Genomic DNA, 56653 nt, shown 5'->3' on the forward strand with positions numbered 1-56653 from the left:
AGGCAACCGCACACAGGTTACAGGCCACGCAACGCTCTGCCCCATCCGGATCGCGCGTTAACACGATACGGCCGCGATAGCGAGGTGGCAGATAAACCGGCTCTTCCGGGTACATCTGCGTTTCACGTTTGGCAAAGGCGTGCAGCCCTATCAGCCAGATACTGCGAACTGTCGTGCCAAAACCGACGACAATATCTTTCAAAGTCATTTGTTAACCCCTTACGACGCTGTGTAGAGAATCACTGCGGCAGTCGCCAGCAGGTTCAGCAGCGTCAACGGCAGACACACTTTCCAGCCGAATGACAGCACCTGGTCGTAGCGTGGACGCGGAAGCGCGGCGCGGATCAGGATGAACATCATCATAAAGAACGCCGTTTTCAGGGCGAACCAGATGAACGGCGGCAGGAAGGGTCCATGCCAGCCACCAAAGAACAGCGTAACGATCAGGGCGGAGACCGTGGTAATCGCCACATATTCGCCGACGAAGAACAGGCCGAACTTCATCCCGGCATATTCAATGTGATAACCGTCAGCCAGTTCCTGTTCCGCTTCTGGCTGGTCAAAGGGATGACGGTGACACACCGCCACACCTGCAATACAGAAGGTCACAAAACCGAAGAACTGCGGGATGATGTTCCAGAGATGCGTCTGGCTGTTGACGATGTCGTTCATATTGAACGAGCCCGCCTGCGCCACTACGCCCATCAGCGACAGCCCCAGAAACACTTCATAGCTCAGGGTCTGCGCCGAGGCGCGCATCGCACCCAGCAGCGAGTATTTGTTGTTACTCGACCAGCCGGCAAACAGCACCGCATAGACCGCCAGACCTGCCATCATCAGGAAGAAAAGCAGACCGATGTTCAGGTCGGTCACCATCCAGGTCGGTGAAACCGGCACGATAGCAAAGGCCAGCAGCAGCGAAACAAAGGCGATAACCGGTGCCAGAGTAAAGATAAAGCGGTCGGTAAACGGCGGGACCCAGTCCTCTTTAAAGAACATTTTGATCATGTCCGCCACCAGCTGCAGTGACCCGCCCCAGCCTACACGGTTCGGTCCGTAACGGTTCTGGAACAGGCCGAGCAGACGACGCTCGGCGAAGCTCATGAACGCGCCGCAGGCCACGACCACCAGCAGAATGACGATGGCTTTAACGATGGCCAGCAGAATGTCGATAACGTCCGGTGTTAACCAGCTCATTGCGCCGCCTCCTGCAGAGTGTCGATTTTACCGTTCGCCAGGAACGGCGGAACGCCCGGCATGCCCAGCGGCAGACCAATCTGTCCCGCCTGCAGTGACGCCGAGAAACGCACCGGCAGACGCACGGTCTCACCGGCGCAGCTGAACTCGACGGCTGCGCCATCGTTGACGCCCAGCTTCGCCGCATCGTCCGGGTTGATCACCAGAGCAGGCTGCGCCATACGCTGCTGGAAAACCGGGGAACGCTGCGACATCTCCTCACTACCAAACAGCTGGTAGCACGGCGCCACACGATACTGCCCTTCACTGACAAAGGCCTGAGGGACACGGGTAAACCAGGGTAACTGACCGGCGCTGGCTTCAAACAGGCGCACGCCCGGATCGCCATGACGCAGTTTGCCGCCCACTTCGGCCTGGAATTTGTTCCACGCCTGAGGGGAGTTCCAGCCCGGTGCCCAGGCAAACGGGATCTGAGAACGCGGGGCCGACGGCTGGTTGTTCCCTTCCATCGAGAAGGCAAACATCGTGTCCTGATCCTGCGGCTGACGCGGTTCGTGGACGCTGATGTTGGCGCGCGCGGCGGTACGACCACTCGCACGGATCGGCGAACGTGACAGTTTTTGGCCCCGGATACGGAAGCTGGCGTCAGGCGCCGCCTCTTTGATGCCGGCCAGCTGCGGCAGACGGGTGACTACGGCATCGATAACGTGATCGAGCTGAGTCCAGTCCACGTGACGGCTTTCCAGGGTGCTGTGCAGCGAGTGCAGCCAGCGCCAGCTCTCCAGCATCACGACGCTGTTGTCATAATAAGCGGGATCGTAAACCTGGAAGAAACGCTGCGCGCGGCCTTCATGGTTAACAGAGGTGCCATCGCTTTCGGCGAAGCTTGCGGTCGATAAGACCAGACCCGCCTTCTCCACGGTCGCGGTGCGCTGATGATCCACCACGATCACGTTCGTGGTCTGAGCCAGCGCCGCATCCACCAGCGCTTTGGGCGCATGGCGATAGAGATCGTTTTCCAGCACCACCAGCGCGTCGGCTTCACCGCCTGACAGCTGCTCCAGCGCGTGCTCCAGTGGATTGCCGCCGATCAGGCCAAGTCCGACACTGTTAGCGTGGCCGGCCAGCAACGTAATACCGACATCGGCACCACGTGCCTTCAGGGCTTTGGCAACGTTTGCGGCGGCTTCAATCATGGCGCTGCTGCCGGAATGGGTACCGGAGATGATTAATGGCTTTTTCGCGCCCGCCAGTGCCTGAACCACCACATCCATTCTGGCGCTGAGTGCGCTGTCGAAATCGGTCACCGCAGGCGCAGATTCATCCAGCGCACTGGCGATGGCGAAACCGAGACGCGCCTGATCGTCAACCGGCGCACGATAGCTCCATGCGGCGATATCATCCAGGCGGGTTTCATCAACGTGGGTGACAAACAGCGGATGTTTCGCATGCTGACCGATGTTCAGGATCGCGGCGATCTGCCAGTCTGCCACCTTCTGTGCCGCGGCCATATCACGCGCTTTGCCTTTCACCGCCTGACGGACGGAGAGCGCCACACGTGCGCCGACCTGGGTCAGGTCTTCACCCAGCACCAGCACCGCATCGTAGCTTTCAATCTCACGCAGCGAAGGGGTGTAAATCCCCCCCTCACGCAGCACTTTCAGCATCAGTTCAAGCCGGGCCTGCTCAGCTGCCGGTATACCGGTTGAGAAGTTCTCCGCCCCGACCAGTTCACGCAGGGCAAAGTTACTTTCAACGCTGGCGCGCGGTGAGCCGATACCGATCACTTTCTTCGCCTGGCGCAGCAAATCAGCCCCGGCGTTAACCGCCTGTTCGGCGTTCAGCGTCACCCAGTCGTTGCCACGCAGCAGCATCGGCTGACGCGGACGATCTTTACGGTTCACATAGCCATAGCCAAAGCGGCCACGGTCACAGAGGAAGTAGTGGTTAACGGTGCCGTTGTAACGGTTTTCGATACGGCGCAACTCACCATAACGTTCACCCGGGCTGGTGTTACAGCCCACGCTGCACTGCTGGCAGATGCTCGGCGCGAACTGCATATCCCATTTACGGTTATAGCGTTCGGAGTGTGTTTTGTCGGTGAACACGCCGGTCGGGCAGATTTCGACCAGGTTACCGGAGAATTCGCTTTCCAGCGTGCCATCTTCCGGGCGACCGAAGTAGACGTTGTCATGTGCGCCGTAGACGCCCAGATCTTTGCCATCGGCATAATCTTTGTAGTAACGCACGCAGCGATAGCAGGCGATACAGCGGTTCATCTCGTGCGAGATGAAGGGGCCGAGATCCTGATTACGGTGGGTGCGCTTGGTGAAGCGATAGCGGCGGAAGCTGTGGCCGGTCATCACTGTCATATCCTGCAGGTGACAGTTACCGCCCTCTTCACACACCGGACAGTCGTGTGGGTGGTTGGTCATCAGCCACTCCACCACGCTTTCGCGGAACTCTTTCGCTTCGCCATCGTCGATGGAGATAAATGTGCCGTCAGAGGCCGGCGTCATGCAGGACATGACGAGACGACCACGGGTATCTTCGGCATTCTGGAATTGCTTTACCGCACACTGGCGGCAGGCCCCGACGCTTCCCAGCGCCGGATGCCAGCAAAAGTAAGGAATATCAAGGCCCAGAGAGAGACACGCCTGTAGCAGGTTGTCCGCTCCGTTCACATCATACTCTTTACCGTCTACATGAATTGTAGCCATAGTGACATGCTTCCGTAAGGCTCGTCAGAGACGAGCGTTAATCATATTCTTGCCCCGACGCACGACATTGTCGGGGCGGCGGCACCAGGCCTGTTCCGTGTGCGGCGGCGAATTACCAGCGCGCTTTCAGCAGGTTTGGCTGGATCCCGCCAATGGAGCGGGTATTGCCAAAGACCTGCGGCGCCATGCCGGCTTCAAACTCTTCACGGAAATATTTAATCGCACTCTGCAGCGGCTCGACCGCGCCCGGGGCATGCGCACAGAAGGTTTTACCCGGACCGAGCTGACGGCAGAGTTGCAGCAGGGTTTCGATATCCCCTGGCTGCCCCTGCTTCTGCTCGAGCGCGCGCAGAATTTTTACGCTCCACGGCAGACCGTCACGGCACGGCGTACACCAGCCGCACGACTCACGGGCAAAGAACTCTTCCAGGTTACGAACCAGCGAGACCATATTGATTTCGTGGTCGACGGCCATCGCCAGGGCGGTGCCCAGTCGGCTGCCTGCTTTGCCGATGCTGGCAAATTCCATCGGCAGATCCAGATGCTGGTCTGTCAGGAAGTCGGTGCCTGCGCCACCGGGCTGCCAGGCTTTGAACTTCAGCCCGTCGCGCATGCCGCCCGCGTAATCTTCAAGGATTTCACGCGCGGTAATGCCAAATGGCAGTTCCCAGACGCCAGGATTTTTAACCCGCCCGGAGAAGCCCATCATTTTGGTACCGGCATCTTCACTTTTTGAGATGCTCTTGTACCACTCCACGCCGTTGGCCAGGATCGCCGGGACGTTAGAGAGGGTTTCCACGTTATTCACGCAGGTCGGCTTGCCCCACGCACCGGCACTCGCCGGGAAGGGCGGTTTGGAACGCGGGTTAGCACGGCGGCCTTCCAGGGAGTTAATCAGCGCCGTCTCTTCGCCGCAGATATAACGTCCTGCGCCGGTGTGGACGATCAGCTCAAAGTCGAAGCCCGTGCCAAGAATATTTTTGCCGAGAAAGCCCGCTTCGGTCGCTTCGGCAATCGCGCGGCGCAGATGCACCGCCGCTTCAATATATTCACCACGCAGGAAGATGTAGCCACGGTAAGCCTTGAGAGCGAAGGCGCTGATCAGCATCCCCTCGACCAGCTGGTGCGGCATCTGCTCCATCAGCAGGCGGTCTTTATAGGTGCCCGGCTCCATCTCATCGGCGTTACACAGCAGGTAACGGATGTTCATCGACTCATCTTTCGGCATCAGGCTCCACTTCAGCCCGGTCGAGAAACCTGCACCGCCGCGCCCTTTCAGGCCGGAATCTTTGACTGCCGCGACGATCTCATCCTGCGACATGGTTTTTAGCGCTTTTTCCGCACCGGCATAGCCGTTTTTACTGCGGTATTCGTCCAGCCAGACCGGCTGCCTGTCGTCGCGCATCCGCCAGGTCAGCGGGTGAGTTTCAGCAGTACGAATGATCTGTTTGATTGTCATTGATACTGCTCCAGCAAAGAGGGAATACCTTCCGGCGTCAGATGAACATGGGTATCTTCGTCCACCATCATGGTCGGCCCTTTATCGCAGTTCCCCAGGCAGCAGGTCGGCAGCAGCGTAAAGCGGCCATCGGCCGTGGTCTGACCCGGTTTGATATTCAGCTGCTGCTCCAGTGCGGCCTGGATGCCCTGATAGCCGGTGATGTGACAGACCACGCTGTCGCAGTAACGGATCACATGACGCCCCACCGGCTGACGGAAGATCTGGCTGTAGAATGTCGCCACACCCTCAACATCACTCGCCGGAATCCCGAGGACATCGGCGATCGCGTTGATGGCACCATCCGGTACCCAGCCACGCTGTTTCTGCACGATCTTCAGCGCTTCAATGGAGGCTGCACGCGCATCTTCATAGTGGTGTTTTTCGTGCTCAATGGCGTGATGCTCTTCCGCGCTCAGCACGAAGACCTCATCAGGGTCGATCGTTTTAATGGCAATGTGTTGATCGTGCATAATTAGCGGTCCACGTCTGACATAACAAAATCGATACTGCCCAGGTAAACGATCAGGTCGGATACCAGGCTGCCACGGATTACCGAAGGAATCTGCTGCAGATGCGGGAAGCTCGGCGTACGCACACGGGTGCGGTAGCTCATGGTGCTGCCGTCGCTGGTCAGGTAGTAGCTGTTGATCCCTTTCGTCGCTTCAATCATCTGGAAAGATTCATTGGCTGGCATCACCGGCCCCCACGACACCTGCAGGAAGTGTGTGATCAGCGTTTCGATGTGCTGCAGCGTGCGCTCTTTCGGTGGCGGCGTGGTCAGCGGGTGATCTGCTTTGAACGGTCCCTCTGGCATGTTGTTGAGGCACTGCTCAAGGATGCGCAGCGACTGCCACATCTCTTCCATCTTCAGCTGGACACGGCTGTAAGCATCGCTGACGCCGGAGCCGACCGGGATCTCAAAATCGAAGTTTTCATAGCCAGAATATGGACGCCATTTGCGCACATCAAAGTCGAGACCGGTGGCACGCAGACCGGCACCGGTGGTGCCCCATGCCAGCGCCTCTTCCATGTTGTAAGCGGCCACGCCTTTGGAACGACCAACCAGCACGCTGTTACGCAGTGCGGCTTTGTCATACTCCTTCAGGCGTTTCGGCATCCAGTCCAGGAAGTCACGCAGCAGACGTTCCCAGCCGCGCGGCAGATCGTGGGCAACCCCGCCGATGCGGAACCAGGCCGGGTGCATACGGAAGCCGGTAATGGCTTCAACCACGTCATAAATTTTCTGGCGATCGGTAAAGGCGAAGAACACCGGTGTCATTGCACCGACGTCCTGAATAAAGGTCGAGATATAGAGAAGATGACTGTTAATGCGGAACAGCTCAGAGAGCATCACGCGGATCACGTTTACGCGATCGGGCACCACGATCCCGGCCAGTTTCTCAACGGCCAGCACATACGGCATTTCATTGACGCAGCCGCCCAGGTATTCGATACGGTCAGTGTAGGGAATGTAGCTGTGCCACGACTGACGCTCGCCCATCTTTTCGGCACCACGATGGTGATAGCCGATGTCCGGCACGCAGTCGACAATCTCCTCGCCATCCAGCTGCAGGATGATGCGGAACGCACCGTGCGCTGACGGGTGGTTAGGCCCGAGGTTGAGGAACATAAAATCTTCGTTGGTGGTGCTGCGCTTCATGCCCCAGTCTTCAGGCTTAAAGGTCAGCGCCTCCATCTCTAAATCTTCTTTCTGCTTCGTCAGCGTGAAAGGATCAAACTCCGTGGCGCGCGCCGGATAATCTTTGCGCAGCGGATGGCCTTCCCACGTGGGGGGCATCATGATGCGCGTCAGATGCGGGTGCCCATCAAAGGTGACGCCAAACATCTCCCAGGTTTCACGCTCATACCAGTTGGCATTCGGGAAAAGCCGGGTAAGCGTCGGCAGATGCATATCGTTTTCAGATAAGGCCACCTTGAGCATGATGTCACGATTGCGTTCAATCGACAGCAGGTGGTAGAAAACGGAGAAATCCGCAGCAGGCAGGCCTGCACGGTGGGTACGTAAACGCTCATCCACACCATGCAGGTCATACAGCATGACGTAAGGCTTCGGCAATTTACGCAGGAACTCGGTAATTTCCAGTATCTGTTCACGCTTTACCCAGACAACCGGAATACCGGTACGGGTAGGCTGAACAGTGAAGGCGTCCGGCCCAAAACGGTTACGCAACTCGCCGATCACCGGATCGTCCAGGTGATCACGGGTTTGCCATAGCGGCTGAGCGAGATCTTGCGTGGTCAAATCTGTCATACGTTACTCACCATTCCGGCCTGATCTCAGGCACTCAAATGAAGGCGTCAGGATGGGGCCATGCATTAAATTGTGATGTTCTGCTGCAGGCGCGATTTTCCATCCGTACGGTTTTAGACTTCGTCCGGGCTGCGCAGGTTAGTGACGGCGATGCGCTCGCCGCGCTTTCTTTCCCGCTCGGATTGCATGTTGGCGCGATAAACGCCCTGATCGCCGACAACCCATGAGAGAGGACGGCGCTCTTTACCGATCGACTCCTGCAACAGCAGCAGTGCCTGCATATAGGCTTCAGGACGAGGCGGGCAGCCAGGAATGTACACATCAACCGGCAGGAACTTATCTACACCCTGCACAACGGAATAGATGTCATACATGCCGCCGGAGTTGGCGCAGGCACCCATGGAAATGACCCATTTTGGCTCCAGCATCTGATCGTACAAACGCTGAATGACCGGGGCCATTTTGGTGAAGGGGGTGCCGGCAATGACCATGAAGTCAGCCTGACGTGGCGAGGCACGCATAACCTCCGCGCCGAAACGGGCCACGTCGTGCACGGCCGTGAACGACGTTGTCATCTCTACATAACAGCAGGAGAGACCAAAGTTGTAGGGCCAGAGGGAGTTTTTACGTCCCCAGTTCACCATGTCATGCAGGGCATTTTCGAGTTTGCCCATATAGACGCTGCGATGAACGTGCTGCTCCAGCGGATCGCTGACGATTTCCTGCTTTTGCAGAGGATAACGGTCGTTCTCACCACCGTTCGGGTCTATGCGGGTGAGCGTATAGTCCATCTTATTGCCTCTCTTTTACTGCTTGTGAGGTTTGGTGTGGCTGACCGTAGTGGTTTTCACCACTACGCGACGGCGGGCAGGCGCCCAGTCCAGCGCGCCGATGCGCACCAGATAGACCAGCCCCGCCAGGAGCACCAAAATGAAAATTGCGGCTTCCGCAAAGCCGATCCATCCGCTTTCACGGATTGAGGTCGCCCATGCGTATAAAAAGAGGGCTTCGACGTCGAAAATGACGAAAAACATCGCAACCAGATAAAATTTCGCCGAGAGGCGGATATGGGTATCACCAACGGATTCGATGCCCGATTCGAATGGCGTGTCTTTGTAGCGGGCGCGTGCTTTGCCGCCGAGCAGCCATCCTCCGGTCAGCATGAAAGCACACAGGCCAAAGGCAATAACGATAAATACGATAAACGCCCAGTGCTGAGCGATGATTTCGGTGGTAGTTGACATACTCATTGCTTACTCATCAAAAGTGGCGCTGGCATCCTGCACGCGTTTCCCGCAGCAAACTGACCACATCGATTCAAGGGAAGGGTAAAAACCTTTTAAACGTCGCTGTTATTTGTCAATAAGCAGCAATTTTATGGGGTTTTTTACTCCTTTCTATAACCTTTTGTCAACTTTGACAAAAGTATCCAAACATTATTTCACACCTGCATCATATTATTAACAAATGATGCCCCGCTTTCCAGCTAAATCGCTTCAGTCTGTAGGGTTAATTTTAGTGTAGCGGGTATTCACACGCATGGATCGTGCATTTAACAATCATATTTTGACAGGTCTCACGCTGTTTTCCTTCCCCTTACCAGGGGTATTTTCTTGATCAGGAACACAGTTTTGCCCTTTTTGCCGCAATTTTATCCACCTCAAATGAGACATCATGGAACAAAATAGCGGGTTTATGACTGGCAGGTTTCAGTAGAGAGCGGTGTGAGGCCGAAAAGGACGTGAATCAGCGGGACAGGACGTGTGCGGAGGGGCGTCTGAGGTGCATCAGACAAAAAAAAGCCTCTCGTCCGGTTCGGAAAGCGAGAGGCGATTTATAAGCGTTTATTAAGACAGTCACGCTGGCATGGAGTGCAATACGTAAGCGAAACTACTCTTCGTCATCCAGCAACAATGCACCGTCGGGATTATTGCTCAGATTGTAGGGATCGTTGGTGGACTGCATGGCATTGAAGATCGCCAGTGCCAGTTCGTTATCGCTATCCGGATTGCGGCACAGCAGGTATTGCGTATCCGGCAGCACCGGCAGCCCTTCCGCCGCACCCATCACACGCAGTTCCGGACTCATCATCTCCACCGGACGGGCTGTCACACCCAGACCCGCTTTTACCGCGGCGCGTACGGCAGCCAGGGTTGAAGCGACATAGGAGATCCGCCACGGAATGCCGGCTTCGTTAAGATGGTCGATGGCCATATCACGATAAGGACTTGGCTCATCCAGCAGCACCAGTGGAATGGCTTCACCACGCTGGAAGATATAATCCGCCGCGCAGTACCATAAAGTCGGTGATGTCCGCAGCACCTGATAGGTGAAATTACCCGGGCTGGAGGTCGTCACAACCAGGTCCACTTCACCCTGGTTGAGCATTTCCATCATGAAAGGATTACGTTTAACCCGCACATCGATAGCCAGCTTCGGATACACCGAGGTCACACGGTTCAGCAGGAATGGCAGGATCGTGTCTGAGGTGTCATCAGAGGCGCCGATAGTCAGTACGCCCTGAATGTTGCTGTACATCAGTGAGGTGCAGGCTTCGTCATTAAAACGCAGAATTTTTCTGGCATAGCCCAGAAGCTGAATTCCATGCTCTGTTAACAGTTTGTTACGTCCATGTCTGGCAAACAGCTCTTTACCTACCAATTGTTCCAGACGTTGCATCTGCTGACTGACTGCTGACTGGGTTCTGCAGACCGCTGCAGCGGCGGCTGCAAAGGTATTCAAATCCGCAACGGCAACGAAAGTTCTCAGCAGATCGAGGTCGAGATTCAGTATCGGACGATTTGCATTAGTCATGTTTTTTTCTTCACTTATAAGATTTTACGAACTACTACCCTGGTGTTATTACAAGCTTATCAAAGTGATAAGCAGTAATGGTGCTTAATGACAGTCCTGTGTGAAGACTGGCACAAAAAACCTCTTGTGCGGATTCCGCACGGCTCACTCACCTGATGGGTCATACGCTGTCGTGAAAAAGACCACGTCTGAACCGAAAGCGCGGGGGGCGCGAATGCAGGAAGCTGCGTCATAATCGTGATCCTGCCGAAAAGAACCGGACAGGACGAAATTCACACTTTACGGGCTGGCGGGACAAAGCGGTAAAGTGCATTAAATAATAAATTATACTTAATCATTTTTGACTTCAAAATGGAAATGATTTTGTGAAAAGCGCTGTAAATTTTGCGGCAAAGGCATTTCCAGACCCTTATGCCACATTATTGATCACTTTTTAAGCCTTCATCGCTCTGAAATTTAGTGAGAAACTGTTAACTGCTGCCCACAATAGTTCAATCTGATGCCTCTTTTACCCTCTGCTTTTGGACCTTTTCCGGCGATCACAACACCTTAAACCGGATACTCTTAAGCAGCGTTAAGGCGTAAGTATTAACGAGGCCGCAAAATCGTCCACAAAATGAGCATTCATAAAATATCCTTTAACTATTTCTCCTGGGGTATATTTCCGCGGCGGAAAAATGACCGCTTCAGATTATTTACGGTCCGCTTTGAGAAAACACGCACCGCAGCCCCGCCCCTGCCACGCCATTCATCAGATTAAAAACCTGACCTTACCCTTATTTATGGTTTTATTGACCAGCTAAAGCCGTGGTAAATAATTTTTACGCTATGCGCCGGGCAAAAAGGTGTTGAACCCGCCAAAACCGGACGGCACCCTTCTTTTGTTATCCTGAGGAGAGTACATTGTGCTGGTTTGATTTCTGTGGCAGCCAAAAGGATTCTGCCCATTAAGGCGGTAACAATGACTTTTCAAATTGATAAATCCGGGAAACTCGACAATGTCTGCTACGACATCCGTGGTCCGGTACTGAAAGAGGCAAAACGCCTCGAAGAAGAAGGCAACAAAGTTCTTAAGCTGAACATCGGCAACCCGGCGCCTTTCGGCTTTGAAGCGCCGGACGAGATTCTGGTCGATGTGATTCGTAATCTTCCCAGCGCCCAGGGCTATTGCGACTCCAAGGGCCTCTACTCTGCCCGCAAAGCGATTATGCAGCACTACCAGGCGCGCGACATGCGCGACGTCACGGTAGAAGATATCTACATTGGCAACGGTGTGTCAGAACTGATCGTGCAGGCGATGCAGGCGTTACTGAACAGCGGTGACGAAATGCTGGTCCCGGCTCCCGACTATCCTTTATGGACGGCGGCCGTCTCCCTCTCCAGCGGGAAAGCGGTGCACTATCTTTGTGATGAGTCCGCAGGCTGGTTCCCCGACTTGGATGACATCCGCAGCAAGATTACGCCCCGCACCCGCGGCATCGTCATTATCAACCCGAATAACCCGACCGGCGCGGTCTACAGCAAAGAGCTGCTGCTGGAAGTGGTTGAGATTGCCCGTCAGCATAACCTGATCATTTTTGCCGACGAGATCTACGACAAGATCCTCTATGATGAGGCACAGCATCACAGCATCGCCGCGCTGGCACCGGATCTGCTGACCGTGACCTTTAACGGCCTCTCTAAAACCTATCGCGTGGCCGGTTTCCGTCAGGGCTGGATGGTGCTGAACGGGCCGAAGAAACATGCTAAAGGCTACATCGAAGGGCTGGAGATGCTCGCCTCAATGCGTCTCTGTGCTAACGTGCCGGCGCAGCATGCGATTCAGACGGCACTGGGCGGTTACCAGAGCATCAGCGAATTTATCATGCCTGGCGGACGTCTCTACGAGCAGCGTCAGCGCGCCTGGGAACTGATTAACGATATTCCGGGCGTCAGCTGTGTAAAGCCACAGGGCGCGCTCTATATGTTTCCAAAAATCGATGCTAAAAAATTCAACATCTTCGACGATCAGAAGATGGTGCTGGATTTCCTGCTGCAGGAGAAAGTCCTGCTGGTTCAGGGCAGCGCATTTAACTGGCCCTCGCCCGACCACCTGCGCATCGTCACGCTGCCGCGCGTGGACGATCTGGAAATGGCCATCAATAAATTTGGCCGTTTCCTGCAAGGCTATCGTCAGTAATCCCGCCCGCGTATACTGAAGCTATTTGGGGAGAGCCTGTCTCTCCCCTGCCGGCTAACAGGAACGCGCATGACTCAAAGTCACTTCTTCGCCCATCTTTCCCGTCTCAAGCTGATCAACCGCTGGCCGCTGATGCGCAACGTGCGCACCGAAAACGTGTCTGAACATAGCCTGCAGGTTGCCATGGTGGCGCACGCCCTGGCCGTGATCAAAAACCTTAAGTTCAGCGGAGCGCTGAATGCCGATCGCATCGCCATGCTGGCGCTCTATCACGATGCCAGCGAAGTGCTGACCGGCGACCTGCCCACACCGGTCAAGTATTACAACGCGCAGATCGCGCATGAATATAAAAAAATCGAGAAAATTGCGCAGCAGAAGCTGATTGAGATGTTGCCGGAAGAGTTTCAGGCGATCTATCGCCCGTTAATCGATGATCATCTGCACAGTGAAGAGGAGCAGGCCGTCGTCAAGCAGGCCGATGCGCTCTGCGCCTATGTTAAGTGTCTTGAGGAACTCTCTGCCGGGAACAATGAGTTTTTACTGGCGAAAGCGCGACTGGAGACAACGCTGGCGCAACGGCGTTCGCCTGAGATGGATTATTTCGTTGAGGTCTTTATTCCGAGCTTCAGCCTGTCGCTGGATGAAATCTCGCAGGATACGCCACTCTGAGCCCGGCGGCGTGGCCGCCGGCCCCTCCCTTACGCCTGCTGGCTGAAGGTGAAACTGCCGTCAGCTTCCCGGATCACGTCCAGTGATGCCAGTGAGCTGAGGCGAAGCGCCACCTCATCCAGCCGGGGGGTGTCCGCCGGAGCATTAATGGCGATCACCGCGCAGCCTGCGTTTAGTCCGGATACGATGCCGGCGGGGGCATCCTCTGCCACCACACAGGCTGCGGCGTCTAAGCCCAGTTTCTCCGCCCCGAGCAGATAGGGATCGGGTTCCGGTTTACCTTTTGCCACCTGCTCCGCAGTAATAAACACCGCAGGTTTCGGCAAGCCTGCGGCTTTATGTCGGGCATGCGCAACCGGCACCGAACCGGAGGTGACAATGGCCCAGGGGATCTGCAGCGCGTTCAGCCTTTCCAGCAGCGCTCTGGCACCCGGCAGCGCCTGCACGCCATCGGTGTCCGCCGCTTCCGCCTGCTCCAGCGCCACAAACTCCGCCTGAATCGCCTCTTCCGGCTGGCCTGCCATAAAATGACGCAGAGAAGTAATGGCCTGTTTGCCATGAATGAAATCGAGGATCTCATCGGCGGCAATACCATGACGCGCCCCCCACTGGCTCCAGGCGCGTTCTACGGCGGGCAGCGAATCGACCAGCGTGCCGTCCAAATCAAAAAGAAAACCTCTGTAGGTCACGCGCTTCTCCTCATCATGCATTAATAACCTGTGCAATCTCGTTGGCACTCAAATGGTACTGGCGCGGACAAGTCTGCCATAAAGCCAGCATGCGTTGATACTTTTCCCACATCGGGGTCTGCGCGTTAAAGCCGTGGGTACCGGAATCGAAGTGGGTGTAGCGCCCTTCCGTGTTGACCATGAAGCGCACATATCCCAGCAGACGGGCTTCTGTCGCGGCATCAAAACCGAGAAAAGCGAGACGGCGCTCATCCGTCTGACTTTTCTCTTTCAGGTTTGACCAGGAGACGTGCAGCGCGTGATGCATTTCCATAATGTCGATCACCGTCCGGCAGGTTGCTTCGCTGAGTTCGCCGAACTCTTTATCCAGCTCCCGCATCTGTAGTGCATAACCGCGCTCAACGATGGTCTGGTAACGGCGAAAACGTTCAGCATTTTCCGGCTCCAGCATCGCCATGATTTTGTACTGGTTGGTAAGAATTAAACGCTGTGCATGGGTCATTTCCATCATTCGCTCCCGGTCGGCGACCGCTCAGTTAATCGACAAGGAGGAAATGATTGCATAGCGTTAGCGATACGGAAATCGCCGTATCGCCTTTCTTTGATTTGGTTGCGGGTTAGCGGTAATTAAATTACCGCCCGCCTGAAGAGGGTCAGAGATCGTCGAGGAACGTGCGGTCAAGCTGTTTAAACGCGCGTTTCAGCAGGTCGGCCAGCGCCTGATAGGTCGGTTTGCCTTCTACCGGCGCGATAGCCTGTCCCGCCTCTTCCAGGCGGGCGCGGACTTCATGAAACCAGCTCAGCAGCGTCGGCGGCAGCGGCGTAACAGAACGCTTACCGAGCCACCACAACCCCTGCATCGGCAGGCTACAGGCAAACAGCGCCGTCGCCACGGCCGGGCCAAGCTGGCCACCCATTGCGATCTGCCAGGTCAGGGTAAAAATCGCCAGGGGAGGCATAAAGCGAATGGCGAAGCGCGTCACGGATGAAACACGGTTTTCCGGAAACACGGGGGCCAGGCGCTTATCAGCAGGCCAGGTCTTCATGTAGTGCTGACCGCGCTGAAACATCTGAAACCAATTGGTACTGCCAGATTCATTCGCCATGGCTCACCTCAACTAATCCTGCAAACATTAAAAAAAAGTTATAACCACACAACTTTACGTGACATCCTTCAATTTTTTTTGTCTTTAAAGATGACTCCAGCTATTCTGACGCCGTTTCAACACCTTTCCGGGCGCGGGATGCCGTTGGGAAGAGGCTTGAGCCATGTTTCGACAAGGCGATCTTCAAATTTTTGCGTAAGATTACCGAAATTTTTTGCGGAAATGCAGATTTCTGTCTACCGCATGATGTTTGTCATTAATCTACCAGCTTTCATGGGCTACGCTGTTAGTCTGATTGCGTTTTATTTAGCCACTCTCAAAAAATAGGTACTTCCATGTCGAGTAAGTTAGTTCTGGTTCTGAACTGTGGCAGCTCTTCCCTTAAGTTTGCCATCCTCAACCCTGCCAGCGGCGAAGAGTTCCTGTCGGGCCTGGCAGAATGTTTCCACCTTCCAGAAGCACGTATTAAATGGAAACTGGACGGCGAAAAACAGGAAGCGCCTCTCGGTGCCGGTGCAGCGCATAGCGAAGCGCTGAACTTCATCGTTAAATCCATTCTGGCACAAAAACCAGAGCTTTCGGCACAAATTGCTGCAATCGGTCATCGTATTGTTCATGGCGGCGAAAAGCTGACTCAGTCCGTTATCATCTCTGAAGAGGTGATTCAGGGCATCAAAGACGCCTCCTCCTTTGCCCCGCTGCATAACCCGGCTCATCTGATCGGGATTGATGAAGCGATGAAGAACTTCCCGCACCTGTCAGATAAGAATGTCGCCGTATTCGACACCGCTTTCCATCAGACAATGCCGGAAGAGTCTTATCTCTACGCCCTGCCCTACAAATTGTACAAAGAGCACGGCGTGCGTCGCTACGGCGCGCATGGCACCAGCCACTTCTATGTGACACACGAAGCGGCCAGAATGCTCAATAAACCGCTTGAATCACTGAACATCATCACCTGCCATCTTGGTAACGGCGGTTCTGTCTCTGCCATCCGTAATGGCGAGTGCGTCGATACCTCCATGGGGCTGACGCCACTGGAAGGGCTGGTGATGGGCACCCGCAGTGGCGACATCGACCCGGCGATTGTTTTCTTCCTGCACGACACCCTGGGCATGAGCGTTGACGCCATCAATAAACTGCTGACTAAAGAGTCTGGCCTGTTAGGTCTGACCGAAGTCACCAGCGACTGCCGCTACGTGGAAGATAACTACGCGACGAAAGAAGATGCGAAACGTGCGATGGATGTGTTCTGCCACCGCCTGGCGAAATATATCGGCAGCTACACGGCGCTGATGGACGGTCGTCTTGATGCGGTGGTCTTCACCGGCGGCATCGGTGAGAACGCGGCGATGGTGCGTGAACTTTCACTGAAAAAACTGGCGCTGCTGGGCTTTGAGGTTGATCATGATCGCAACCTTGCAGCGCGCTTCGGTAAGTCTGGCTACATCAATAAAGAAGGCACCCGTCCGGCCCTGGTGATTCCGACCAACGAAGAGCTGGTCATCGCCCAGGACGCCGCGCGTCTGACTGCATAACCCCTTCTCTCCGTCAGCTCAGGCTGACGGAGTTGTTTTTGACACCCTGCCATTACTGAGAGGTTCAAACGTGTCACGTACAATTATGCTCATTCCGACCGGCACCAGCGTCGGCCTGACCAGCGTCAGCCTCGGCGTTATCCGCGCCATGGAGCGCAAAGGCGTCCGCCTCAGCGTCTTTAAGCCGATTGCGCAGCCGCGTGCCGGCGGCGATACCCCGGATCAAACCACCACCATCATTCGCAAGAACTCCTCGATTCCTGCCGCCGAACCGCTGCAGATGTCCCGTGTGGAATCACTGCTGGGATCGAACCAGCAGGATGTGCTGATGGAGGAGATCATCTCCCGCTATCACGCCAACACGCAGGATGCGGAAGTGGTGCTGGTTGAAGGTCTGGTGCCGACCCGTAAGCATCAGTTCGCCAACGCACTGAACTATGAAATCGCCAAAACGCTGAATGCCGAGATTGTCTTTGTGATGGCGCTGGGTAATGACTCACCGGCCCAGCTGAAAGAGCGCATTGAGCTGACCCAGAGCAGCTTCGGCGGTCAGAAGAATAAAAACATCACGGGCGTGATCATCAATAAACTGAACGCGCCGGTTGACGATCAGGGACGTACCCGCCCCGACCTGTCAGAGATCTTCGATGATTCATCGAAAGCCAGCATCGCCAATATCGATCCTAAGCAGCTCTTCTCAGACAGCCCGCTGCCGGTTCTGGGCTGCGTGCCGTGGAGCTTTGATCTGATTGCGACCCGCGCGATCGACATGTGCCGCCACCTGGGTGCGCGCATCATCAACGAAGGTGAAATTCAGACCCGCCGGGTGAAATCGGTAACCTTCTGCGCCCGCAGTATCCCGCACATGCTGGAACATTTCCGCCCTGGCTCTCTGCTGGTCACCTCTGCAGACCGCCCGGATGTGCTGGTTGCCGCCTGCCTGGCCGCCATGAACGGCATCGAGATCGGCGCTATCCTGCTGACCGGAAACTACGAGATTGACGATCGCATCGCCCGTCTTTGCGACCGCGCCTTCCAGACCGGCCTGCCAGTATTTATGGTGAAAACCAATACCTGGCAGACCTCCCTGAGTTTGCAGAGCTTCAACCTTGAAGTCCCGGCTGACGACACCCAACGCATTGAGAAAGTGCAGGAGTATGTTGCCAGCTACATCAACGCTGACTGGATTGAGTCGCTGACCGCCACGTCAGAACGCAGCCGTCGCCTGTCGCCACCGGCCTTCCGCTATCAGCTGACCGAGCTGGCGCGTAAAGCGGGCAAACGCGTCGTTCTGCCAGAGGGCGATGAGCCGCGCACCGTTAAAGCGGCCGCTATCTGTGCTGAACGCGGTATCGCCACCTGCGTGCTGTTAGGCAACCCGGATGAGATCCAGCGTGTTGCGGCGGCTCAGGGGGTTGAGCTGGGCAAAGGGGTTGAGATCGTTGACCCGGAACAGGTTCGTGAAAACTATGTGCCGCGCCTGGTTGAGCTGCGCAAGAATAAAGGTATGACCGAAGTAGTCGCGCAGGAGCAGCTGGAAGATAACGTGGTGCTGGGCACCATGATGCTGGAGAGCGGTGAAGTGGATGGTCTGGTATCCGGTGCGGTTCATACCACCGCCAACACCATTCGTCCGCCACTGCAGCTGATCAAAACCGCGCCGAACAGCTCACTGGTCTCATCGGTGTTCTTTATGCTGCTGCCAGAGCAGGTGCTGGTTTACGGTGACTGCGCGATTAACCCGGACCCTACCGCTGAGCAGCTGGCCGAAATCGCGATTCAGTCCGCCGATTCTGCCAAAGCCTTTGGTATCGACCCGCGTGTGGCGATGATCTCCTACTCCACCGGCACCTCCGGTGCAGGTAGCGACGTGGAAAAAGTGCGTGAAGCCACACGGATTGCGCAGGAAAAACGTCCTGACCTGGTGATCGATGGTCCGCTGCAGTATGACGCTGCCATCATGGAAGATGTGGCAAAATCAAAAGCGCCCAACTCACAGGTTGCGGGTCGCGCCACCGTGTTTATCTTCCCGGATCTCAACACCGGTAACACCACCTACAAAGCGGTTCAGCGTTCCGCCGATCTGATCTCGATCGGGCCGATGCTGCAGGGGATGCGTAAGCCGGTCAATGACCTGTCGCGCGGCGCGCTGGTCGACGACATCGTCTACACCATCGCGCTGACCGCCATTCAGTCGCAGCAGGCTGAAGGCTAAGCGCCAGGTGAGAACAGAAAAGGCATGCCCCGGGGCATGCCTTTTTTTTAATCCGCAAACGTGCGATTCGGCGCTGCCCGTTGAGGCAAGGCGCCGGAACCGTCTCAGTCGCGGCTATCGCCGTTACGACTCATCCACAGCGACAGCGCTTTCAGCGAATCGTCAGTAAACTCATCGCAGCGGGCGGTGATCTCGTCGGGCGTCATCCAGAAAATCTCATCGACCTCGGACTCCTGCATCGCGAAAGGCCCGTGGGACACGCAACTGAACAGGCCACCCCAGACGCGGCAGTGCTGATCTTCAAAGTAGAATTTGCCATGCTCAGCAAAAGGCACGGCGGCAATGCCCAGTTCCTCTTCAGCTTCGCGACGCGCAGACTCCAGCATATCCTCACCGCTCTGCACCACGCCACCCGCCGTTGCGTCGAGTTTGCCCGGCATGAAATCTTTTGTTTCCGTGCGACGCTGAACCAGAATCTTGCCCATACCGTCATGAACCACGATATAGGTGGCGCGGTGACGCAGGCACTGAGCGCGCATCTGCGCACGTGTCGCCTGAGCAACGACTTCATTCTCTTCGCTTACAATATCGACCCACTCGATGCCGTCACCCGCAGTTTGATCCACCATCCGTAACCCTTTCCTGTTTGGCGTGCCCAGATGCACGCAGTTTGCCACTTGTTATTTTAATGTGGCGTAAGGTAATCACTTCCGTCAGCCTGAGCAAGCCCTGACAGTTATCGATTTTTACCACTTTCTGCTAACCACAGCTGGACTGAGGCTCGCTGCCATTGAAATTCAGCATAGTGCTGCAAACGTGTCGGTAAGGGATCGCCATGCAATACCAGCCGGTTGAGCATCACCGCCAGATCGGTATCCGCAATGGACCATTCGCCAAACAGGTTCTGCTGCCCTTCCGGCAGCAGACGCTCGACGGCTGCAATCAGTTTAGTGACCGCCTGCTGTGCTGACGCTGTCAGTGGCGCAAAACGTTCACCGGCAAACAGCACTTCCGTCGGGCGCTCCTGGCGGATCCACATAAAGTCACTGCGCAGCCAGGCCTGAATCTCTCTGGCGCGGGCGCGCTTCTCGCGGTCATGGGGATAGAGCCGTTCAAATTCAGGTGCCGGAAAACGCTCTTCCAGATATTCGCTGATGGCGGAAGACTCGCTCAGCAGAAAGCTGTCAATCTGCAGCGTTGGCACACGGCAGGTCAGTGAGAGCGCCCGATAGGCCTCCGCATATTGCTGATTCTGCGATAAATCGACGCGTTTCAGCTGAAAAGGCACCCCTTTTTCGGTAAGAGCAACATAGGCAGACATGGCATAAGGACTGAAAAATGATGAATCTGACCACAGGACAATGGGCGGATAATTCATCGGTTACCTCGATTGGCTGTCAGGGTTGCATCATGTTTACCGACTTTTTTTTGGGAAGGCAACGCTGAGCTGCTCCGACCTCTCACGCCGGAATAACAAAGCGCGACGCGACGCACTTCAGAGTGGCTCCGCTCTTCTATGCTGAAAGGAGCAGATAACAAAAACACAAAGGGAGCCGCAACATGCACATTCTTATTACCGGTGGCACGGGACTGATTGGGCGTCATCTGATTCAACGGCTGCAACAGCTGGGGCATCAGATCAGTGTCGTGACGCGGGATATCGTCAGCGCACGCGAAAAACTGGGCGAGAGCGTGGCGCTCTGGTCAGGTCTGGCGCAGCAGACAAACCTCAATAACATTGATGCCGTGATTAATCTGGCGGGCGAACCCATTGCCGATAAACGCTGGACAGAGCCCCATAAACAGCAGCTCTGCGAAAGCCGCTGGCAGATCACCGAGCAGATTGCCTCACTGATTAATGCCAGCGCAACGCCACCCGCCGTCCTGATTTCTGGTTCGGCAACCGGCTTCTATGGCAATACCGGCGATCTGGTGCTGACTGAAGAGGATGAGGGCCATGATGAGTTTACCCATCAGCTCTGCGCCCGCTGGGAGCAGCTGGCGCTCAGCGCCGCGAGTGAGCGTACCCGCGTCTGCCTGATACGCACCGGCGTGGTGCTGGCTCGTGAAGGCGGCGCACTCAGTAAAATGAAACTGCCGTTTAAGTTTGGCGCGGGCGGACCGATCGGCAGTGGCAAACAGTATATGCCGTGGATCCATATCGATGACATGGTCAACGCGATTCTCTGGCTGCTGGATCATGAGGATCTGCACGGCCCGTTCAACATGGTGGCTCCTTACGCGGTGCGCAATGAGCAGTTTGCCGCCACGCTGGGGCGGGTGATGCATCGTCCGGCCTTTATGCGCACGCCTGCCAGCGCCATTAAGCTGATGATGGGGGAGTCGTCGGTGCTGGTGCTGGGCGGTCAGCATGTGCTGCCGAAGCGGCTGGAAGCCTCTGGTTTCGGCTTCCGCTGGTACGATTTGCAGGAAGCCTTGCAGGATGTCGCAGGATAACCCTGCAGCGGCCCAGGGCCGCCGCAGGGGTAACTAGCTTCGCTGTCCGGCGACCCGCGACTGCATCGCCTTCTCTTCCCGCGTGTGCCCCGGTTGTGGCACGCGGATAATGAAGGTCAGCACGCCAGCGAACACATACAGCGCGGTGTAGGCCCATACCACTCCGACGATGTCGAAGAATGGCAGCATGACAGAGGCGATAGCCGGTGCCACAAAGTTACTGAGTCCCGCGGAGAGATTGTAAATCGAGACCGCTGCCCCTTTGTGATGTGGCTCCAGCGTCGGAAAGACGGCGGTCATCGGCACAAACGCGGCGACAAAGATCCCCAGCATGACCGCAGGAATTAATGCCACCCAGAAATTATGTCCTGCATACAGCGGCAGGTAATAGAAGGTCAGGCTGGAGATAGCCATTCCCAGGCAACCAAACCAGCGTACCTGACGGATCCAGCCCAGCTTCTCACCGGTGAGGCCCCAGAAAATATTCGTAAAGATGGTAACAAAGAAGAACACCGCCCAGATCTGCAGCCATTCAGAGATGGTAAAGCCGAGACGGTCGACAAACAGCAGTGGCATGATAATGGCGAAACCAAACAGCGACAGCGTGTTGATGATGCGAATCAGGCAGGCATAAAAGACATGCTGATTGGTGAACAGGATAGTCACGGCACGCGACATCTCTGTCATCTTGTCACGCATCGGCAGATTCACGCGGGAACGATCTACCGGCACGTTGCGCAGGCTGAACCAGGCAAGAATCCCGCCACAGGCTACCCAGATGATGGCCAGCCACAGCGTTCCGGTCTCCCCCAGCATCGGAATGGTCAGACTGGGCAGATAGCTGCCCACCACGCCAATGCCGATTGAATACATCGCCCAGAACCAGCCGGTCGCCGCCGCCAGTTTCTCGCGCGGTAAGACCTGCACCAGCATCATCATGAAAGAGTAGATAAACAGCGGATAAGCCAGCCCGCGAATGCCGTAAAACAGCACCATGAGGGGATAGTTACGCAGCCCAAGCCCAAGTGACATAAACAGGGCATGCATGACGATCCACAGCACAAAGCCAATCATCATCGCGCGCTGCGGCGTGATCAGCTCGGCGACCACACCCGAAGCCCAGGCTGCCAGCGCGGCTGCCAGACCATAGAAGGTGAACACGACGGCAGACTGCGCGGGCGAAAAGCCCATGTCGGTAATATGGCGCGACAGAAACGCCATTTCAAAGCCATCACCCGCCATAAAGATGGCGATAGCGAGAAAGCCCCAGAACATCTTTTTCGGTAAGCCAAACCAGTATTCGTTCGATTGCATCACAATCACCTTCTGTTTGGTTAGTCGTCAGGCAGGCAGCAGGTTACGCACCTGTTGCTGCTGGATGTAGAGTTCCCGGAACAGACGCAGCCGCTGTTGCAGCACGGCTGCACGAGCGTCGTCCGGTTGATAGCGCGCCTGGACTGGCGGCTTCAGACACACCTCATGCTCAGCACCGCCATCAGCCAGCCACGCCAGACGTGCCGCCCCCAGCGCGCCAGAGGCGCTGGCCGGGTGAGTAACAACCGGCAGTTGCAGCACATCAGCAATCAATTGCGCCCACAGCGTGCTGCGCGCGCCTCCACCGGTGAGGCTGTATTGCTGAATGGGGTGCCGGGCCTCGCCGAGCGCCTCTGCCCCATCAGCCAGTCCGAATGCCACGCCTTCAATCACCGCATAGCCCAGCAGGGCGCGCGGCGTTTCATGGCGCAGATTGAAGAAAGCGCCAGAAGCGTCAGGATCGTTGTGAGGGGTGCGCTCCCCGGAGAGATAGGGCAGAAAAATCGGGGCACTGCGCAGCTGTTCATCACTGAGCTGAGCCATCTCCTCCATCAGCTGGCTTTCACTCACTGACAGCAGATTGCACAGCCAGCGCAGACAACTGGCGGCGCTGAGCATCACACTCATCTGATGCCAGCGGCCCGGCAGCGCATGGCAAAAGGCGTGCACCCCGGATTGCGGGTCCGCCTGCAAGCGGTCATTGACCACAAAAATCACCCCGGACGTCCCCAGTGAGATAAAAGCATCCCCGGCGTTCACCGCGCCGACCCCGACGGCCGACGCGGCATTGTCCCCGCCGCCGCCTGCCACCGTGACTGAGGTGGATAAGCCCCACTCGCTCGCCAGTGTCGGCTGCAGATGTCCACTTACTGCACTGCCTTCCACCAGTTCAGGCATGGCGGCACGCGTCAGTCCGGTGATGGCCAGCAGTTCGTCCGACCAGTCACGCCGGGAGACGTCGAGCCACAGCGTTCCGGCAGCATCCGAAGGCTCAGTGACAAAGCGTCCGGTCAGACGCCAGCGCAGGTAATCTTTCGGCAGCAACACCTTATCGATACGGCTGAAGATCTCTGGCTCATGTTCCGCGACCCAGCAGAGCTTTGGCGCAGTGAAGCCAGGCATAATCATATTGCCACTGATCGCTATCATCCGGGGATGCTGCTTCGCCAGCCTTTCACACTGTGGTGCGCTGCGCGTGTCGTTCCACAGGATACATGGACGCAGCACCCTGCCTCCGGCATCCAGCAGCACGGCCCCGTGCATCTGACCGGACAATCCTATCGCGCGAATCTCAGCCCAGGCCTGAGGAGACTGATGCCGCAATCCCGCCAGAACCTCACAGCAGGCTTGCCACCAGCGTTCAGGCTCCTGTTCTGCCCAGTGAGGATGCGGACGCTGCACGCTGAGCGTGGCGTGCTGAGACGCCACAATCTCACCCTGCGTGTTCACGATCAGCGCTTTAAGCTCTGAGGTACCGATATCAATACCGAGATACATGATTACACCGCCGCCAGTTCAGGCTGCTTCAGCCACTGCTGCAGATTCGCCACCTGGCGCGTCACCAGCTCATGAAACGCCTTATCGGACGCCAGTTCCGCAAACAGCGCGCGATCGCTCAGGAACGCACGGAGCGGATCGGCGCTGGCGAACTGTTTACGCAGCGTCTCGGCCTGAAGCGCACCATCCTGATAGGGATAGGGTAAGTCGTCACTGGCCCAGCGCTGCATAAACAGGAAGAAGAGTGCCGGGATCACCGCCGTTGCAGTCGGCTGCACGCCGCGCTGGTAACACGCCTGCAGGGTTGGCGTCACCATGCCGGGAATTTTGGACAAGCCATCGGCACCGACGCGCTGATTGGTGTCCTGAATATAGGGATTACTGAAGCGGGCCAGCACCACATCGCGATAATCCGCCAGATCGAGCGGGCTGGGTGACAGTGAGGGAATGACATCCTGGGTCACGTAGTCGTGCGCCAGTTGATAGATGGCCGGATGACGGGTGCTCTCATCGATATAGTTCAGCCCAATCAGCGTGCCCGCCCAGGCAATCGCGGCATGGGTCGCATTAAGGATGCGAATTTTCGCCTCTTCCCACGGCAGCACCGATTCCACCAGCTCAACGCCCACCTTTTCCAGTGCCGGGCGTCCGGCAATGAAATCATCCTCAATGACCCACTGAATAAAAGATTCGGCCATCACTGCGGCACCCTCCTCCCTGCCGGTCGCCGCCTGCACGCGTTCGGCCACCTGCGGGGTGGGCCGCGGGGTGATGCGATCGACCATGGTATTCGGTGAGCGGGTCTGTGTACGCACCCAGTCGGCCAGCGCGGTATCGCCTTTGGCCGTCAGAAACGCCAGGAAGGCGTCACGAAAACGCTCGCCATTGTGGCGCAGATTATCGCAGTTCAGCAGCGTGACCGGTGCCCCGCCCCCGGCAACCCGCTGTGTCAGAATGCGGCTGAGTGCGCCATAGAGGGTGCGGATATCGCCACCCAGATCGGCCTTCACGTCCGCCTGACTGAGATCCAGCGTAAACGCGGGCGTCAGGTAGTAACCTGCTTCTGTCACGGTGAAGCTAATCACACGTGTTTCCGCACGCGCGCCCTGCTCAATCAGCGCGCTGATGTCGCTATCCCAAGGCAAAATTTTGCGCAGCGACGTGATGGTCTCATAGTCGCGCTCACCTTCGGGCGTCACGGTTTCCAGCACATATTCGCCCTGCTGCTGCGCGAGCTGATCAAGCAGCGGCGCGGCGTCCTGGCGGATATTGCCCAGCGCGATGCCCCAGCTTTCGTCGCCCTGCTTACGCAGCTGATGCAGATACCACGCCTGATGTGCCCGATGAAAAGATCCTGCGCCGATATGCATCCACACGGATTGATTGGTCATAATCGCCTCAATTAAACATTTGCCACGGTTAGGGGCATTTGCCCGATAGCCGTTAGCATAGTGTTCATTATGCGGATCCTTCTGCGAGCTCTGTCACAAATAATACTTTTGCTCTTTTATTGAGCTTTTGCCCGGTTAGCGATTTTTACCCGGCTCGCGTTAAGATGTCTCTCTGAATTCGACGGAACAGCGTGATGAGCAGAGAAGAGAAAAAGCAGGAGCTGGCCGCGCGTGCCGCATGGATGTATTACGTTGCGGGCGTGACACAGCAGGAGATTGCGCAGGCACTGGGATTATCGCGCCAGGTGGCGCAGCGTCTGGTATCCAGTGCTCGTGAAATGGGCATGGTGAGCGTAAAAATCGATCATCCCGTCACGCACTGTCTGCAGCTGGCGCGTGAGGTCCAGGAGAAGTTTGGCCTGGAACTCTGTCGCGTCGTGCCCTCGGCCAGTCTGAACGAGGATGCCATTCAGCAAATGCTGGCCGTCGAAGGGGCGGCGGTAATGGCACAGTTCATCAGTGAGGAAGCGCCACAGGTCTTTGGCATTGGTTCCGGTAAAACCTTACGCTCAATCATCGACGCATTGCCTTGGGTGGATCGCCCGCAGCATCATTGCGTTTCGATGATTGGCGCCATCGCGCGGGATGATTCCGGGACACGTTATGATGTCCCGCTGAAGATGGCCGAAAAGATGCAGGGTAAGTATTTCTTTATTCCGGCCCCCCTCTACGCCGACACGCCTGAGGATAAAGCGATGTGGGTGCAGCATAAGGTCTACCAGCGCGTCACCGAACGCGCCTTAAGGGCAGACGTAGCCTTTGTCGGGATTGGTGAAGTGATGCCAGGCTGTCCGCTGAACGCCGAGGGATTTATTACCGATGCACAGGTTGAGGCGCTGAATGCGCGTGGCGTCGCAGGCGAGATGCTCGGCCACTTTTTCAATCAGGAGGGTGAACGCGTGTGGGGGGAAACGGATGAACTCCTGACCAGCGTGCATCTGGAAAGCCAGACACAGCGCAAAATCATTGGCTTTGCCGGTAGCGAACGCAAGTATCCGGCGATCCGGGCCGCCTTACAGGGCGGCTGGGTATCGGGTCTGGTGACCGACGAGGACACGGCGCTGAAGTTACTGCAGACGTGACGCAGCGGGCAGGCAGGCGCAGGGCACGCCGATGCCCTGCTTCCCGCACCTGTCCGCCCCGCTATTCGTTACTTCAGCGATCCCTTGAGGAACTGCTGCAGTCGCGGGCTTTTCGGGTTACCGAACAGCTCCGCAGGCGCTCCCTGCTCTTCGATTTTGCCCTGATGCAGGAAAATGACGTGGCTGGAAACGTGGCGGGCGAACTCCATCTCATGGGTAACGACGACCATGGTTTTGCCCTCCTCAGCCAGCTTCTGCATGATGCGCAGCACTTCGCCTACCAGCTCCGGATCGAGCGCCGAGGTCGGCTCATCAAACAGTAACACTTCCGGCTCCATGGCCAGCGCACGCGCAATCGAGACACGCTGCTGCTGACCACCCGAGAGATGAACTGGATACTTCGCCTGTGCCCGTGCGTCAATGCCGACTTTATCGAGATAGCGGATCGCCCGTTCACGCGCTTCCGCTTTGCTCAGTCCCAGCACCTGAATCGGCGCTTCCATCACGTTTTCCAGCACCGTCATGTGGCTCCAGAGATTGAAGTGCTGGAACACCATGGTCAGGCTGGTGCGTAATGCGCGCAGCTGCTCTTTATCAGCCACTTTCAGCTGACCATCTTTGTCACGGACTAAGTTGATCTGCTGGTTGTTGACGACGATGCTGCCTTCACTTGGTTTTTCGAGAAAGTTGATGCAGCGTAAAAAGGTACTTTTCCCTGAACCGGACGATCCTATGATACTGATCACATCGCCCGCTTTAGCAGTTAACGAGACCCCTTTCAGCACTTCATGTTCACCGTAACGTTTATGCAATTCGGTGACGCTTAATTTATTGTCAGCCATAGTTCTACTCAATGCGATGAAGAGGGTTTCACGTGGGCCAGCCAGCGGCGTTCCGCCAGGCGGAACAGGCTGATCAACACGTAAGAGATAATCAGGTATAACACCGCCGCCAGGCCGAAGGCGGTGAACGGCTGATAGGTCGCGGAGTTAATATCCCGCGCGATTTTCAGCAGATCCGGCACCGTCGCGGTGAAGGCCAGCGCCGTGGAGTGCAGCATCAGAATCACTTCGTTGCTGTAGGCTGGCAGCGCCGTACGCAGCGCCGACGGCAGAATGATGCAGCGATAGAGTTTAAAGGTCGAGAAGCCATACGCCCGCGCCGCCTCAATCTCCCCGTGCGGCACCGAACGAATGGCCCCGGCAAAGATCTCCGTGGTGTAGGCGCAGGTGTTAAGCGTAAAGGCGAGTAACGTACAGTTCAGGCCACTGCGGAAAAAGGCATTCAGCAGCTCCGTGCCTTTCACAATCTCCAGCGTGTACATCCCGGAGTAAAACACCAGCAGCTGCACATAGAGCGGCGTGCCACGGAACACGTAGGTAAAGAGCCAGACCGGAAAACTGATAAAGCGATTAGGGGAAACCCGCGCAATCGCCAGCAGAATAGCCAGGCATCCGCCAATGGCGACCGAGAGGATCAGCAGCCAGAGCGTGATCGCCACGCCGGTAAAGCGATAACCGTCTGTCCAGAGCAGCGATTTCCAGTATTCCTGAATAATATCAATCATAAGTCGCCCTCTTCACGCCTACCGTATAACGCCGGTTCAGCCACCACAGCACGCCATTCGACAGCGTGGTGAACAGCAGGTAAATCACGCCCGCCACGATGGCGAAATAGAACGGCTGCCAGGTGCTTTTTCCGGCCAGCTGCGTCGCCTTGACGACATCTTCCAGTCCGAGCAGCGAGACCAGCGCGGTGGCTTTCAGGATCACCTGCCAGTTGTTACCGATGCCGGGCAGCGCATAGCGCATCATGGCCGGGAACAGAATGCGGCGAAATACCTGCGCGCCGGTAAAACCAAACGCGGTGGCCGCTTCAATCTGCCCCTTCGGCACCGCCATAAAGGCACCCCGGAACGTTTCAGTAAAATAGGCACCATAGATAAAGCCGAGCGTGATGATACCGGCGACCATCGGGTCGATATCAAACTGCGCCATGCCCAGCGCATCGGTGATCTGGTTGAGGACAATCTGCAGACCGTAGAAGATCAGCAGCATTAATACGAGGTCGGGCACGCCACGGATCAGCGTGGTGTAGCCTTCAAAAATCATCGCCAGAGGCCGGCTGCGCGACAGTTTCGCGCCTGCGCCGATCAGTCCCAGCAGCACTGCCAGCACGACGGAAGTGAGCGCCAGTTCCAGCGTCACCAGTGTGCCCCTGAGAATTACATCAGAATAGCCATACAGCATCGAAAGGGTCCTGTCGTGGAGTGAAAACAAAACGCTGCCCGCCAGACATCGACGGGCAGTTTAGCTTTATCACTCTGGCGTCTCTGCCATCCGCCCGGGGCGCAGCGGCGTTATGCCGTCCGTTCCGGCGGGCTTCAGCATCCAGAGGATAAAGCGACAGGATGGTTAGTCGCCGTACACATTGAAATCGAAGTATTTCTTCGCAATCTTGTCGTAGGTGCCATCTTTACGCATATCCGTAAAGGCTTTGTCGATAGCGGCCTTCAGCTCGCTGTCATCTTTACGCAGCCCCATGCCTGTTCCGACACCAAAGATCTTGTCATCTTTCACTGCGGGACCGGCAAACGCGTAGTTCTTGCCCACCGGCTGCTTCAGGAAGCCTTCGCTGGCCTGAACTTCATCCTGGAAAGCGGCATCAATACGGCCCGCATTCAGATCCTGATAGACCAGATCCTGGTTCGCATAAGGCGTAATCGTCACCCCTTTTGGCCGCCAGTTCTCATTGGCATAGGTTTCCTGCGTGGTGCCCTGCAGCAGACCGATGTTTTTGCCTTTCAGCGATTCAATCGTCGGCTCGATTTTTGATCCCTTCGGTGCCACTAAACGTGCGTTGGCGGCGTAGAGTTTTTCTGAGAAGGCGATCTCTTCCTGACGTTTTGCTGTGATGGAGAGTGAGGAGATGATGGCATCAATTTTCTTCGCTTTCAGTGAAGGGATCAGCGCATCGAAATCACTTTCGACATAGGTACATTGGGTATGGATACGTTTGCAGATTTCGTTAGCGAGGTCGATATCGAAGCCCACTAACTTGCCTTGCGCGTTTTTCGACTCAAACGGTGGGTAAGTTGGATCTGTACCGATGCGGATTGACCCTGGAACCGCCGCAAAGACGCTGGCAGCACTGGATAAGCCCAGCATCAGGGAAAGAGCCAGAACACGCTTTTTCATAGATTACCCTCAAGTGAAGTGCTTTTTGTTATGTGGTTCGTGATGTGAATGCGCTAATTAATCTGCATGTTTCATGCCAGATCTGCAAGTTATCCACGCAGTTAGCGTGACGCCAGTGCGGTGAAAACCGCCTGTTTATAGGGGGGAATATAGCAGTGAAGTAAAAGAGAAAAAGCGATGATGTTAACTTTTGGTGCGTCAGATGCACGAAGAGTGATCCGGGGCGCGCTTATGCACTAATTAAGTGCGCCCGCGGAACTTTATGCACCCTGCCAGCGCATAAACAGATCTTCCGGCAGGTCGATATCAAACTGATCGATAACGCGATTAACGGTCTGGTCGATGATCTGCCCGATGGTATCAGGACGGTGATAAAACGCCGGAACAGGCGGCATAATGATAGCCCCCAGTTCGGCCGCCGTGGTCATCATGCGCAGATGACCGACATGCAGCGGGGTCTCGCGCACGCACAACACCAGTTTACGCTGCTCTTTTAACACCACGTCCGCTGCCCGGGTCAGCAGGGAGTCACTGTAGCTGTGAACGATGCCCGACAGGGTTTTCATCGAGCAGGGTAAAATCGCCATGCCCAGCGTTTTAAACGACCCGGAGGAGATATTCGCGGCAATATCGCGCACATCGTGCACCACATCGGCCAGCGCCTGTACGTCGCGAACCGAGTAGTCGCTCTCCAGTCCCAGCGTCTGACGCGCCGCCTGACTCATGACCAGATGCGTTTCCACCTCTTCCACCTGCTGCAACACCTGCAGCATGCGCACGCCGTAGATCACCCCGCTTGCGCCAGAGATGCCAATGATGAGTCGTTTCATAGTCCAACCTTGTCTCCGCTAATGCACCATCATAACGCGGCCGGACGATTTCTGAAAACAAACAGGGCGGGATTGCTCCCGCCCTGTTCTGTGCTGTCCGCCTGCCGGGGATATCAGCCTTCGTTGTGCAGCTCGAGGTTCTCGACTTCGTTCTGGCGCTGAAGCGCTTTCGCGTCATCATTACGCAGCGACTCAAGATACTCCAGATACTGCTGATCGACATCTTTGGTCACGTAGACGCCGTTGAAAACCGAACATTCAAACTGAGTAATATCCGGATTCTCTTCACGCACCGCTTCGATCAGATCGTTGAGATCCTGGAAAATCAGCGCATCCGCTTTGATCAGCTGACGGATCTCTTCCACTTCGCGGCCATGGGCAATCAGCTCCGTGGCGCTCGGCATATCGATGCCGTAGACGTTCGGGAAGCGTATTTCCGGGGCCGCTGACGCCAGGTAAACCCGTTTTGCGCCCGCTTCACGCGCCATCTCAATGATCTGCTCGGAAGTGGTGCCACGCACGATGGAGTCATCCACCAGCAGCACGTTTTTATCACGGAATTCCGCGCGGTTCGCGTTGAGCTTACGACGTACTGCGCTGCGACGTAACTGCTGGCCCGGCATGATAAAGGTGCGGCCGACGTAGCGGTTCTTCACGAAGCCCTGGCGATAGGGTTTATCGAGAATACGCGCAATCTCCAGCGCGATATCGGTTGAGGTTTCCGGGATTGGAATCACCACGTCGATATCAAGATCTTCCCACTCGCGGGCAATTTTTTCGCCCAGCTTGGTGCCCATACGGACACGGGCGCTGTAGACCGAAATCTTGTCGAGGAACGAGTCGGGACGTGCAAAATAGACATACTCGAACAGGCACGGATTGCTTTTCGGGTTTTCAGCACACTGACGGGTCGACAGCTGGCCCTCTTCAGTGACATAAACCGCTTCACCCGGTGCCACGTCACGGATGAACTCAAAGCCCAGCGTATCAAGCGCCACGCTCTCTGAGGCAACCATATATTCGGTACGGCCGTCAGCGATGACGCGCTTGCCGAGGACCAGCGGACGAATGCCGTTAGGATCGCGAAAGGCGACCATGCCGTGTCCGATAATCATCGCCACGACGGCGTAAGCGCCGCGCACCTGCTGATGCAGGGCTGCGACCGCAGAAAAAATGTTGTCAGCTTCCAGCGGATCGTTCTGGAAGCGATCCAGTTCCTGCGCAAAGATGTTCAGCAGGATTTCAGAATCTGACGTGGTGTTAACGTGACGGCGACCCTTTTCGAACAGGTGCTTACGCAGTTCATGGGCGTTGGTCAGATTACCGTTGTGCGCCAGAGTGATGCCATAGGGCGAGTTGACGTAGAAAGGCTGCGCTTCAGAGGCACTGGAGCTTCCCGCCGTAGGATAACGCGCGTGACCAATGCCCATGTTGCCCTGCAGACGCTGCATGTGACGTGCTTCGAAAACGTCGCTGACCAGGCCGTTTGCCTTTCGCAGGCGAAAACATTTCAGCGCATCGATAGTACAAATGCCTGCGGCATCCTGCCCGCGGTGCTGGAGCACCGTTAACGCGTCATAGATCGACTGGTTGACCGGCATGAAACCGGTGATACCGACAATACCGCACATGTTGTCATTTCCTCATTAAGCCGCACTCCCGGTCACATCACCGGGGTAAAAAACTCGACGTGCTTTTCAGGTAATCAAAAAACCACCTGATGATATAACTGAACTCGGGAATGAGTTGAGACTGTTGCCAGTCCGGACTTTTGGAAAAGCCAGTGAATGTATCAAGGAAGAACAGCAAAGCGGCCACAATCAGCACACCACGCAACGCCCCGAAACAGACTCCCAACACCCGGTCGGTTCCCGACAGGCCGGTTTTTTCCACCAGCGTGCCGATAACGTAGTTCACTATGGCCCCGACTATCAGGGTTGCCACAAACAGCACACCGATGGCGATACCGTTACGAACCAGTTCGTCGTCAAAACCTGTAAACCAGACTGCAAGGTAGGCGTAGTAATGACTGGCGACAAAAAACGCGCATCCCCAGGTAACAAGAGATAAGGCTTCCCGGACAAACCCACGAATCAGGCTGACCAGAGCCGAAAAACCAACTACCGCAATAATGACGTAATCAATCCAGATCATGAACTCTTCCAGCGCCAGTGCAATTGCACCCCTGCATCCAGTTCGGGGCGCATTCTAACAGAAAAAGAAAACGTTTGCGTAGCGGTTTTCCTTTTCTGCATCCATAAAAAAGGCGATAAAAAAATTCGCTATCGCCCGGGTGATTCTCAGCCGTTCATGCCGTTGAAAATCGTCACTTTTTCCGTCACGCTGCGCTATAAATGAACGCGCCAGCCGGTAAAAGACGCTGCCTGTTACTGCTATCGGCAGCGCCAATCACCCGATTAACGGGCGCTGTAAGGCTTCACCACACCGCCCAGTCCGGAGATGTTTTTCAGCTCGCCCACTGCGCTCTGCATTTTAGCTTTAGAGGCGTCCGGCCCGACATAAATACGGGTAATCTGCCCCTGCACCGGCGTTGACGGCACGGTAAAGGCGCGATAGCCCGAGAGCCGAAGCTGTGCCACGATCTCGTTCACTTTGCTGGCGTTTTTCAGCGCCCCCAGCTGCACCACGTACGCCTGTCCTGCCGGCGCGGTAGTCTCTGCCGCTTTCGGCGTCGTCTCTTCCTTCGGCTGCTCAACCGCTTTAGGCTGTTCAGCCGGCTTCGGCTTCGGCTGCTCTGCCACTTTCGGCTTCGGCTGTTCCACAGGCTTCGGCTTAGTCTGCTCGGTTACTCTGGCTTTCTGCTGCTCGGTGACCTTCGGCTTCGTGACCGTCTGCGCAGGCGCAGACTGATGAACCGGTGGCGGCGAGACCACAGCCGGATCGCTCTCCTCTTCCGGCTGGGTGCGGCCCTGTTCTGCCGTCACGTTGGTTTTACCGCTGCCGTTACTGCTGCTCACCGCATTGCCCGCCCCTTCCGGCGGCTGCGACGGCAGCGACTGCGTGACCGGCGGCACCATTTCGCTGTCCTGCTGGTCGTCCGGTTTTGGCACCAGCGGAATCGCGGCGAACTCCTCTTTATAATGCTTTTTCTGACCATCCAGCAGCCCTGGCAGGACAATCACGCCAACGGCGACCAGAATAATCGTGCCGACTAAACGGTTCTGAAACTTACTTGCCACGTCCTTTCTCCGTTTCAATCGATTCCATGACCTGCGCCACGGTGTGGAATGACCCACAAACCAGCACAACGTCCTGCGGCGCGGCCTGCTGACGCGCCTGCTGCCAGGCGAGTGCAACCGAGCTGAACGCCTCGCCCTGCGGCAGGCTGCTCAGCAGCTGCTCCGCCGTGGCACCGCGCGGGCCATCGAGTGGCGCGCAGTACCAGGCATCCACCACCGGAGCCAGCGCTGCCAGCGTTCCGGCGATATCTTTATCATGCAGCATACCCACAACCGCGTGCACTTTGCCGCGTGCCGGCAGGGCGGCCAGTCGAGAAGCCAGATAGCCCGCCGCATGCGGGTTGTGCGCCACGTCCAGAATCACACGCGGGGATTCACTGATGGTCTGAAAACGTCCTGGCAGCATCGCCAGCGGCAGGCTGGCGCGAATCTGCGCCTCGCTGACCGCCAGCCCGGACATGCGCAGTGCCACCAGTGCCGTCGCCGCGTTGGGCAGCGGCACCTGCGGCAGGGGCAAATCGTTCAGCTCACCGGCCGCATCCCGCAGCGACCAGCTTTCCGCCTGCGCATGAAAGGACCATTCACGGTCGCGCTGCATCAGCTTAGCGCCCTTTTCCTGCGCCACCACGGCGATACTCTGCGGCATTTCCGGCTCACCGACCACTGCCGGTTTGCCTGCCCGGAACACACCCGCTTTTTCCCGCCCGATGCTTTCGCGATCCGGGCCAAGCCAGTCGGTATGATCCAGAGCAATGCTGGTGACGACGGCGACATCAGCATCAACGATATTGGTGGCGTCCAGTCGTCCGCCGAGGCCCACCTCGAGGATCACCACATCCAGCTTCGCCTGGCGAAACAGATTGAGCGCGGAGAGCGTGCCAAATTCAAAATAGGTCAGTGAAATGTCTGCCCGTCCCGCTTCAATCTCCGCAAAGCTGGCGCAGTGCTGCGCTTCGCTCAGCTCCTCTCCCTGAACCCGGACGCGCTCGGTGTAGCGCACCAGATGGGGTGAGCTGTAGACGCCAACCCGATAGCCTGCGGCCATCAGCAGGGTTTCCAGCGTGCGGCAGGTGGTGCCTTTGCCGTTGGTACCGGCGACGGTAAAAACAAAGGGGGCGGGTTTCAGCAGGTCGAGACGTTGTGCCACCTGGCGAATGCGATCCAGACCCAGTTCGATCGCCTGGGTATGCAGGTGCTCAAGATAATAAAGCCACGTGGCCAAAGGCGACGTGGCTTGAGGAAGGTGAAGATTGTCCATATGTCCCGTTTTGCTTATTGATACCCGGCAGACTGCTGCTGCGGTATACGGTGCATTGGTAAGAGGCGCGGTGGACGCGCCTCTCTATCTCCTGTCAGGCCTCGTTGCTTTCCGATTCAGTCGGCGCAGGGGCGGACTGTTCACCGTCATGCAGCGGTGCCGGCAGGTTCATCATTTTTGCCAGCAGGCTTGCCAGTTTGTAGCGCATTTCCGGACGGCGGATGATCATGTCGATCGCGCCCTTTTCAATCAGAAACTCACTGCGCTGGAAGCCTGGCGGCAGTTTTTCACGCACGGTCTGTTCGATAACGCGTGGGCCGGCAAAGCCGATCAGCGCTTTCGGTTCCGCCACGTTGAGGTCACCCAGCATGGCAAAACTGGCAGAAACACCGCCCATGGTCGGGTCAGTCAGCACGGAAATGTAAGGCAGACCGCGCTCCTGCATTTTCGCCAGCGCCGCACTGGTCTTCGCCATCTGCATCAGCGACATCAGCGCTTCCTGCATACGCGCACCGCCACTGGCGGAGAAGCAGATCAGCGGACAGTTATCTTCTAACGCCTGCTCAACCGCACGGACAAAACGCGCGCCGACCACAGAGCCCATTGAACCGCCCATAAAGGCAAATTCAAAGGCGGCCGTAACAACCGGCATGCCGTGCAGCTGACCTTTCATCACGATCAATGCATCTTTTTCGCCGGTGTCTTTCTGGGCGGCGACCAGACGATCTTTGTACTTCTTGGAGTCGCGGAACTTGAGCAGATCTTTCGGCTCGAGTTCACTGCCAAGCTCAACCAGGGTGCCCTGGTCGAGGAAACTGCCGAGACGCTCACGGGCGTGCATACGCATGTGATGGTCACACTTCGGGCAGACCTCGAGATTACGCTCCAGCTCGGCGCGGTAGAGAACCTGGCCACAGCTGTCACACTTGGTCCAGACCCCTTCCGGGATACTGGCTTTGCGCGCAGGCGTCGTGGTGCTTTTATTAAGAATTCGTTCAATCCAGCTCATTGATGACCTTTCTGTTTAAAACTGACCTGGTCCAGTCGTCTTGATACTGCTGAAAACCGCTTCAGCAGACGGTAAATGTCGCTCATTAAACCACAACCTGTTCAGACTGTGGATAAAAATCTGGTCTTACCCCTGAGCAAAGTCTCAGGGCAGCTTCTGCTGTTTAGCCTGACGGCGATGACGCCAGACTTCGATGACGCCCGGCAGGACGGAGACCAGGATAATGCCCACAATCAACAGCTTCAGGTTTTCCTGCACCACCGGCAGATCGCCAAACAGGTAGCCCGCATAGGAGAAGAGCAGGACCCATAACAGCGCACCGGTGACGTTGAACAGCGCGAAGTGGCGATAGGACATATGGCCCATACCGGCAACAAACGGCGCAAACGTGCGGACAATCGGCACAAAGCGCGCCAGGATGATGGTTTTTCCGCCGTGACGGGCATAAAACGCATGGGTTTTATCCAGATAGCTGCGGCGGAAAATCTTCGAGTCCGGGTTACTGAACAACCGTTCGCCAAACAGCCGGCCAATGGTGTAGTTCACCGCATCGCCCAGAATCGCGGCGGTCACTAACAGCGCCACCATCAGATGCACATTCAGATCGTTCCCCGGCAGGGCTGCCAGCGCGCCTGCGACAAACAGCAGGGAGTCGCCCGGCAGGAAGGGCGTCACCACCAGTCCGGTTTCGCAGAACAAAATCAGGAACAAAATCGCGTAAATCCAGACGCCGTACTGAGCAACCAGCTCGGCAAGGTGCACATCAATGTGCAGAATAAAATCAACCAGAAAATGGAGGAACTCCATAGCGTGCCCTTTAATGTCCTGAAAGTGAATTAATCCGCGAGGAACAGGGGTCCCATCGGCGGCTGTGGTAACGCAAAGTGGGATGGATAATCCACCGCCACCAGATACAACCCTTCTGCCCGGGCTGTAGCAGCCGCTAACGTCCGATCTTTCGCCGCCAGCAGCGTTGCCATCCATGACTCCGGCTTGTTGCCGCAGCCTATCTCCATCAGGCTGCCCACGATATTGCGCACCATGTGATGCACAAAGGCGTTGGCTTTGATATCCACAATCACGTAAGGGCCCTGACGCGTCACGTTGAGGTGAATCACGTTGCGCCACGGCGTACGCGACTGGCACTGCACCGCGCGGAATGAGGTGAAATCATTCTCGCCCAGCAGGCATTGCCCGGCGCGCTGCATCTTTTCCGCATCCAGAGGATGGTAAAAGTGCGTCACGCCCTGCGCCAGCACCGCCGGACGCAGACGCTGATTGTAGATCAGGTAGCGATAGCGGCGGGCGGTGGCGCTGAAGCGGGCATGGAAATCTTCCGGCACCGCTTTCACCCAGCGAACGGCTATGTCCGGCGGCAGATTGGCGTTGACGCCCAGCGTCCAGGCGCCGTCAGGCCGCTGCGCCGTGGTGTCGAAATGGACCACCTGCCCGGTGCCGTGCACGCCGGCATCTGTCCGGCCGGCACAAAAGATGCTGACCGGATGATCGGCGACTTTCGACAGCGCACGCTCAACCTTCTCCTGCACGCTGCGGACTTCATTCTGGCGCTGCCAGCCGTAGTAACGGCTGCCGTCATACTCAATGCCGAGCGCCAGTTTTTGCGTCTGACCTTCGGACATGGTTACAGGTACTCCTGAACCAGTTTCTCTGCGGTTTTCACCGCCATCAGCGCGCCGCCGAAACGGATGTTGTCCGCCACGGACCAGAACTGCAGCAGCTCCGGGATGCCGTAATCGTTGCGCACAGCGCCGATGCTGAGCTCACCGTTGCCTGATGCATCCGTAACCGGCGTCGGCACCTCATCTTCTTCACTGAGACGAATGTCAGACGCCAGCGCCAGTTCGGCACGCGCTTCCTCCGCCGAGAGCGGACGCAGGTTTTCAATGTGCACGATCTGCGCATTTCCGTAGAAGACCGGCGCCTGAACGCTGCTGACCGCAATCGGCAGCCCTTCGTCCTGCAGCACTTTACGCACCTGCTCAACCACCCGGCGCTCACTCTCAACGCTGCCTTCCGCATCCGCCTGTTGCGGCATCAGGTTAAACGCCAGCTGACGACCAAAATGGTGATCGTCGGCCGGGATGCCATTCAGCAGGCGGGCACTTTCACCGGCCAGCGCATCGACCGCCACTTTGCCGTAGCTGGAGACCGAGATCAGATTGGTCACCTGCAGGCGGCTCAGTCCGGCCGCATCGAGCAGCGGTTTAATCGCGGTCAGCAGCTGGCTGACCAGATTATCCGCCACGCTGATGATATTGCGATTACGGTAATCTGCCAGCACGTGCGGGTTCACATCCGGTACCACCAGCGGCACATCCGGCTCCAGCGCAAACAGCTCGCTGCTGTCGATGACCAGACACCCGGCGTTGGCCGCTTCCTCCGCAAAACGGGCTGAGGCGTCACGCCCCGCGACGAAAAAGGCCAGCTGCGCCTGCGACCAGTCGAACGTCTCTGCATTTTCGACCCGCAACGTGCGGCCCTCGAAACGTTTGTTTTCGCCCGCGCTATTTTCGCTGGCCAGCAGATACAATTCACCAACCGGGAACTGGCGTTCCGCCAGCAGTTCCAGTACAGCGTTCCCTACTGCGCCTGTCGCGCCCAGTAGCGCAATATTCCAGCCGTCAGACATGTTGGTTTACTCCAGACAATGACATAAAAACAGAAGGCGGTGATATTCACCGCCCAGGGATTCAGATTTATCCCCCTCCTTAACCTGGCACGCGGCAGCGCCGCCTGCGTTCACTGCGGCATCGCGCGCCGGTTACGCCGGAGAGTGGATTGCGTTAAAGCCCAGCTGATTCAGCATCTCAGCCGTAGTGGCGTCATTACACTTCACCCGCAGCGATGACCACTCACGGCGCTCCAGATATTGCTTACGCAGGCGATCAAATTCGCCGGGCTGCGCCGCCACTTTTCGCAGGGGGGCATCATCGCGGCGCACATCATACACCAGATGCGCCAGGCGTTTCAGCGTTGGCTGATCCAGCGGACCATTCAGGGTGATTTCACTGAATTCCGGCTCCGGCAGCAGGGTGCTGAGCGGCACCTGCTGCGGCTGATCGATAAAGTCACACCAGGCTTCGAACACCTGGGTCGTGCCGCGAGCCTTGCCTTCCAGCGTGTAGCCTGCAATGTGTGGCGTGGCGATGTCGACCCTGTCCAGCAGCGCCAGAGAGAGATCCGGCTCCGGCTCCCAGACATCCAGCACCACGCTGAGGTCGTGCCGCATTTTCAGCACCTCCAGCAGCGCGACGTTGTCGACCACCGGGCCGCGACAGGCGTTAATCAGAATGGTGTTGGGCTTCAGCGCCATCAGCAGCGCGGCATCGGCCAGGTGCCAGCTCTTATAAGGCCCCTCTTTGAACAGCGGCGTGTGGAAAGTCAGGATATCGGCCTGCGCAGTCACCGCCTCCAGCGACAGGAAATCCCCTTCGTCACCGCGATCGGCGCGCGGCGGATCGCACAGCAGGGTTTTGATGCCCCAGGCTTCCAGGCGCTTCTGCAGCCGTCCACCGACATTGCCGACACCCACGATGCCGACCGTACGATCGCGCAGCTGGAAACCATCACGTTCCGCCAGCAGCAGCAGCGCGGAGAAAACGTACTCCACTACCGCAATGGCGTTGCAGCCGGGCGCCGCAGAAAACGCAATGCCGGCCTGCTGCAGCCAGGCCTCGTCGATATGATCGGTGCCCGCCGTGGCGGTGCCGACAAATTTCACCGGCTTGCCCGCCAGCAGCGCCTCATTCACCTGCGTCACTGAGCGCACCATCAGCCCGCTGGCATCGGCCAGTTCATCCACCGGCAGCGGACGGCCCGGCACCGCGACCACGTCGCCGGTCCGGCTGAACAACTCACGGGCATAAGGCATATTTTCATCGACCAGAATTTTCACCACGGCTTTCCTGTCTGTTGCATGAGAGGCAATTATTCTGGCACAAAGCACCGCGTTAGCCTAACCGGGTGCGGTAGCGCTCCGGCGTGGTGCCCGCCTGCTGCTGAAACATCACAATCAGCGCCGAGGCGGAACTGTATCCCAGCTCATGGGCGATACTCTGCACGCTTTCGCCCTGCTCCAGCAGCACGATGGCGCGCAGAAAGCGCAGCCGCTGCCGCCATTCGCCAAACGTCATGTGAAGCTGCTGCTGGCAGCGCCGCGCCAGCGTCCGTTCGGTGGTAAAGACCCGCGCCGCCCAGCCTGCCAGGGTGGTGTTATCCCCCGGGCAGGCTTCAAGGGCATGGAGCACCGGCGCAAGAAATTTATCCTGAGAGGTGGGCAGATAACTCTCCTGCACCTCCGCCAGCAGCAGGCGATCGCGCAGTACCTCACACAGCCGCCACTGCGCTTCGGTTTCGGGCTGTTCAAGCTGTTGTTCGGCAAAGGTATCCAGAATGGCGTGTGCAATCGCGTCGATTCGCATCAGGCAGGCCTGCTGCGGCAGACCAGCGCAAAGCGGGGCCGCCAGATTAAAGGTGCGGAACTGCGCCTGACGATGGTTATAACTGCTGTGCTGCTGCCCCGGCGGGATCCAGACCGGCATGTCAGCCGGGGTCAGCAGGCGTTCACCCTCTACCTGCATCTCCAGCACATAACTCTTTACCAGAATCAGCTGGCCCCAGGCATGGGCATGCGGCAGATATTCCGTGCGGGCATTGGCCTGTTCATAGCGCATAAAGTAGCGCAGCTGCGAGACGTCGGCGGGCGGCTGGTAGGTCACTTTCAGAGTCATTCTGTCCGCTCTGTTAAAATTTTTGTCTGATATTAACTATCTGGATAAAACCGGACAAGCGTACACTGCGTCGCATCATGATTCAGGAGAGTCCGTATGTTTTTTCTCTATCCGCTTGGTGCGGTGATGATCTGGTCGATCAACGCGATCGTCAGCAAACTGTCGGCCAGCGCGATCGATCCGGCAGCCATCTCATTTTATCGCTGGCTGCTGGCGCTGCTGGTGCTGACGCCGTTTGTGCTGCCCGGTGTGTGGTGCGCCCGTCAGGCGATTAAGCCCCATCTCTGGCGGCTGGCGATACTCGGTCTGCTTGGCATGGTGCTCTACCAGAGCCTCGCCTATTATGCGGCGCACAGTGTCAGCGCTCTCTTTATGGGGATCATCGGCGCGCTGATCCCGCTGCTTACCGTCCTGCTGAGCGTGGTGATCCTGCGTATTGCGCCAACATCCGGCATCCTGTTCGGCAGCATCCTCTCCTTTGGCGGTCTGGTGTGGCTGGTCAGTGAGGGCAACGTGATGCAGTTGCTGCATCACGGACTGGGTAAAGGGGAGCTGATGATGCTGGCGGCTTCCACTGCCTATGCCCTTTACGGCGTGCTGACTAAGCGCTGGGCGCTGCCGCTGCCCATCTGGCACAGCCTCTATGTGCAGATTCTGGCTGGTGTCCTGATGCTGCTGCCCGGCTTTCTGCTGGCGCCTGATGTCTCGCTTGATCGACATAACCTGCCGCTGGTGATGTTTGCTGGCCTGTTCGCCTCCCTTATCGCGCCATTTTTGTGGATCCACGGGGTACAGCGCCTCGGCGCGAGCACCACCAGCATCTTTATGAATCTGACGCCGCTGTTTACGGCGCTTATCGCCGTGCTGTTTCTTCATGAGCAGCTGCACAGCTACCACTGGATCGGCGGGGGTCTGACGCTGGGCGGGGTGATCCTAGCGCAGCGACTGCGCACGCCCTTAACCCGATGTAAATCGGTTAACCTGCGTGAGCTTTAAATAATATGGTCACCCGCAGTCCGCCCAGGAGCGGACTGCGATCCAGGTGCATGGTTGCCCCATGCCAGGCACAGATATCCTGCACCAGTGCGAGACCGATACCGGCTCCCGGCTGGATACCGACATTGTCCAGCCGCTGAAAAGGCTGTAACGCCTTCAGCTGCTCCGCCCCCTCAATGCCCGGCCCGCTGTCCTCAATTTCAAGGCCCCCCACAATCACCCGCGCGGTGACAATGCCGCGACAGGGGGTATATTTAATCGCATTGTCCAGCAGGTTGGCGCACAGTTCGCCAATCAGCACGCCATCGCCCCTGACCAGACAGCTCTCTTCCCCTTCGAAACCCAGATCGATCTGCCGGGTACGGGCCGCCATATAGCGGCTGAAACAGGCATCGCGCACGATAGCCGCTAAATCAACCCGCACCATCGGTTTATCCTCGCCATGACGCGCTTTGATACGGGCTAACTGTAAAAGCCGATCGGTCAGAATAATGGTCTCATCCAGTGTATGACGCATCCCGAGCAGACTCTCCTGCCAGGCTTCAGGACGCTCACTGCTGAGCGCGACGCTGACCTGCGTTTTGAGGATGGTCAGCGGTGTGCGCAGCTGATGTGCCGCGTCAGCACTGAAACGATCCTGGCGCGCCAGCAGTCCCCGCAGTCGGGCAAGATAGCGGTTAAAGGCGATGATAAGCGGTTGCAGTTCTGACCACGGCAAGGAGGGAAGCGGCGTTAATTCGCCACCGTCGCGCTGCAACACGATGCGGGACAGCCGCCGTAGCGGGCGCAAAACCCGACGCAGCATCAGGCTGGCCAGCAGCAGTGTCATCAGAACCAGTCCGCTCTGGCTGATCAGCGCAGTTTGCATTAACTGGCGGGCAAACTCCTGACGTGAGTTGATGGTTTCCGCCACCAGCACCAGCGCCATGCCATCCACTCCCGCTTCGCTCACCGGCTGCCATAATGCCGCAACGCGAATCCGATGCTGGTGATAGCGTCCATCATAAAAATGCACCAGTGCGGGATAAGCGTTCGACATTTTGCTGGTGATGGGTATGGGCGGCAGATCGTTATAGCCCGATAACGTTTTTCCCTGCGGTGAAATCACCTGATAAAAGAGCTGATCGTTCATGTTACGTTCGAAGCTGTCGAGCACAACCCACGGCACATCAACCTCCAGATGCTGTTCCCGCACCACCAGCCGCTCTGCCACCGTTCGTGCTGACGCCAGCAGCGAGCGGTCATAAGCCTGATTAGCGGCCGCCAGCCCGCTCTGATAGTGGGTATAGACTGAGAGCGCCCAGAGCAGTAAAAGTGGCAGGCCAAACCATGCCAGCAGCTCACCCCGCAACGAATGAATCAGCCGCATGAGAGCGTTTCCAGGCTGTAACCCAGCCCGCGCAGGGTCACGATCGCCACGTTGCTGCCTGCCAGCTTTTTACGCACCCGATGTACATAGAGCTCGATACTCTCCGGGCTGGCTTCATCTGACAGGGTAAAGGTCTGCTCATACAGTGACTGACGCGAAACCGGCCTGCCCTGCCGCTGCATGAGTGTCGTCAGGATGCTTGCTTCCCGCGGCGTCAGCGCCAGGGGTCTGTCTGCCAGCAGAAAATAGCCTTCGCCATCCAGCACCAGCTGACCCAGTGACTGGTTTTGCGATGTGTGACTCTGACTGCGTCGCAGCAGCGCCCGTAACCGCGCTTCGAGTTCATCCATCTCAAAGGGTTTCGTCAGGTAGTCATCTGCCCCCAGGTTCAGGCCCCGTACCCGATCGTCCAGCGCACTGCGTGCAGTCAGTAGCAATACCGGCACACTTTGTCCGCGTCGCCGCAACCGTGCCAGCACCTCCAGTCCATCCATGCGTGGCAGTGAAATATCGAGCACGACCAGTGCATAGGCTTCACATTGCAAAGCATGGTCGGCCGCCATGCCATCCGCGACCCGGTCGACGGCGAACCCTTTTTGTGTGAGGGCTTTTTCCAGCCAGCGTGCCAGCTCTTCCGTATCTTCAACAAGTAAGAGACGCATATCACATCCTGCTATTAAATCCGCTCACTGAAAGGTAAATGAAAGGTAACTGTTTTAACAATTCGGTAACGCTGATGTTTCAGCGGCAATCACACTCTGGAAGAATGAATGGAGCATAAGATGAAAAAAATCATCCATACCGCCCTTGCCACTACCCTGCTGTCGCTGATGGCAACACCCACCTTTGCCGCCGGGGAGCCCGGTCGCACCGAATGTATCGCGCCAGCTAAACCGGGTGGCGGGTTCGATCTCACCTGCAAGCTATTGCAGGTCTCTCTCCAGGAAACCGGACAAATTAAGACGCCGATGCGCGTCACCTACATGCCCGGCGGTGTCGGCGCGGTGGCCTACAACGCGATTATTGCCCAGCGGCCGGCTGAAGCGGGCACCGTTGTCGCCTTCTCTGGCGGCTCACTGCTGAACCTTTCACAGGGTAAGTTTGGTCGTTATACCGTGGACGACGTTAAGTGGCTGGCGGCGGTGGGTACCGATTACGGCATGGTGGCCGTTCGTGAGGATGCACCGTGGAAAACGTTAGGTGAGCTGATGACGGCGATGAAAGCCGATCCGACCAAAGTGGTGGTCGGTGCCGGTGCGTCAATAGGCAGTCAGGACTGGATGAAAACGGCGTTGCTGGCGCGCGAAGCGGGAATCGATCCACGCAAAATGCGTTATGTCGCCTTTGAAGGCGGCGGTGAGCCGGTAACCGCCCTGCTCGGAAACCATATTCAGGTGGTCTCAGGTGATATGAGTGAGATGGTGCCGCATCTGCAGGGCGGCAAAATGCGGGTGCTGGCCGTGATGTCCGATCAGCGTCTGCCGGGTCAGCTGGCCGGGGTACCCACGGCAAAAGAGCAGGGTTTCAATATCGTCTGGCCGATTATTCGTGGCTATTACCTCGGTCCAAAAGTCAGTGATGCGGATTATCAGTGGTGGGAACAGGCCTTTAAAAAAATGGCTGAGACGCCGGAGTTCAAAAAGCAGCGTGATCTGCGCGGACTGTTCGAATTTAACCTGACAGGCCAGGCACTCGACAGCTACGTGAAGAAGCAGGTGGCGGATTACCGTGAGCAGGCCAAATCCTTTGGTCTGGCCAAATAACGGGAGCAGATGATGAGCGATCGCATTTTTGCCAGCCTGTGGCTGGCGCTCTGCCTTGGCGGCATGGTGATGGCCTGGCAGATTCAGAGTGAATACAGCTACGAACCCGTGGGGCCGCGTCCATTCCCGATGGCAATCCTTGGCCTGATGGCCATCTGCGCCCTGCTGATGCTCTTTCGGAAACCGGACACCATTCAGTGGCCCGCAGCTGGCACGCTGAAACGGCTGGTAGCGCTGGCGCTGATGATGATGCTCTATGGCTGGCTGTTTGAGACGCTGGGCTTTGCCATCTGCACGACGCTGCTGACCTTTGGCATCGGCCTGCTGTTTGGGGCTCGCTGGTGGGCCGCCGCGCTGGCCGGGCTGGTGATGGGCACCTCGCTGTTTTACGCCTTTGACCGTTTGCTGGAAGTCACCCTTCCGGTCGGCAGCTGGCTGAGTTAAGGAGAGCATCATGGATACCTGGTCCTTTTTAATGCAGGGCTTTGCCGTCGCCATGACGCCAGAGAATCTGCTGATCGCCCTGATCGGCTGCTTTATCGGCACCATTGTTGGCCTGCTGCCTGGCCTGGGGCCAATCAATGGCGTAGCCATTCTGATGCCGCTGGCTTTTGCGCTGCACCTGCCGGCCGAGTCGGCGCTGATTCTGCTGGCCACGGTTTATATCGGCTGTGAGTATGGCGGGCGCATCTCCTCCATTCTGCTCAACGTTCCGGGCGATGCCGGCGCAATCATGACCGCGCTGGATGGGTATCCGATGGCGCAGCAGGGCAAAGCGGGCGTCGCGCTCTCTATTTCGGCGGTCAGCTCGTTTGTTGGCTCCACGATTGCTATTGTTGGCATTATTCTCTTCGCCCCGCTGCTGGCCAGCTGGTCACTGGCGTTTGGACCGGCAGAGTACTTTGCCCTGATGGTGTTTGCTATCGCCTGCCTGGGCAGCATGATGAGCCACAATCCGCTGAAATCTTTTCTTTCGGCGCTCATTGGACTGGGCATGGCCACGGTCGGGGTGGATGCCAATACCGGCGTCTATCGCTTCACGTTTGACAGCGTTCATCTCTCTGACGGCATTCAGTTTGTGGTCGTTGTCATTGGTCTGTTCTCGGTCAGTGAAATTTTGCTGATGCTCGAGTCGACCAGTAGCGGCCAGAAAGCGGTGCGGGCAAGCGGCCGCATGATGTTCAACATGAAGGAGGCGGCGATGGCCACAGGCGCGACGCTACGCTCCTCTTTTCTGGGGTTCTTTGTCGGCGTTCTGCCTGGTGCCGGAGCGACCATTGCCAGCGCTATCGCCTACATGACGGAGAAAAAAATCAGCGGCAGTGAGCAGTTCGGGAAAGGGGATATTCGCGGTGTGGCCGCACCGGAAGCGGCAAACAATGCCTCAGCCTGTGGCTCCTTTATCCCGATGCTGACGCTGGGTATCCCCGGCTCCGGCACCACAGCGGTGATGGTCGGCGCTTTAACGCTCTATAACATCACGCCAGGTCCGGCGATGTTTGTTGAGCAGCCAGATATCGTCTGGGGTCTGATCGCGGCACTGCTGATTGGCAACGTTATGCTGCTGGTGATGAACATTCCGATGATCAATGTTTTCGCCCGGATGCTGAGCATTCCGCTCTGGTTCCTGGTGCCGGCAATTGCCGCCATCTCCGCGGTGGGCGTCTATGCCGTGCACAGCACCACCTTCGATTTGCTCCTGATGGTCGGCCTGGGAATTTTTGGTTATATTCTGCGCAAGATGGACTTTCCGATGTCGCCACTGATTCTGGGCTTTGTGCTGGGTGAGATGCTGGAGCAGAACCTGCGTCGTGCCCTCTCAATCAGTAACGGTAACCTGGTTATTCTGTGGGAAAGTCCTATCTGCAAAGTGCTGCTGGTGCTGGCGATTTCGGTGCTGGTTCTGCCACCGATCTGGAAACGCTGGCGTCGCTATCGCCTAAGACTGGCTGAAGAGTAAATCTCACGCTGAACTGTGCCTCCCCCGTGGGATTTCGCGGGGGCTTTTGCTATCATGGCCTATTCTTTTTCCGGCGCACCCGACGCTGTTCTGTTTTCCCAAGGAATCCGCCATGCAACCTCTCAGCGGCCCCGGTGTGCCGGTCGGCGATCGTTCATCTCTTAATCCGCAAACCGGCGTAACACGTCATGGTTCTGTGGCGGGTGAACAACCCCTCTCTCCGGCTCAGCGCACGACATTAGAACGCCTGATCGTGCGTATCTTATCGCTCAGCAATCTGAAGGCACCTGAACTCTGGGCGGGCGTCCGGCATGAGGTGGGCGTGAAGAGTGAGGCGGAGCTGCAGTCGCGTCACTTTCCGGCTGCGGAGCAGTATCTGAATGGTCGTCTGACTCAGGCGCAGAATGGCCATGCTACGCGTCAGTTGATGACTCAGCTCACAGAACTGCTGCCGAAGGGCAATAACCGTCAGGCGGTGAGTGACTTTATCCGCCAGCAGTTTGGTCAGACCGTTCTGAGCTCGCTGAGCCAGGAGCAGCTGCGTCAGGTGCTGACGATGCTGCAGAACGGGCAGATGGCGATCCCGCAGCCGCAGCAGAGCCGCGTCAGCGATCGGACCCTGCTCCCGGCGGAGCATCAGACGCTCAATCAGCAGGTGGTTCGTCTGGCCGCCGCCACCGGAGAACCGACCGGCAAACTCTGGACGGCGGCGCTGAAACTGGTCGGACTGACCAGCGGCGATCCCATCCCCTCGCGCCACTTCCCGCTGCTCACCCAGTATCTGCAGGTACGTCAGACGCTGAGTCAGCACAGTGCACCGACCTTACAGCTGCTGGAAGCCTCGCTGAAACAGCCGCTGGATCAGCACGAGCGGCATAGTCTGGAGGAGTACAGCCAGCAGCGTTTTCAGGCTACACCGCAGACGGTGCTAACCGTGACGCAGACGCAGGATCTGCTGAACTTCCTGTTCAGCCGTCGCGCCGATCGTGCCGAGAAAGTTCACGAACAGCCGCTGGCCGCCAGTGAGATTAAACCGCAGCCGATCTGGTCGCCCTTTGTCGCCTCGCTGCCGTCACCGCTGCAGCCCCTGGCGCAGCGTCCCCTGCTGGGTCTGTTTGTTGCGCTGGTGGTGATCACCCTTCTGCTCTGGCTGGTGCTTTAGGTCAGCAGCCACAGGATGCATCGGGTGCGGTGACGGGCCATTCGCCCGGCGCCTCCCCCCAGGTCAGCGGATGACCTTCCCGTTTCCAGAAATCCAGCCCGCCAGTCAGCTCCTTCACCTGAAATCCCAGTTCCGCCAGCTTCAGAGCCGCTTTCGTCGAGCCGTTACAGCCGATACCGTCGCAATAGGTGACATAAACGCGGTCGCGGTCGAGCGGCTCGCAGCTGGAAGCATTGATCTCACGGTGGGGAAAATTAATCGCGCCGCTGATATGGCCGGCGCGATAAGCCGCCGGTGCGCGCGCATCGATCACCTGAATGCCGGGCAGATTCCGGGCCAGATCCTCCGCCAGATCCCAGGCGTCTGTATAATAAGCGAGTTTTGCCTGCAGATAGTCGAGGCTTTGCTGCGGCGTGGCGGCGGGAAAATGTAATACAGATGACATCGCGATTCTCCTGTTGAAGTGAGCGTGCAGTTTACGGCAGAGTGGACTGCCTGCTGATACCCATTTTGCGCCAGGAATAAGACCCATATGAGTTCTCCGCTGTTGCAGCTTTTCCAGCATCAGGCCAGCGGCGGCGTGCGTGAGCGCCTCTGCACCACCCTGCGGCTGGCCATTAACCGGCATCATCTGCACGCCGGTCAGCAGCTGCCCTCCAGTCGCCAGCTGGCGCAGGATCTCCGGATTTCACGCGTCACGGTGGAAGCCGCCTATGGTCAGCTTGAGAGCGAAGGCTATCTGCGACGCGAGATCGGTCGCGGAACGTTTGTGGCCATCACGATTCCCGCAGGCACCGCTCCAGCGGCACGCGTTCAGCCCGCGCGTTTCTCAGCGCGGGGTCAGCAGGTGCTGGCAACCGGAGGCTGTCAGGATCCTCCGTTTCCTCACGCCTTTGCCGCCGGTTCCCCGGAGTTACGCGCTTTTCCCCATGACAGCTGGCGACGCCTGAGCAGCAGCGTGCAGCGTTCGCTGGGCAGCGCCGCCATGGGATATGGCGATCCCTGCGGCTACCTGCCGCTGCGCAGTGCGATTGCTGACTATCTGGCGCTCTCGCGAGGTATGCAGTGCCAGCCGGAGCAGGTGATTATCCTGACCAGTTCGCAACAGGCGCTACAGCTGCTGGCGATGATGTTCGTCGATCCCGGAGATGATGTGTGGATAGAGGAGCCAGGCTATCCCGGCGCACGAAACGCGCTGCTCGCCGCAGGCGCAAAGGTGCACGGGATAACCGTCGATGCCGAAGGCGCAGTGCCGGGTCACGGCAGTGCAAAGCTGATGTATCTGACCCCTTCACACCACTATCCGACCGGGGTAACGCTGAGCCTGCCCCGCCGTCTCGCCTGGCTCGCCTGGGCGCAGCGCAACCAAAGCTGGCTGATTGAAGATGACTACGACAGCGAGTTTCATTATGACGAGCGCCCGATTCCTGCGCTGCAGGGACTGGACCGTCATCAGCGGGTCATTACGCTCGGCACCTTTTCGAAATCGCTGTTCCCTTCACTGCGTCTGGCGTGGATGGTGGTGCCTCCCGCGCTGATTGCCCCTCTGGGCCAGGCTCGCAGCTTGCTGGATGGACACAGCGCCCTGCTGCCCCAGGCGATTACCGCGGCCTTTCTGCAGCAGGGACATTTTGCCACTCATCTGCGGCTGATGCGTCAGCTCTATCATAGCCGCCGCGATCGCTTGCTGGAGCAGATTGCGCAGCGACTCTCACCGTGGATCACGCCCATCGCCAGTGGCGGCGGACTCCAGCTGACGGTGACAGTGGAACAGGATGAAGCGCGCTTAACCGCGCTCGCGGCACAACAGGGGTTGCTGTTGCCTCGTCTCAGCCCGCTCTATGCCGGCTCCGCGTCTCAGCAGGGCTGGATACTCGGCTTCGCCGCGCTGACGCCTGATGAGATTGTGGCAGGGTGCGATAAACTGCTGCGGCTGCTGCAGCGGGAGGCATAAATCTGGCCGGCTCCGGTTTACCGTAAGCCAGAAAACAAAAGGGCCGGCAAAGCCGGCCCTTCAGCGTGCTGACGTAAAAGATTACGCCTGATATTTACGCATGGTCAGCGTGGCGTTGGTGCCACCGAAACCAAAGCTGTTAGACATCACGGTCGTCAGCTCTTTTTCCATCGGCTCAGTCACGATGTTCATGCCGGTGGCAGCTGCATCCAGTGAGTTGATGTTGATGCTTGGCGCGATAAAGCCATGCTCCAGCATCAGCAGCGAGTAAATCGCTTCCTGCACGCCAGCCGCACCCAGTGAGTGACCGGTCATCGCTTTTGTTGCTGAAATGTAAGGGGTTTTCTCGCCAAACACTTCACGAATCGCACCCAGCTCTTTCACGTCGCCCACTGGCGTAGAGGTACCGTGGCTGTTCAGATAGTCGATTGGCGTGTCGACGCCGTTCATTGCCATCTTCATGCAGCGCACCGCACCTTCACCTGAAGGCGCAACCATGTCTGCACCGTCAGAGGTCGCACCGTAGCCGACGATTTCGGCATAGATGTGTGCACCGCGAGCCAGCGCATGCTCCAGCTCTTCAACCACCACCATGCCACCGCCACCGGCGATAACAAAACCGTCGCGCTCGTTGTCATAGGTGCGTGACGCTTTTTCTGGTGTGTCGTTGTAACGGGTAGAGAGTGCGCCCATGGCGTCGAACTCACAGGCCATTTCCCAGCAGAGCTCTTCGCCGCCGCCGGCAAAAACGATATCCTGTTTGCCCAGCTGAATCTGCTCAACGGCGTTACCGATACAGTGCGCAGAGGTAGCACAGGCGGAGCTGATCGAGTAGTTTACGCCATGAATTTTGAATGGCGTGGCGAGACAGGCAGAGACGCCAGAAGCCATCGCCTTGGTGACCACGTAAGGGCCAACCGCTTTCAGGCCGCGTGGGCTGCGCATTGCATCAGCACCAAAGACCTGGAAGCGCGGGGAACCACCGCCTGAACCTGCAATCAGACCTACACGCGGGTTGCTCTGATACATTTCATCAGTCAGGCCGGAATCTTTAATCGCTTCTTCCATGGAGAGATAAGCATAGATGGACGCATCACTCATAAAGCGCACAACTTTGCGATCGATGAGGCCGGTGGTATCTAATTTGACGTTACCCCAGACGTGACTACGCATGCCGGAATCTTTCATCTCTTCAGAAAAGGTGATGCCAGAGCGTCCTTCACGCAGAGATGACAGCACTTCCTGCTGGTTATTACCAATACTGGAAACGATCCCTAAGCCAGTAATCACAGCACGTTTCATTCAATCTTCCTCATCCACTTCTTCGTAATTGGCATGCACTCTAGCGTACACTTGTACGCCGAACAAGTCCGATCAGCTATTTCCTTTTGTAAATTTGCGTCATGTGACCTGGGTCGTTAAAATCGCGCCACTGCCTGAAAAACGAGCCTTTCCCGTGAAATTAACCCCGGTTAAACATGCGCAGCTAAACTGGAATGAACAGGGTACACCTGTTTCCCGAGCGTTTGGCGACGTCTATTTCTCTAACGACAATGGTCTGGAAGAGACACGCTATGTGTTCCTTGGCGGCAACGGTTTCCCGCAGCGTTTTGCGGCGCATCCGCGCGATCTGCTTATCGTGGCGGAAAGCGGGTTTGGTACCGGCCTTAATTTTCTTACTCTGTGGCAGGCCTTTGACGCCTTTCAGCGTGAACAGCCTGGTGCGACAGTAAAACGTCTGCATTTCATTAGCTTTGAGAAATTTCCGTTAACCCGCGAGGATCTGATCGCGGCGCATCAGCACTGGCCCGAACTTGCCCCCTGGGCAGAAGCGCTGCAGGCCCAGTGGCCGGCTGCCCTGCCCGGCTGCCAGCGACTGCTGTTTGACGGCGGACGCATCACGCTGGATCTGTGGCTGGGTGATATCAACCTGCTGATGGAAAAGGTGGATGAGAGCCTGCATCGTCAGGTCGATGCCTGGTTCCTCGATGGCTTCGCGCCCGCAAAGAATCCCGATATGTGGACGCCCGCGCTGTTCAGCATGATGGCGAAGCTGGCGCGTCCACAGGGGACTTTCGCGACTTTTACTGCTGCAGGGTTTGTGCGGCGCGGTCTGCAGGAGGCGGGATTTGACGTCACCCGCCGCAAAGGATTTGGCCCGAAGCGCGAAATGCTGTGCGGCAGCCTGCAGGATGCGCCTCTGCTCCCCGGCACGCAGCCCTGGTATCATCGCCGTCCGGCGGCGCAGCGGGAAGTTGCCCTGATTGGCGGCGGCGTAGCCAGCGCGACCCTGGCGCTGGCGCTGCTGCGCCGAGGCTGGCGGGTAACGCTCTACTGCGCCGATGCGGCGCCCGCGCTGGGTGCCTCCGGTAACCGGCAGGGCGCACTCTATCCGCTGCTCAATCAGCATGACCCGGCCCTCGCCACCTTCTTCCCGGCGGCATTCAGCTTTGCCCGGCGACTCTACGACCAGAGCGGGGTCACCTTTGAGCATGAGTGGAGTGGCGTGCTGCAACTGGGCTGGGATGAAAAGAGCCGCAAAAAGATCGAACAGATGCTGGCGATGGATCTGCCTGAAACCCTCGCCTGCGGCGTCGATGTCGCAGAGGCGGAAAACCGGGCGAAGGTAGCGCTGGGCTGCGGCGGCATTTTCTATCCGGAGGGCGGCTGGCTCTCACCGGCTGAGCTGACCAGCGCGCTGCTCGCCCATGGCGAGACACAGGGCTTACGCATTCACTGGCTGCACCGGGTGAGCGGGCTTTCTCAACAGGAGGATGGCTGGACGCTGACCTTCAGCGACCGCCCGGCGGTTCATCATTCCGCGGTGGTCCTGGCAAACGGTCACGCGATCGCCGACTTTGCGCAAAGCGCCCCGCTGCCAGCCTACCCGGTAGCGGGTCAGGTGAGCCATGTTCCCGCCACGTCTGCCCTCAGCGCGCTGCAGACCGTGCTCTGTTACGACGGCTATCTGACGCCGGTCAGCGCCCAGTTTAGCACCCACTGTATTGGTGCCAGCTACCATCGTGGTGAAACCGCAACGCATTATCGCGAGGCGGATCAGCAGGAGAATCGCCTTCGCCTGCTGCACTGTCTGCCTGACAGCCGCTGGGCGGAAACGGTGGATGTCAGTGAGGGAGAAGCCAGAATGGGCGTGCGCTGCGCCACGCGCGATCACCTGCCGATGGTGGGCGGCGTGCCCGATTATGCCGCGACGCTGGCACAGTATGCCGATTTACCGGCCCGGCTTGCGGCAGGCAGTCAGATTGCTGACGCCCCCGATCTGCCGGGACTTTATCTGTTTGGTGCGCTGGGTTCGCGCGGCTTGTGCAGCGCACCGCTGGCAGCCGAGGTGCTGGCCGCCCAGCTGGCGGGTGAGCCACAGCCGCTGGATGCGACCACGCTGGCGGCACTCAATCCGAATCGCTACTGGGTCAGGAAACTGCTGAAGGGAAAAGCGGTGTAAAGCGGGTCTGCAGGGCGGCGCTTACCGCCCTGTCATATCATGCGGAGAGCTGGCGCGCCTGAACAAACAGGTTGTCCCACATGCCGACCACCAGCGCCTGGTCGCGCGGTGAGAGCTCACCTGCTGCAATGGCGTTCTGCAGGCTGCGGGTCACCTGAACCTGCAGCGCTTCTGGCGTATGCTCATCCAGCTGCTCCACTTCAGCGACCGCCAGGGTCAGGTGCCCGCGCAGATAACCGCTGGCGAACAGTTCATCGTCACTGGCATGCTCGACCATGTCGTCAATCAGGGCCAGGATACGCGCTTCAAATTCTGCGATCATCTCAATTCCTCTTTTGATAATGTCATCCTGCATCACAGATCGTCCGGCCAGGGAAACTGCGCCGCTGTTAATGAAGGCCTGCCATAAAATTCCGCCAGGGCGGTAATAAAACGCGCGGGACGCGCGGGAATACCCGCCGTCAGATAGCTCATGACCTGAGCATGTACCTTACGCTGAAACGCAATGCGATCCGGCTCACAATCTCCGTCGAGATTGTCACAACTGACGTTGAAGGGAAAGCCCGCCGCCATACAAAACATCCACTCCAGCGCCTGTGGCTTCACTTCAACGGCTTCAAACTGGCTCTGGGTCAGCGCATCGCGGCCATCCGGGCAGTACCAGTAGCCAAAATCGACCAGTTTACGGCGTGCCTCTCCGGCGATGCACCAGTGAGAGATCTCATGCAGGGCGCTGGCGTAAAAGCCGTGGGCAAAAACCACCCGGTTCCACGGCGACTCTGCATCAGCAGGAAGATAGATCGGTTCATCGTCGCCTTTAATCAGGCGTGTCTGAAATTCATCGCTGAAGCAGCGATCGAACAGCGTAATCAGCTGTTCATAATGATGGGTCGGGTTCATGACGTTATCACGTAAAAAGTTACGATTGCAGTGTGGAGAGCCACGCTATCACGGCGCTGCCATGGCTGTCCCACAGGAGTTTTATGCTCATTACGGCAGAGACAATCACCACCATCGGGCGGATCAGTTTCTGCCCGCGGCTCAGCACCAGTCGGGCGCCCAGACGCGCGCCGCAGAACGCGCCGAGCATCATAATCAGGCCGGTTCCCCACACCACTTTGCCGCCGAACATAAAGAACAGCAGACTGCCCACGTTAGAGGTGAAGTTGAGAACTTTGGCATGGGCTGTCGCCTTCGCCAGGTTGTAACCGCAGAGCGTGACGAAGGCCAGCGCGTAGAAAGAGCCCGCGCCCGGCCCGAAAAATCCGTCATAGAAGCCCACGGCACCGCCCCCGACCAGCGCATAGGCGAGGCCGTGCAGGCGACGCGCCCGGTCTTCTTCACCGAGACGCGGCATCAGCAGAAACCACAAGCCAATCGCGATCAAAAACAGCGGCAGCATCTGACGCAGAAAGTCCGCCTGCAGGCGCTGGATCAGCACCGCCCCCAGCACGGACCCCAGCAGCGTCATGGCGATATTCAGCCACTGCTCACTCAGATTAACTGCGCCGCGTCGCACAAAGTAGAGGCTGGCGGAGAACGACCCGCCGACCGATTGCAGTTTATTGGTCGCCAGCGCCTGAGCCGGTGAGAGACCCGCCGCCAGCAGCGACGGCACCGTCAGTAACCCCCCGCCACCCGCAATCGAGTCAATAAAACCGGCGAGCATGGCAATCAGAAACAGCAGCCCGACCAGCAGCGGACTGACCACGAACCACTCCATGGAATCCCTTACAGTAGATGTTTATCCAGCAGAGCCTGACAGGCAGGCGGTAACGGCGGCGGTTCACGTTTCACCGGCGCGCCCGATCCGGGCTGCTTCGGCAGGAACCAGCTCTGCAGCTCTGCGCCACAGCCATCGCCCGGAGGCGGTGGCGGCTGATCTTCACAGCCGATACTGCCGGTCGGGCAGCGCAGCCGCACATGCATATGCGCCCGATGCGCGAACCAGGGGCGCACTTTGCGCAGCCAGTCACGATCGGCACCGGCATCCGCACAAAGCTGCTTTTTAATCGCCGGGTTGACGAAGATGCGCGTGACATCATCATCTTTCGCCGCCAGTTTAATCAGGCTGTCGATTTCCGGCTGCCAGTGGCGCGCAATCACGTTTTTATCGCCCGGCCCGACCAGATCCAGCGGCTGCGGCTTCAGCAGCTGCTGCGCGGTCCAGCGGGTTTTCGGCAGTTGCAGCCAGATATCGACATCCAGCCCGGTCTGATGGCTGGCGTGACCGCTGCTGAAATGTCCGCCAGCCGCCATGCCCATATCCCCAATCAGAACATTACCCAGCTGCAGGTTGTGCACGCGGGTCGTCAGCCGCTGAATAAACGCAATCAGGTCGGGATGACCGAAATAACGACGCTGGTCCTGACGCATCACCTGATAGTCGGGTGAATTGAGCGGCAGTGCCCGGGCGCCAATAATACAGCCATTCGCAAAGCCGCCGATGGACTGCGGTGCGCCGCTGATGGGCTGCTGAATACGCTGCCACGGCGTCGCCGCCAGGCTGGAGGCGCTGAACAACAGCGCGCTCAGAGTAAGCAGAAGTGCCTTCATGCCATCACCAGCGCGGCACGGTGCTGTTAACGTCACCGTTCTGCGCCCGCTGGCGTAGCAGATGATCCATCAGGACGATCGCCATCATCGCCTCGGCGATCGGCACGGCGCGGATCCCGACGCAGGGATCGTGGCGGCCTTTGGTGATCATCTCCACCTCTTCGCCGTCGCGGGTAATGGTTTTACCCGGCACGGTGATGCTGGAGGTCGGTTTCATTGCGAGGTTGGCGCTGATGGTCTGGCCGCTGCTGATGCCGCCCAGAATGCCGCCGGCGTGGTTACTCTGGAAACCATCGTGACGGATTTCATCCCGATGCTGGCTGCCGCGCTGGCTGACCACCGCGAAGCCGTCACCGATCTCTACCCCTTTCACCGCGTTGATGCTCATCAGCGCGTGCGCCAGGTCGGCATCCAGACGGTCAAAGACCGGTTCGCCCAGGCCAGGCGGCACGTTGTCAGCCATGACCGTGACTTTAGCCCCGAT

General features: G+C 57.7%; 54 protein-coding genes (2 of these 54 only partly in view). 13 read left to right on the plus strand and 41 right to left on the minus strand.

The window, feature by feature from the left end; translation table 11 throughout:
* The 9 genes from nuoI to lrhA all read right to left on the minus strand — a co-directional run.
* On the minus strand, positions 1 to 208 hold the beginning of the coding sequence (gene nuoI / locus CKF42_RS03105; protein WP_009089021.1) for an NADH-quinone oxidoreductase subunit NuoI. Its footprint begins 335 nt before the window's first position; only the first 208 of its 543 coding nucleotides appear in the window; its start codon is at positions 206 to 208; the stop codon falls past the left edge of the window.
* Positions 209 to 219: 11 nt separating this feature from the next.
* Positions 220 to 1197, minus strand: coding sequence for an NADH-quinone oxidoreductase subunit NuoH (nuoH, locus tag CKF42_RS03110; protein ID WP_009089020.1), 978 nt, complete (start codon positions 1195 to 1197; stop codon positions 220 to 222).
* Entirely contained in the window at positions 1194 to 3917 is a 2724-nt protein-coding gene (gene nuoG, locus CKF42_RS03115; protein ID WP_111207506.1) for an NADH-quinone oxidoreductase subunit NuoG, read from the minus strand. The genes nuoH and nuoG overlap by 4 nt, the downstream gene beginning before the upstream one ends.
* A 112-nt stretch (positions 3918 to 4029) precedes the next feature.
* Entirely contained in the window at positions 4030 to 5370 is a 1341-nt protein-coding gene (gene nuoF, locus CKF42_RS03120) for an NADH-quinone oxidoreductase subunit NuoF (protein WP_186806369.1), read from the minus strand.
* Positions 5371 to 5372: 2 nt separating this feature from the next.
* The gene (gene nuoE, locus CKF42_RS03125; protein WP_009089015.1) at positions 5373 to 5888 is read right to left on the minus strand and encodes an NADH-quinone oxidoreductase subunit NuoE; all 516 of its coding nucleotides are present in this window, start codon (positions 5886 to 5888) and stop codon (positions 5373 to 5375) included.
* 2 nt (positions 5889 to 5890) lie between these two features.
* On the minus strand, positions 5891 to 7690 hold the full coding sequence (gene nuoC, locus CKF42_RS03130) for an NADH-quinone oxidoreductase subunit C/D (RefSeq protein ID WP_009089013.1): 1800 nt from the start codon (positions 7688 to 7690) through the stop codon (positions 5891 to 5893).
* A 113-nt stretch (positions 7691 to 7803) separates the two neighbouring features.
* Entirely contained in the window at positions 7804 to 8481 is a 678-nt protein-coding gene (locus tag CKF42_RS03135) for an NADH-quinone oxidoreductase subunit B family protein (protein WP_009089012.1), read from the minus strand.
* Between the two features lie 15 nt (positions 8482 to 8496).
* A complete protein-coding gene (locus CKF42_RS03140; RefSeq protein ID WP_071987796.1) occupies positions 8497 to 8940 on the minus strand; it encodes an NADH-quinone oxidoreductase subunit A in 444 nt (147 codons plus the stop codon).
* Positions 8941 to 9580: 640 nt separating this feature from the next.
* Positions 9581 to 10504, minus strand: coding sequence for a transcriptional regulator LrhA (gene lrhA / locus CKF42_RS03145; protein WP_003854247.1), 924 nt, complete (start codon positions 10502 to 10504; stop codon positions 9581 to 9583).
* 961 nt (positions 10505 to 11465) lie between these two features.
* Between lrhA and CKF42_RS03150 the strand changes: the two genes are divergently transcribed.
* Together CKF42_RS03150 and yfbR are read left to right on the plus strand one after the other, a co-directional pair.
* Positions 11466 to 12683, plus strand: a complete 1218-nt coding sequence (locus CKF42_RS03150) for a pyridoxal phosphate-dependent aminotransferase (RefSeq protein WP_009089010.1) — start codon at positions 11466 to 11468, stop codon at positions 12681 to 12683.
* A gap of 69 nt (positions 12684 to 12752) precedes the next feature.
* Positions 12753 to 13352 carry a 5'-deoxynucleotidase gene (yfbR, locus tag CKF42_RS03155; RefSeq protein WP_111207510.1) on the plus strand — a complete coding sequence of 200 codons (600 nt, stop codon included), beginning with the start codon at positions 12753 to 12755 and terminating at the stop codon, positions 13350 to 13352.
* Positions 13353 to 13381: 29 nt separating this feature from the next.
* Here the strand turns inward: yfbR and CKF42_RS03160 are convergent, their stop codons facing one another.
* The 3 genes from CKF42_RS03160 to yfbV all read right to left on the minus strand — a co-directional run bounded on the left by CKF42_RS03160 (position 13382) and on the right by yfbV (position 15147).
* Positions 13382 to 14041, minus strand: coding sequence for a sugar phosphatase (locus CKF42_RS03160; protein WP_111207549.1), 660 nt, complete (start codon positions 14039 to 14041; stop codon positions 13382 to 13384).
* A 13-nt stretch (positions 14042 to 14054) separates the two neighbouring features.
* A complete protein-coding gene (locus tag CKF42_RS03165; RefSeq protein WP_111207512.1) occupies positions 14055 to 14549 on the minus strand; it encodes a YfbU family protein in 495 nt (164 codons plus the stop codon).
* A 145-nt stretch (positions 14550 to 14694) separates the two neighbouring features.
* Positions 14695 to 15147, minus strand: coding sequence for a terminus macrodomain insulation protein YfbV (yfbV, locus tag CKF42_RS03170; RefSeq protein ID WP_009089002.1), 453 nt, complete (start codon positions 15145 to 15147; stop codon positions 14695 to 14697).
* Positions 15148 to 15482: 335 nt separating this feature from the next.
* On the opposite strand from yfbV, the gene ackA reads away from it, so the two are divergent.
* On the plus strand, positions 15483 to 16685 hold the full coding sequence (ackA, locus tag CKF42_RS03175; protein ID WP_058956882.1) for an acetate kinase: 1203 nt from the start codon (positions 15483 to 15485) through the stop codon (positions 16683 to 16685).
* 85 nt (positions 16686 to 16770) lie between these two features.
* Positions 16771 to 18900 carry a phosphate acetyltransferase gene (pta, locus tag CKF42_RS03180; RefSeq protein ID WP_033736164.1) on the plus strand — a complete coding sequence of 710 codons (2130 nt, stop codon included), beginning with the start codon at positions 16771 to 16773 and terminating at the stop codon, positions 18898 to 18900.
* A 104-nt stretch (positions 18901 to 19004) separates the two neighbouring features.
* Here the strand turns inward: pta and yfcD are convergent, their stop codons facing one another.
* On the minus strand, positions 19005 to 19529 hold the full coding sequence (yfcD, locus tag CKF42_RS03185; RefSeq protein WP_009088996.1) for an NUDIX hydrolase YfcD: 525 nt from the start codon (positions 19527 to 19529) through the stop codon (positions 19005 to 19007).
* A gap of 107 nt (positions 19530 to 19636) precedes the next feature.
* The gene (gene yfcF, locus CKF42_RS03190) at positions 19637 to 20278 is read right to left on the minus strand and encodes a glutathione transferase (RefSeq protein WP_111207513.1); all 642 of its coding nucleotides are present in this window, start codon (positions 20276 to 20278) and stop codon (positions 19637 to 19639) included.
* Positions 20279 to 20460: 182 nt separating this feature from the next.
* On the opposite strand from yfcF, the gene CKF42_RS03195 reads away from it, so the two are divergent.
* Positions 20461 to 21357, plus strand: coding sequence for a TIGR01777 family oxidoreductase (locus tag CKF42_RS03195; protein ID WP_111207515.1), 897 nt, complete (start codon positions 20461 to 20463; stop codon positions 21355 to 21357).
* A 33-nt stretch (positions 21358 to 21390) separates the two neighbouring features.
* On the opposite strand, the gene CKF42_RS03200 is transcribed toward CKF42_RS03195, so the two are convergent.
* From CKF42_RS03200 to dalD, 3 genes are read right to left on the minus strand one after another with little or no spacing between them, the layout of a single operon-like run.
* Positions 21391 to 22671: an MFS transporter gene (locus tag CKF42_RS03200; protein WP_009088990.1), complete on the minus strand. Its 1281-nt coding sequence runs from the start codon at positions 22669 to 22671 to the stop codon at positions 21391 to 21393.
* A gap of 27 nt (positions 22672 to 22698) precedes the next feature.
* A complete protein-coding gene (gene xylB / locus CKF42_RS03205) occupies positions 22699 to 24168 on the minus strand; it encodes a xylulokinase (protein WP_111207517.1) in 1470 nt (489 codons plus the stop codon).
* A gap of 2 nt (positions 24169 to 24170) precedes the next feature.
* Positions 24171 to 25559, minus strand: a complete 1389-nt coding sequence (gene dalD, locus CKF42_RS03210) for a D-arabinitol 4-dehydrogenase (RefSeq protein ID WP_111207519.1) — start codon at positions 25557 to 25559, stop codon at positions 24171 to 24173.
* A 194-nt stretch (positions 25560 to 25753) separates the two neighbouring features.
* Between dalD and CKF42_RS03215 the strand changes: the two genes are divergently transcribed.
* Positions 25754 to 26701, plus strand: coding sequence for a sugar-binding transcriptional regulator (locus CKF42_RS03215; RefSeq protein WP_111207521.1), 948 nt, complete (start codon positions 25754 to 25756; stop codon positions 26699 to 26701).
* A gap of 68 nt (positions 26702 to 26769) precedes the next feature.
* Here the strand turns inward: CKF42_RS03215 and hisP are convergent, their stop codons facing one another.
* From hisP to CKF42_RS03290, 15 genes are all read right to left on the minus strand, one after another.
* Positions 26770 to 27543, minus strand: coding sequence for a histidine ABC transporter ATP-binding protein HisP (gene hisP, locus CKF42_RS03220; RefSeq protein WP_009088986.1), 774 nt, complete (start codon positions 27541 to 27543; stop codon positions 26770 to 26772).
* Positions 27544 to 27551: 8 nt separating this feature from the next.
* Positions 27552 to 28268: an ABC transporter permease gene (locus CKF42_RS03225; RefSeq protein WP_009088985.1), complete on the minus strand. Its 717-nt coding sequence runs from the start codon at positions 28266 to 28268 to the stop codon at positions 27552 to 27554.
* Complete coding sequence (locus CKF42_RS03230; RefSeq protein ID WP_009088984.1) at positions 28261 to 28950, minus strand: histidine ABC transporter permease HisQ; 690 nt, start codon at positions 28948 to 28950, stop codon at positions 28261 to 28263. The genes CKF42_RS03225 and CKF42_RS03230 overlap by 8 nt, the downstream gene beginning before the upstream one ends.
* 165 nt (positions 28951 to 29115) lie before the next feature.
* Complete coding sequence (argT, locus tag CKF42_RS03235) at positions 29116 to 29898, minus strand: lysine/arginine/ornithine ABC transporter substrate-binding protein ArgT (RefSeq protein WP_009088983.1); 783 nt, start codon at positions 29896 to 29898, stop codon at positions 29116 to 29118.
* Between the two features lie 260 nt (positions 29899 to 30158).
* Positions 30159 to 30728, minus strand: coding sequence for a UbiX family flavin prenyltransferase (locus tag CKF42_RS03240; RefSeq protein ID WP_009088982.1), 570 nt, complete (start codon positions 30726 to 30728; stop codon positions 30159 to 30161).
* Between the two features lie 113 nt (positions 30729 to 30841).
* Positions 30842 to 32359 carry an amidophosphoribosyltransferase gene (gene purF / locus CKF42_RS03245; protein ID WP_009088981.1) on the minus strand — a complete coding sequence of 506 codons (1518 nt, stop codon included), beginning with the start codon at positions 32357 to 32359 and terminating at the stop codon, positions 30842 to 30844.
* Between the two features lie 37 nt (positions 32360 to 32396).
* Positions 32397 to 32882: a colicin V production protein gene (cvpA, locus tag CKF42_RS03250; RefSeq protein WP_009088980.1), complete on the minus strand. Its 486-nt coding sequence runs from the start codon at positions 32880 to 32882 to the stop codon at positions 32397 to 32399.
* Positions 32883 to 33145: 263 nt separating this feature from the next.
* Positions 33146 to 33928, minus strand: coding sequence for a cell division protein DedD (gene dedD, locus CKF42_RS03255; RefSeq protein ID WP_111207522.1), 783 nt, complete (start codon positions 33926 to 33928; stop codon positions 33146 to 33148).
* Positions 33918 to 35186 carry a bifunctional tetrahydrofolate synthase/dihydrofolate synthase gene (gene folC / locus CKF42_RS03260; RefSeq protein ID WP_111207524.1) on the minus strand — a complete coding sequence of 423 codons (1269 nt, stop codon included), beginning with the start codon at positions 35184 to 35186 and terminating at the stop codon, positions 33918 to 33920. The genes dedD and folC overlap by 11 nt, the downstream gene beginning before the upstream one ends.
* Positions 35187 to 35280: 94 nt before the next feature.
* On the minus strand, positions 35281 to 36195 hold the full coding sequence (gene accD / locus CKF42_RS03265; protein WP_009088976.1) for an acetyl-CoA carboxylase, carboxyltransferase subunit beta: 915 nt from the start codon (positions 36193 to 36195) through the stop codon (positions 35281 to 35283).
* Positions 36196 to 36339: 144 nt separating this feature from the next.
* Positions 36340 to 37002: a DedA family protein gene (locus CKF42_RS03270; RefSeq protein WP_009088975.1), complete on the minus strand. Its 663-nt coding sequence runs from the start codon at positions 37000 to 37002 to the stop codon at positions 36340 to 36342.
* 29 nt (positions 37003 to 37031) lie between these two features.
* A complete protein-coding gene (gene truA, locus CKF42_RS03275) occupies positions 37032 to 37835 on the minus strand; it encodes a tRNA pseudouridine(38-40) synthase TruA (protein WP_046102282.1) in 804 nt (267 codons plus the stop codon).
* Between the two features lie 2 nt (positions 37836 to 37837).
* On the minus strand, positions 37838 to 38845 hold the full coding sequence (locus CKF42_RS03280; RefSeq protein WP_111207526.1) for an aspartate-semialdehyde dehydrogenase: 1008 nt from the start codon (positions 38843 to 38845) through the stop codon (positions 37838 to 37840).
* A 132-nt stretch (positions 38846 to 38977) separates the two neighbouring features.
* The gene (gene pdxB / locus CKF42_RS03285; protein WP_111207528.1) at positions 38978 to 40111 is read right to left on the minus strand and encodes a 4-phosphoerythronate dehydrogenase PdxB; all 1134 of its coding nucleotides are present in this window, start codon (positions 40109 to 40111) and stop codon (positions 38978 to 38980) included.
* 55 nt (positions 40112 to 40166) lie between these two features.
* Complete coding sequence (locus CKF42_RS03290; RefSeq protein ID WP_111207530.1) at positions 40167 to 40946, minus strand: helix-turn-helix transcriptional regulator; 780 nt, start codon at positions 40944 to 40946, stop codon at positions 40167 to 40169.
* A gap of 96 nt (positions 40947 to 41042) precedes the next feature.
* On the opposite strand from CKF42_RS03290, the gene CKF42_RS03295 reads away from it, so the two are divergent.
* Positions 41043 to 41942 carry a DMT family transporter gene (locus tag CKF42_RS03295; RefSeq protein WP_111207531.1) on the plus strand — a complete coding sequence of 300 codons (900 nt, stop codon included), beginning with the start codon at positions 41043 to 41045 and terminating at the stop codon, positions 41940 to 41942.
* Here CKF42_RS03295 and CKF42_RS03300 read toward each other — a convergent pair.
* Positions 41923 to 43311 carry a sensor histidine kinase gene (locus tag CKF42_RS03300; RefSeq protein WP_111207533.1) on the minus strand — a complete coding sequence of 463 codons (1389 nt, stop codon included), beginning with the start codon at positions 43309 to 43311 and terminating at the stop codon, positions 41923 to 41925. The genes CKF42_RS03295 and CKF42_RS03300 overlap by 20 nt on opposite strands.
* On the minus strand, positions 43302 to 43973 hold the full coding sequence (tctD, locus tag CKF42_RS03305) for a transcriptional regulator TctD (RefSeq protein ID WP_058956871.1): 672 nt from the start codon (positions 43971 to 43973) through the stop codon (positions 43302 to 43304). Before tctD ends, CKF42_RS03300 begins: the two co-directional genes overlap by 10 nt.
* Positions 43974 to 44093: 120 nt before the next feature.
* On the opposite strand from tctD, the gene CKF42_RS03310 reads away from it, so the two are divergent.
* From CKF42_RS03310 to flk, 4 genes are all read left to right on the plus strand, one after another.
* Positions 44094 to 45074 carry a tripartite tricarboxylate transporter substrate binding protein gene (locus tag CKF42_RS03310; protein WP_111207550.1) on the plus strand — a complete coding sequence of 327 codons (981 nt, stop codon included), beginning with the start codon at positions 44094 to 44096 and terminating at the stop codon, positions 45072 to 45074.
* A 12-nt stretch (positions 45075 to 45086) separates the two neighbouring features.
* A complete protein-coding gene (locus tag CKF42_RS03315) occupies positions 45087 to 45518 on the plus strand; it encodes a tripartite tricarboxylate transporter TctB family protein (RefSeq protein WP_111207535.1) in 432 nt (143 codons plus the stop codon).
* 10 nt (positions 45519 to 45528) lie between these two features.
* Complete coding sequence (locus tag CKF42_RS03320) at positions 45529 to 47034, plus strand: tripartite tricarboxylate transporter permease (RefSeq protein ID WP_009088963.1); 1506 nt, start codon at positions 45529 to 45531, stop codon at positions 47032 to 47034.
* 112 nt (positions 47035 to 47146) lie between these two features.
* Positions 47147 to 48196, plus strand: a complete 1050-nt coding sequence (gene flk, locus CKF42_RS03325) for a flagella biosynthesis regulator Flk (protein WP_111207537.1) — start codon at positions 47147 to 47149, stop codon at positions 48194 to 48196.
* A gap of 1 nt (position 48197) precedes the next feature.
* Here the strand turns inward: flk and CKF42_RS03330 are convergent, their stop codons facing one another.
* Positions 48198 to 48641, minus strand: a complete 444-nt coding sequence (locus CKF42_RS03330) for a rhodanese-like domain-containing protein (protein ID WP_046102291.1) — start codon at positions 48639 to 48641, stop codon at positions 48198 to 48200.
* Positions 48642 to 48728: 87 nt separating this feature from the next.
* On the opposite strand from CKF42_RS03330, the gene CKF42_RS03335 reads away from it, so the two are divergent.
* Positions 48729 to 50150, plus strand: coding sequence for a PLP-dependent aminotransferase family protein (locus CKF42_RS03335; RefSeq protein WP_111207538.1), 1422 nt, complete (start codon positions 48729 to 48731; stop codon positions 50148 to 50150).
* 81 nt (positions 50151 to 50231) lie between these two features.
* Here CKF42_RS03335 and fabB read toward each other — a convergent pair whose 3' ends face one another.
* On the minus strand, positions 50232 to 51452 hold the full coding sequence (gene fabB / locus CKF42_RS03340) for a beta-ketoacyl-ACP synthase I (RefSeq protein WP_009088958.1): 1221 nt from the start codon (positions 51450 to 51452) through the stop codon (positions 50232 to 50234).
* A 154-nt stretch (positions 51453 to 51606) separates the two neighbouring features.
* Here fabB and mnmC point away from each other — a divergent pair, with 154 nt between their 5' ends.
* Positions 51607 to 53613, plus strand: a complete 2007-nt coding sequence (gene mnmC / locus CKF42_RS03345) for a bifunctional tRNA (5-methylaminomethyl-2-thiouridine)(34)-methyltransferase MnmD/FAD-dependent 5-carboxymethylaminomethyl-2-thiouridine(34) oxidoreductase MnmC (protein ID WP_111207551.1) — start codon at positions 51607 to 51609, stop codon at positions 53611 to 53613.
* A 37-nt stretch (positions 53614 to 53650) separates the two neighbouring features.
* On the opposite strand, the gene CKF42_RS03350 is transcribed toward mnmC, so the two are convergent.
* The 5 genes in view from CKF42_RS03350 to aroC are tightly spaced (at most 32 nt apart) and all read right to left on the minus strand, a layout consistent with a single transcriptional unit that may run on beyond the window.
* Positions 53651 to 53935 (minus strand): YfcL family protein, encoded by a 285-nt coding sequence (locus CKF42_RS03350; RefSeq protein WP_009088954.1) that lies wholly within the window; start codon positions 53933 to 53935, stop codon positions 53651 to 53653.
* 32 nt (positions 53936 to 53967) lie between these two features.
* A complete protein-coding gene (locus CKF42_RS03355; RefSeq protein ID WP_009088952.1) occupies positions 53968 to 54513 on the minus strand; it encodes an elongation factor P hydroxylase in 546 nt (181 codons plus the stop codon).
* A gap of 19 nt (positions 54514 to 54532) precedes the next feature.
* Complete coding sequence (locus CKF42_RS03360) at positions 54533 to 55336, minus strand: sulfite exporter TauE/SafE family protein (protein ID WP_111207539.1); 804 nt, start codon at positions 55334 to 55336, stop codon at positions 54533 to 54535.
* A gap of 8 nt (positions 55337 to 55344) precedes the next feature.
* On the minus strand, positions 55345 to 56169 hold the full coding sequence (gene mepA, locus CKF42_RS03365) for a penicillin-insensitive murein endopeptidase (RefSeq protein WP_111207540.1): 825 nt from the start codon (positions 56167 to 56169) through the stop codon (positions 55345 to 55347).
* 4 nt (positions 56170 to 56173) lie between these two features.
* Positions 56174 to 56653, minus strand: the end of a protein-coding gene (aroC, locus tag CKF42_RS03370) for a chorismate synthase (protein WP_009088945.1). It continues 606 nt past the right edge of the window; 480 of the gene's 1086 nt are visible here — the last part of the coding sequence; the start codon falls outside the window, past its right edge; the stop codon is at positions 56174 to 56176.

The organism is Pantoea sp. ARC270 (assembly GCF_003236725.1).
Lineage (GTDB): Bacteria > Pseudomonadota > Gammaproteobacteria > Enterobacterales > Enterobacteriaceae > Pantoea > Pantoea anthophila.

What these genes read in the sequence shown, in the direction of transcription:
- CKF42_RS03225 (WP_009088985.1), bottom strand. Translation starts at nt 28,268, where the DNA reads ATGATTGATATTATTCAGGAATACTGGAAATCGCTGCTCTGGACAGAC.
- CKF42_RS03135 (WP_009089012.1), bottom strand. Translation starts at nt 8,481, where the DNA reads ATGGACTATACGCTCACCCGCATAGACCCGAACGGTGGTGAGAACGAC.
- CKF42_RS03140 (WP_071987796.1), bottom strand. Translation starts at nt 8,940, where the DNA reads ATGAGTATGTCAACTACCACCGAAATCATCGCTCAGCACTGGGCGTTT.
- nuoE (WP_009089015.1), bottom strand. Translation starts at nt 5,888, where the DNA reads ATGCACGATCAACACATTGCCATTAAAACGATCGACCCTGATGAGGTC.
- CKF42_RS03150 (WP_009089010.1), top strand. Translation starts at nt 11,466, where the DNA reads ATGACTTTTCAAATTGATAAATCCGGGAAACTCGACAATGTCTGCTAC.
- argT (WP_009088983.1), bottom strand. Translation starts at nt 29,898, where the DNA reads ATGAAAAAGCGTGTTCTGGCTCTTTCCCTGATGCTGGGCTTATCCAGT.
- cvpA (WP_009088980.1), bottom strand. Translation starts at nt 32,882, where the DNA reads ATGATCTGGATTGATTACGTCATTATTGCGGTAGTTGGTTTTTCGGCT.
- CKF42_RS03165 (WP_111207512.1), bottom strand. Translation starts at nt 14,549, where the DNA reads ATGGAAATGACCCATGCACAGCGTTTAATTCTTACCAACCAGTACAAA.
- xylB (WP_111207517.1), bottom strand. Translation starts at nt 24,168, where the DNA reads ATGTATCTCGGTATTGATATCGGTACCTCAGAGCTTAAAGCGCTGATC.
- CKF42_RS03280 (WP_111207526.1), bottom strand. Translation starts at nt 38,845, where the DNA reads ATGTCTGACGGCTGGAATATTGCGCTACTGGGCGCGACAGGCGCAGTA.
- CKF42_RS03200 (WP_009088990.1), bottom strand. Translation starts at nt 22,671, where the DNA reads ATGCAATCGAACGAATACTGGTTTGGCTTACCGAAAAAGATGTTCTGG.
- CKF42_RS03360 (WP_111207539.1), bottom strand. Translation starts at nt 55,336, where the DNA reads ATGGAGTGGTTCGTGGTCAGTCCGCTGCTGGTCGGGCTGCTGTTTCTG.
- nuoH (WP_009089020.1), bottom strand. Translation starts at nt 1,197, where the DNA reads ATGAGCTGGTTAACACCGGACGTTATCGACATTCTGCTGGCCATCGTT.
- CKF42_RS03295 (WP_111207531.1), top strand. Translation starts at nt 41,043, where the DNA reads ATGTTTTTTCTCTATCCGCTTGGTGCGGTGATGATCTGGTCGATCAAC.
- tctD (WP_058956871.1), bottom strand. Translation starts at nt 43,973, where the DNA reads ATGCGTCTCTTACTTGTTGAAGATACGGAAGAGCTGGCACGCTGGCTG.
- purF (WP_009088981.1), bottom strand. Translation starts at nt 32,359, where the DNA reads ATGTGCGGTATTGTCGGTATCACCGGTTTCATGCCGGTCAACCAGTCG.
- pta (WP_033736164.1), top strand. Translation starts at nt 16,771, where the DNA reads ATGCTCATTCCGACCGGCACCAGCGTCGGCCTGACCAGCGTCAGCCTC.
- CKF42_RS03310 (WP_111207550.1), top strand. Translation starts at nt 44,094, where the DNA reads ATGAAAAAAATCATCCATACCGCCCTTGCCACTACCCTGCTGTCGCTG.
- CKF42_RS03270 (WP_009088975.1), bottom strand. Translation starts at nt 37,002, where the DNA reads ATGGAGTTCCTCCATTTTCTGGTTGATTTTATTCTGCACATTGATGTG.
- mepA (WP_111207540.1), bottom strand. Translation starts at nt 56,169, where the DNA reads ATGAAGGCACTTCTGCTTACTCTGAGCGCGCTGTTGTTCAGCGCCTCC.
- CKF42_RS03215 (WP_111207521.1), top strand. Translation starts at nt 25,754, where the DNA reads ATGAGCAGAGAAGAGAAAAAGCAGGAGCTGGCCGCGCGTGCCGCATGG.
- CKF42_RS03315 (WP_111207535.1), top strand. Translation starts at nt 45,087, where the DNA reads ATGAGCGATCGCATTTTTGCCAGCCTGTGGCTGGCGCTCTGCCTTGGC.
- CKF42_RS03350 (WP_009088954.1), bottom strand. Translation starts at nt 53,935, where the DNA reads ATGATCGCAGAATTTGAAGCGCGTATCCTGGCCCTGATTGACGACATG.
- nuoG (WP_111207506.1), bottom strand. Translation starts at nt 3,917, where the DNA reads ATGGCTACAATTCATGTAGACGGTAAAGAGTATGATGTGAACGGAGCG.
- lrhA (WP_003854247.1), bottom strand. Translation starts at nt 10,504, where the DNA reads ATGACTAATGCAAATCGTCCGATACTGAATCTCGACCTCGATCTGCTG.
- accD (WP_009088976.1), bottom strand. Translation starts at nt 36,195, where the DNA reads ATGAGCTGGATTGAACGAATTCTTAATAAAAGCACCACGACGCCTGCG.
- yfcD (WP_009088996.1), bottom strand. Translation starts at nt 19,529, where the DNA reads ATGGTGGATCAAACTGCGGGTGACGGCATCGAGTGGGTCGATATTGTA.
- CKF42_RS03195 (WP_111207515.1), top strand. Translation starts at nt 20,461, where the DNA reads ATGCACATTCTTATTACCGGTGGCACGGGACTGATTGGGCGTCATCTG.
- CKF42_RS03230 (WP_009088984.1), bottom strand. Translation starts at nt 28,950, where the DNA reads ATGCTGTATGGCTATTCTGATGTAATTCTCAGGGGCACACTGGTGACG.
- CKF42_RS03320 (WP_009088963.1), top strand. Translation starts at nt 45,529, where the DNA reads ATGGATACCTGGTCCTTTTTAATGCAGGGCTTTGCCGTCGCCATGACG.
- nuoC (WP_009089013.1), bottom strand. Translation starts at nt 7,690, where the DNA reads ATGACAGATTTGACCACGCAAGATCTCGCTCAGCCGCTATGGCAAACC.
- yfbR (WP_111207510.1), top strand. Translation starts at nt 12,753, where the DNA reads ATGACTCAAAGTCACTTCTTCGCCCATCTTTCCCGTCTCAAGCTGATC.
- fabB (WP_009088958.1), bottom strand. Translation starts at nt 51,452, where the DNA reads ATGAAACGTGCTGTGATTACTGGCTTAGGGATCGTTTCCAGTATTGGT.
- yfbV (WP_009089002.1), bottom strand. Translation starts at nt 15,147, where the DNA reads ATGGCGAATGAATCTGGCAGTACCAATTGGTTTCAGATGTTTCAGCGC.
- CKF42_RS03300 (WP_111207533.1), bottom strand. Translation starts at nt 43,311, where the DNA reads ATGCGGCTGATTCATTCGTTGCGGGGTGAGCTGCTGGCATGGTTTGGC.
- CKF42_RS03335 (WP_111207538.1), top strand. Translation starts at nt 48,729, where the DNA reads ATGAGTTCTCCGCTGTTGCAGCTTTTCCAGCATCAGGCCAGCGGCGGC.
- folC (WP_111207524.1), bottom strand. Translation starts at nt 35,186, where the DNA reads ATGGACAATCTTCACCTTCCTCAAGCCACGTCGCCTTTGGCCACGTGG.
- CKF42_RS03330 (WP_046102291.1), bottom strand. Translation starts at nt 48,641, where the DNA reads ATGTCATCTGTATTACATTTTCCCGCCGCCACGCCGCAGCAAAGCCTC.
- yfcF (WP_111207513.1), bottom strand. Translation starts at nt 20,278, where the DNA reads ATGAATTATCCGCCCATTGTCCTGTGGTCAGATTCATCATTTTTCAGT.
- CKF42_RS03290 (WP_111207530.1), bottom strand. Translation starts at nt 40,946, where the DNA reads ATGACTCTGAAAGTGACCTACCAGCCGCCCGCCGACGTCTCGCAGCTG.
- hisP (WP_009088986.1), bottom strand. Translation starts at nt 27,543, where the DNA reads ATGGCTGACAATAAATTAAGCGTCACCGAATTGCATAAACGTTACGGT.
- ackA (WP_058956882.1), top strand. Translation starts at nt 15,483, where the DNA reads ATGTCGAGTAAGTTAGTTCTGGTTCTGAACTGTGGCAGCTCTTCCCTT.
- flk (WP_111207537.1), top strand. Translation starts at nt 47,147, where the DNA reads ATGCAACCTCTCAGCGGCCCCGGTGTGCCGGTCGGCGATCGTTCATCT.
- CKF42_RS03355 (WP_009088952.1), bottom strand. Translation starts at nt 54,513, where the DNA reads ATGAACCCGACCCATCATTATGAACAGCTGATTACGCTGTTCGATCGC.
- dalD (WP_111207519.1), bottom strand. Translation starts at nt 25,559, where the DNA reads ATGACCAATCAATCCGTGTGGATGCATATCGGCGCAGGATCTTTTCAT.
- CKF42_RS03240 (WP_009088982.1), bottom strand. Translation starts at nt 30,728, where the DNA reads ATGAAACGACTCATCATTGGCATCTCTGGCGCAAGCGGGGTGATCTAC.
- truA (WP_046102282.1), bottom strand. Translation starts at nt 37,835, where the DNA reads ATGTCCGAAGGTCAGACGCAAAAACTGGCGCTCGGCATTGAGTATGAC.